This window comes from Pseudomonas azotoformans (genome assembly GCF_900103345.1).
GTDB lineage: Bacteria > Pseudomonadota > Gammaproteobacteria > Pseudomonadales > Pseudomonadaceae > Aquipseudomonas > Aquipseudomonas azotoformans.
Genome location: NZ_LT629702.1, coordinates 3,588,990 through 3,644,505, shown reverse-complemented (window position 1 = coordinate 3,644,505; position 55,516 = coordinate 3,588,990). Strand labels below are relative to the sequence as shown.

The 55,516-nt window shown below is 60.9% G+C and carries 56 protein-coding genes (2 of these 56 only partly in view); 32 read left to right on the top strand and 24 right to left on the bottom strand.

From position 1 onward, the window contains the following. Positions 1–828: the 5' portion of a polyprenyl synthetase family protein gene (locus tag BLR69_RS16445; RefSeq protein WP_058425717.1), read on the bottom strand. Its footprint begins 141 nt before the window's first position; only the first 828 of its 969 coding nucleotides appear in the window; it begins with the start codon at positions 826–828; its stop codon lies off the left edge, out of view. A 239-nt stretch (positions 829–1,067) separates the two neighbouring features. Here BLR69_RS16445 and rplU point away from each other — a divergent pair, with 239 nt between their 5' ends. The 7 genes from rplU to BLR69_RS16410 all read left to right on the top strand — a co-directional run bounded on the left by rplU (position 1,068) and on the right by BLR69_RS16410 (position 6,653). After that, positions 1,068–1,382, top strand: a complete 315-nt coding sequence (gene rplU, locus BLR69_RS16440) for a 50S ribosomal protein L21 (RefSeq protein ID WP_007950961.1) — start codon at positions 1,068–1,070, stop codon at positions 1,380–1,382. A gap of 34 nt (positions 1,383–1,416) precedes the next feature. Beyond that, on the top strand, positions 1,417–1,674 hold the full coding sequence (rpmA, locus tag BLR69_RS16435; RefSeq protein WP_003176049.1) for a 50S ribosomal protein L27: 258 nt from the start codon (positions 1,417–1,419) through the stop codon (positions 1,672–1,674). 193 nt (positions 1,675–1,867) lie between these two features. Further along, the gene (gene cgtA, locus BLR69_RS16430; RefSeq protein ID WP_010206489.1) at positions 1,868–3,091 is read left to right on the top strand and encodes an Obg family GTPase CgtA; all 1,224 of its coding nucleotides are present in this window, start codon (positions 1,868–1,870) and stop codon (positions 3,089–3,091) included. Between the two features lie 111 nt (positions 3,092–3,202). After that, positions 3,203–4,321 carry a glutamate 5-kinase gene (gene proB / locus BLR69_RS16425; RefSeq protein ID WP_017735025.1) on the top strand — a complete coding sequence of 373 codons (1,119 nt, stop codon included), beginning with the start codon at positions 3,203–3,205 and terminating at the stop codon, positions 4,319–4,321. Positions 4,322–4,336: 15 nt separating this feature from the next. Next, a complete protein-coding gene (locus BLR69_RS16420; RefSeq protein ID WP_015885841.1) occupies positions 4,337–4,801 on the top strand; it encodes a CreA family protein in 465 nt (154 codons plus the stop codon). A gap of 101 nt (positions 4,802–4,902) precedes the next feature. Then, positions 4,903–5,385 carry a glutathione peroxidase gene (locus BLR69_RS16415; protein WP_071489177.1) on the top strand — a complete coding sequence of 161 codons (483 nt, stop codon included), beginning with the start codon at positions 4,903–4,905 and terminating at the stop codon, positions 5,383–5,385. Positions 5,386–5,549: 164 nt separating this feature from the next. Beyond that, complete coding sequence (locus BLR69_RS16410; RefSeq protein WP_071496376.1) at positions 5,550–6,653, top strand: NADH:flavin oxidoreductase; 1,104 nt, start codon at positions 5,550–5,552, stop codon at positions 6,651–6,653. A 48-nt stretch (positions 6,654–6,701) separates the two neighbouring features. On the opposite strand, the gene BLR69_RS16405 is transcribed toward BLR69_RS16410, so the two are convergent. From BLR69_RS16405 to cysZ, 3 genes are all read right to left on the bottom strand, one after another. Further along, entirely contained in the window at positions 6,702–6,881 is a 180-nt protein-coding gene (locus tag BLR69_RS16405; protein ID WP_071489179.1) for a hypothetical protein, read from the bottom strand. 106 nt (positions 6,882–6,987) lie between these two features. Continuing rightward, entirely contained in the window at positions 6,988–8,166 is a 1,179-nt protein-coding gene (locus tag BLR69_RS16400) for a glycosyltransferase family 4 protein (RefSeq protein WP_071496377.1), read from the bottom strand. Between the two features lie 54 nt (positions 8,167–8,220). After that, on the bottom strand, positions 8,221–8,988 hold the full coding sequence (gene cysZ, locus BLR69_RS16395; protein ID WP_071496378.1) for a sulfate transporter CysZ: 768 nt from the start codon (positions 8,986–8,988) through the stop codon (positions 8,221–8,223). On the opposite strand from cysZ, the gene BLR69_RS30955 reads away from it, so the two are divergent. Together BLR69_RS30955 and trxB are read left to right on the top strand one after the other, a co-directional pair. Continuing rightward, positions 8,987–9,142 (top strand): hypothetical protein, encoded by a 156-nt coding sequence (locus tag BLR69_RS30955; RefSeq protein WP_166794327.1) that lies wholly within the window; start codon positions 8,987–8,989, stop codon positions 9,140–9,142. The two genes, cysZ and BLR69_RS30955, sit on opposite strands and share 2 nt — an antisense overlap. Positions 9,143–9,270: 128 nt before the next feature. Then, a complete protein-coding gene (gene trxB / locus BLR69_RS16385; RefSeq protein ID WP_017137935.1) occupies positions 9,271–10,233 on the top strand; it encodes a thioredoxin-disulfide reductase in 963 nt (320 codons plus the stop codon). A 125-nt stretch (positions 10,234–10,358) separates the two neighbouring features. Here the strand turns inward: trxB and BLR69_RS16380 are convergent, their stop codons facing one another. From BLR69_RS16380 to BLR69_RS16355, 6 genes are read right to left on the bottom strand one after another with little or no spacing between them, the layout of a single operon-like run. Further along, positions 10,359–10,700, bottom strand: a complete 342-nt coding sequence (locus BLR69_RS16380) for a HopJ type III effector protein (RefSeq protein ID WP_071496379.1) — start codon at positions 10,698–10,700, stop codon at positions 10,359–10,361. Continuing rightward, positions 10,693–10,989: a DUF1244 domain-containing protein gene (locus BLR69_RS16375; protein WP_071496380.1), complete on the bottom strand. Its 297-nt coding sequence runs from the start codon at positions 10,987–10,989 to the stop codon at positions 10,693–10,695. Before BLR69_RS16375 ends, BLR69_RS16380 begins: the two co-directional genes overlap by 8 nt. 23 nt (positions 10,990–11,012) lie before the next feature. Further along, complete coding sequence (folX, locus tag BLR69_RS16370) at positions 11,013–11,384, bottom strand: dihydroneopterin triphosphate 2'-epimerase (RefSeq protein WP_003194073.1); 372 nt, start codon at positions 11,382–11,384, stop codon at positions 11,013–11,015. 2 nt (positions 11,385–11,386) lie between these two features. After that, a complete protein-coding gene (gene folE / locus BLR69_RS16365; protein ID WP_071496381.1) occupies positions 11,387–11,947 on the bottom strand; it encodes a GTP cyclohydrolase I FolE in 561 nt (186 codons plus the stop codon). Between the two features lie 20 nt (positions 11,948–11,967). Further along, on the bottom strand, positions 11,968–12,678 hold the full coding sequence (folM, locus tag BLR69_RS16360) for a dihydromonapterin reductase (protein WP_071496382.1): 711 nt from the start codon (positions 12,676–12,678) through the stop codon (positions 11,968–11,970). A 57-nt stretch (positions 12,679–12,735) separates the two neighbouring features. Continuing rightward, a complete protein-coding gene (locus BLR69_RS16355) occupies positions 12,736–13,296 on the bottom strand; it encodes an antibiotic biosynthesis monooxygenase (RefSeq protein ID WP_071496383.1) in 561 nt (186 codons plus the stop codon). Positions 13,297–13,508: 212 nt separating this feature from the next. Here BLR69_RS16355 and BLR69_RS16350 point away from each other — a divergent pair, with 212 nt between their 5' ends. Then, complete coding sequence (locus BLR69_RS16350; RefSeq protein WP_071496384.1) at positions 13,509–14,468, top strand: MerR family transcriptional regulator; 960 nt, start codon at positions 13,509–13,511, stop codon at positions 14,466–14,468. Positions 14,469–14,470: 2 nt separating this feature from the next. Here BLR69_RS16350 and BLR69_RS16345 read toward each other — a convergent pair whose 3' ends face one another. Continuing rightward, positions 14,471–15,076: a hypothetical protein gene (locus BLR69_RS16345; RefSeq protein WP_071496385.1), complete on the bottom strand. Its 606-nt coding sequence runs from the start codon at positions 15,074–15,076 to the stop codon at positions 14,471–14,473. Between the two features lie 58 nt (positions 15,077–15,134). Then, positions 15,135–15,602 carry a PAS domain-containing protein gene (locus tag BLR69_RS16340; protein ID WP_071496386.1) on the bottom strand — a complete coding sequence of 156 codons (468 nt, stop codon included), beginning with the start codon at positions 15,600–15,602 and terminating at the stop codon, positions 15,135–15,137. 130 nt (positions 15,603–15,732) lie between these two features. Between BLR69_RS16340 and BLR69_RS16335 the strand changes: the two genes are divergently transcribed. Next, a complete protein-coding gene (locus BLR69_RS16335; protein WP_071496387.1) occupies positions 15,733–16,188 on the top strand; it encodes a flavodoxin in 456 nt (151 codons plus the stop codon). Here the strand turns inward: BLR69_RS16335 and BLR69_RS16330 are convergent. After that, a complete protein-coding gene (locus BLR69_RS16330; protein WP_071496388.1) occupies positions 16,169–17,065 on the bottom strand; it encodes a LysR family transcriptional regulator in 897 nt (298 codons plus the stop codon). The genes BLR69_RS16335 and BLR69_RS16330 overlap by 20 nt on opposite strands. Before the next feature lie 98 nt (positions 17,066–17,163). On the opposite strand from BLR69_RS16330, the gene BLR69_RS16325 reads away from it, so the two are divergent. The 8 genes from BLR69_RS16325 to BLR69_RS16280 all read left to right on the top strand — a co-directional run bounded on the left by BLR69_RS16325 (position 17,164) and on the right by BLR69_RS16280 (position 27,593). Next, complete coding sequence (locus tag BLR69_RS16325; RefSeq protein ID WP_071496389.1) at positions 17,164–17,535, top strand: CidA/LrgA family protein; 372 nt, start codon at positions 17,164–17,166, stop codon at positions 17,533–17,535. Continuing rightward, positions 17,525–18,211, top strand: a complete 687-nt coding sequence (locus BLR69_RS16320) for an LrgB family protein (RefSeq protein ID WP_071496390.1) — start codon at positions 17,525–17,527, stop codon at positions 18,209–18,211. Before BLR69_RS16325 ends, BLR69_RS16320 begins: the two co-directional genes overlap by 11 nt. 150 nt (positions 18,212–18,361) lie before the next feature. Further along, a complete protein-coding gene (locus tag BLR69_RS16315; protein WP_071496391.1) occupies positions 18,362–19,144 on the top strand; it encodes a class II aldolase/adducin family protein in 783 nt (260 codons plus the stop codon). Continuing rightward, on the top strand, positions 19,144–20,046 hold the full coding sequence (locus BLR69_RS16310) for an alpha/beta fold hydrolase (protein ID WP_071496392.1): 903 nt from the start codon (positions 19,144–19,146) through the stop codon (positions 20,044–20,046). The genes BLR69_RS16315 and BLR69_RS16310 overlap by 1 nt, the downstream gene beginning before the upstream one ends. Positions 20,047–20,284: 238 nt before the next feature. Further along, the gene (locus tag BLR69_RS16300) at positions 20,285–21,196 is read left to right on the top strand and encodes an SDR family oxidoreductase (RefSeq protein ID WP_058426770.1); all 912 of its coding nucleotides are present in this window, start codon (positions 20,285–20,287) and stop codon (positions 21,194–21,196) included. Positions 21,197–21,678: 482 nt separating this feature from the next. Continuing rightward, positions 21,679–23,469: a DUF1302 domain-containing protein gene (locus tag BLR69_RS16295; RefSeq protein WP_076955189.1), complete on the top strand. Its 1,791-nt coding sequence runs from the start codon at positions 21,679–21,681 to the stop codon at positions 23,467–23,469. Between the two features lie 26 nt (positions 23,470–23,495). Further along, positions 23,496–24,854 (top strand): DUF1329 domain-containing protein, encoded by a 1,359-nt coding sequence (locus BLR69_RS16290; RefSeq protein ID WP_071496395.1) that lies wholly within the window; start codon positions 23,496–23,498, stop codon positions 24,852–24,854. A 243-nt stretch (positions 24,855–25,097) separates the two neighbouring features. After that, positions 25,098–27,593 (top strand): LuxR C-terminal-related transcriptional regulator, encoded by a 2,496-nt coding sequence (locus BLR69_RS16280; protein ID WP_071496396.1) that lies wholly within the window; start codon positions 25,098–25,100, stop codon positions 27,591–27,593. Here the strand turns inward: BLR69_RS16280 and BLR69_RS16275 are convergent. Further along, complete coding sequence (locus tag BLR69_RS16275) at positions 27,590–28,465, bottom strand: helix-turn-helix domain-containing protein (protein ID WP_071496397.1); 876 nt, start codon at positions 28,463–28,465, stop codon at positions 27,590–27,592. The two genes, BLR69_RS16280 and BLR69_RS16275, sit on opposite strands and share 4 nt — an antisense overlap. Positions 28,466–28,602: 137 nt before the next feature. Between BLR69_RS16275 and BLR69_RS16270 the strand changes: the two genes are divergently transcribed. Then, positions 28,603–29,505, top strand: a complete 903-nt coding sequence (locus BLR69_RS16270; RefSeq protein ID WP_058426765.1) for a DMT family transporter — start codon at positions 28,603–28,605, stop codon at positions 29,503–29,505. Between the two features lie 103 nt (positions 29,506–29,608). Here the strand turns inward: BLR69_RS16270 and norR are convergent, their stop codons facing one another. Next, complete coding sequence (norR, locus tag BLR69_RS16265; RefSeq protein ID WP_071496398.1) at positions 29,609–31,132, bottom strand: nitric oxide reductase transcriptional regulator NorR; 1,524 nt, start codon at positions 31,130–31,132, stop codon at positions 29,609–29,611. A 147-nt stretch (positions 31,133–31,279) separates the two neighbouring features. Between norR and hmpA the strand changes: the two genes are divergently transcribed. The 8 genes from hmpA (at position 31,280) to ptaA (ending at position 40,035) form a co-directional block, all read left to right on the top strand. Beyond that, entirely contained in the window at positions 31,280–32,461 is a 1,182-nt protein-coding gene (hmpA, locus tag BLR69_RS16260; protein ID WP_071496399.1) for an NO-inducible flavohemoprotein, read from the top strand. 211 nt (positions 32,462–32,672) lie between these two features. Continuing rightward, positions 32,673–33,179, top strand: coding sequence for a disulfide bond formation protein B (locus BLR69_RS16255; protein WP_071496400.1), 507 nt, complete (start codon positions 32,673–32,675; stop codon positions 33,177–33,179). Between the two features lie 791 nt (positions 33,180–33,970). Beyond that, the gene (gene cyoA, locus BLR69_RS16245; RefSeq protein ID WP_071496401.1) at positions 33,971–34,912 is read left to right on the top strand and encodes a ubiquinol oxidase subunit II; all 942 of its coding nucleotides are present in this window, start codon (positions 33,971–33,973) and stop codon (positions 34,910–34,912) included. 3 nt (positions 34,913–34,915) lie between these two features. Further along, the gene (gene cyoB, locus BLR69_RS16240; protein WP_071496402.1) at positions 34,916–36,934 is read left to right on the top strand and encodes a cytochrome o ubiquinol oxidase subunit I; all 2,019 of its coding nucleotides are present in this window, start codon (positions 34,916–34,918) and stop codon (positions 36,932–36,934) included. 3 nt (positions 36,935–36,937) lie between these two features. Next, complete coding sequence (locus BLR69_RS16235) at positions 36,938–37,564, top strand: cytochrome o ubiquinol oxidase subunit III (RefSeq protein ID WP_058426759.1); 627 nt, start codon at positions 36,938–36,940, stop codon at positions 37,562–37,564. Continuing rightward, positions 37,564–37,905: a cytochrome o ubiquinol oxidase subunit IV gene (gene cyoD / locus BLR69_RS16230; protein ID WP_016979640.1), complete on the top strand. Its 342-nt coding sequence runs from the start codon at positions 37,564–37,566 to the stop codon at positions 37,903–37,905. The genes BLR69_RS16235 and cyoD overlap by 1 nt, the downstream gene beginning before the upstream one ends. 11 nt (positions 37,906–37,916) lie before the next feature. Further along, positions 37,917–38,804 carry a heme o synthase gene (gene cyoE, locus BLR69_RS16225; protein WP_003194050.1) on the top strand — a complete coding sequence of 296 codons (888 nt, stop codon included), beginning with the start codon at positions 37,917–37,919 and terminating at the stop codon, positions 38,802–38,804. A 145-nt stretch (positions 38,805–38,949) separates the two neighbouring features. Beyond that, complete coding sequence (gene ptaA / locus BLR69_RS16220; protein WP_071496403.1) at positions 38,950–40,035, top strand: pyoverdine biosynthesis transaminase PtaA; 1,086 nt, start codon at positions 38,950–38,952, stop codon at positions 40,033–40,035. Between the two features lie 300 nt (positions 40,036–40,335). On the opposite strand, the gene BLR69_RS16215 is transcribed toward ptaA, so the two are convergent. Continuing rightward, entirely contained in the window at positions 40,336–41,055 is a 720-nt protein-coding gene (locus BLR69_RS16215; RefSeq protein ID WP_071496404.1) for a hypothetical protein, read from the bottom strand. 144 nt (positions 41,056–41,199) lie between these two features. Further along, positions 41,200–41,442, bottom strand: coding sequence for a type II toxin-antitoxin system prevent-host-death family antitoxin (locus tag BLR69_RS16210; RefSeq protein WP_058423425.1), 243 nt, complete (start codon positions 41,440–41,442; stop codon positions 41,200–41,202). Between the two features lie 230 nt (positions 41,443–41,672). Between BLR69_RS16210 and BLR69_RS16205 the strand changes: the two genes are divergently transcribed. Continuing rightward, positions 41,673–43,697, top strand: a complete 2,025-nt coding sequence (locus BLR69_RS16205) for a c-type cytochrome (protein WP_071496405.1) — start codon at positions 41,673–41,675, stop codon at positions 43,695–43,697. Here the strand turns inward: BLR69_RS16205 and BLR69_RS16200 are convergent. Further along, positions 43,694–44,941, bottom strand: a complete 1,248-nt coding sequence (locus BLR69_RS16200; protein ID WP_071496406.1) for a 2-aminoadipate transaminase — start codon at positions 44,939–44,941, stop codon at positions 43,694–43,696. The two genes, BLR69_RS16205 and BLR69_RS16200, sit on opposite strands and share 4 nt — an antisense overlap. A gap of 83 nt (positions 44,942–45,024) precedes the next feature. Continuing rightward, positions 45,025–45,924: a LysR substrate-binding domain-containing protein gene (locus BLR69_RS16195; RefSeq protein ID WP_071489208.1), complete on the bottom strand. Its 900-nt coding sequence runs from the start codon at positions 45,922–45,924 to the stop codon at positions 45,025–45,027. Positions 45,925–46,068: 144 nt separating this feature from the next. Here BLR69_RS16195 and BLR69_RS16190 point away from each other — a divergent pair, with 144 nt between their 5' ends. Then, complete coding sequence (locus BLR69_RS16190) at positions 46,069–47,097, top strand: amino acid ABC transporter substrate-binding protein (protein WP_058423421.1); 1,029 nt, start codon at positions 46,069–46,071, stop codon at positions 47,095–47,097. Between the two features lie 11 nt (positions 47,098–47,108). On the opposite strand, the gene BLR69_RS16185 is transcribed toward BLR69_RS16190, so the two are convergent. The 4 genes from BLR69_RS16185 to BLR69_RS16170 all read right to left on the bottom strand — a co-directional run bounded on the left by BLR69_RS16185 (position 47,109) and on the right by BLR69_RS16170 (position 51,386). After that, complete coding sequence (locus BLR69_RS16185) at positions 47,109–48,122, bottom strand: diguanylate cyclase domain-containing protein (RefSeq protein WP_071496407.1); 1,014 nt, start codon at positions 48,120–48,122, stop codon at positions 47,109–47,111. 137 nt (positions 48,123–48,259) lie between these two features. Further along, entirely contained in the window at positions 48,260–50,152 is a 1,893-nt protein-coding gene (locus tag BLR69_RS16180) for an alkaline phosphatase D family protein (RefSeq protein WP_071496408.1), read from the bottom strand. Positions 50,153–50,264: 112 nt separating this feature from the next. Continuing rightward, complete coding sequence (locus BLR69_RS16175) at positions 50,265–50,468, bottom strand: hypothetical protein (protein ID WP_071496409.1); 204 nt, start codon at positions 50,466–50,468, stop codon at positions 50,265–50,267. 129 nt (positions 50,469–50,597) lie between these two features. Next, positions 50,598–51,386: an MlaA family lipoprotein gene (locus BLR69_RS16170; protein WP_071496410.1), complete on the bottom strand. Its 789-nt coding sequence runs from the start codon at positions 51,384–51,386 to the stop codon at positions 50,598–50,600. A gap of 166 nt (positions 51,387–51,552) precedes the next feature. Between BLR69_RS16170 and BLR69_RS16165 the strand changes: the two genes are divergently transcribed. Together BLR69_RS16165 and BLR69_RS16160 are read left to right on the top strand one after the other, a co-directional pair. Then, positions 51,553–52,263: a response regulator gene (locus BLR69_RS16165; RefSeq protein WP_071496411.1), complete on the top strand. Its 711-nt coding sequence runs from the start codon at positions 51,553–51,555 to the stop codon at positions 52,261–52,263. Continuing rightward, positions 52,260–53,579, top strand: a complete 1,320-nt coding sequence (locus BLR69_RS16160) for an ATP-binding protein (RefSeq protein WP_071496412.1) — start codon at positions 52,260–52,262, stop codon at positions 53,577–53,579. Before BLR69_RS16165 ends, BLR69_RS16160 begins: the two co-directional genes overlap by 4 nt. A gap of 175 nt (positions 53,580–53,754) precedes the next feature. Here the strand turns inward: BLR69_RS16160 and BLR69_RS16155 are convergent, their stop codons facing one another. Next, positions 53,755–55,516: the 3' portion of an ATP-binding protein gene (locus tag BLR69_RS16155; protein ID WP_071496413.1), read on the bottom strand. The gene runs 482 nt beyond the window's last position; only the last 1,762 of its 2,244 coding nucleotides appear in the window; its start codon lies beyond the right edge, outside the window — the gene reads right to left on this strand; its stop codon occupies positions 53,755–53,757.

Sequence of the window (55,516 nt, the reverse complement as noted above, 5' to 3'; positions counted from 1 at the left end):
CGCTTCGACAGCGGCGCGGATGGCTTCGAGGTCTTCGATCCCGCCCTTCTGGATCGCCTTGCGCACCAGGGCGGCCTGTTCCGGCGTACCTTCGCGCATGGTGTAGATCAGCGGCAAGGTCGGCTTGCCTTCGGCCAGGTCGTCACCGACGTTCTTGCCCAGGGTTTCGGCATCGCCACGGTAGTCGAGCAGGTCGTCCACCAGTTGGAACGCCACGCCCAGATGATCGCCAAAGGTGCGCAGCGCTTCGGCCTGTTCGGCGGTGGCGTTGCACAAGGCTGCGGCGCTGTGGGTGGAGGCTTCGAAGAGCATCGCGGTCTTGCCGCGGATCACTTCCATGTAGGTTTCTTCGGTGGTGCTGGCGTCGCGGACCTTCGACAGTTGCAACACTTCGCCTTCGGCGATGATGCGTGTGGCCTGTGAAAGAATCTTCATCACCGGCATCGAGCCGAGTTCAACCATCATTTCGAACGAGCGCGAATACAGGAAGTCGCCCACCAATACGCTGGGAGCGTTGCCCCACATGGCATTGGCGGTCTCGCGGCCACGGCGCATACCGGACATGTCGACCACGTCGTCATGCAGCAGGGTGGCGGTGTGCAGGAATTCGATGGTGGCTGCCAGCAGGCGCAGGTCATCGCCTTCACGGCCCAGGGCCTTGCCGCACAGCAACACTAATAAAGGACGCAGGCGCTTACCGCCCGCCGACGTAATATAGTCGCCAATTTTGGAGACCAGCGGCACTTTAGAAGTCAGCTGCTTCTTGATGATGCCGTCGACGGCGCTAAAATCGTCCGCGACCGCGCGGTAGAAAGCTTGGGGTTGCATCAGCGACAGTCGCTCCAGAAGGGTTGCGCGGCATGCTAGGACCCAGGCCCCGTAGTGTCAAGGCGCGATGGACGGCCTCTTGCAACGCATCAAAGCCTTGCGTACAATCGCGCACCCTGAACTTCCTGGGCAGCACCTGCCTTACGCAATTGCATTCGGGACGTCCATCCCATGCAGCCATGCCAGCCAATACCTCTTCTTATAAAGCGCTGGGTGAGCAGGATTATCGGAGAAATACCATGTCGTACGCAGTAATTGTTACTGGTGGCAAGCAATACAAAGTCGCCCCAGGTGAATACCTGAAGATCGAAAAACTGGAAGTCGCTACCGGCGAATCCGTTACTTTTGATCGCGTTCTGTTGGTCGCCAATGGCGATGACGTGAACATCGGCGCTCCAGTTGTTGCTGGCGCTACCGTTGTGGCTGAAGTGATCTCCCAAGGTCGTCACGATAAAGTCCGCATCATCAAGTTCCGTCGTCGTAAGCACCACATGAAGCGTATGGGCCACCGCCAGTGGTACACCGAGATCAAAATCACCGGTATTCAGGCTTAATTTCAGCCTAATTCCTCACTAGGAGAATTGACTCATGGCACACAAAAAAGCTGGTGGTAGTACCCGTAACGGTCGCGACTCAGAAGCCAAACGCCTTGGCGTTAAGATGTATGGCGGCCAGAAAATCATTCCGGGCAACATCATCGTGCGTCAGCGCGGCACCCAATTCCACGCCGGTTACGGTGTAGGCATGGGTAAAGATCACACCCTCTTCGCGAAAATCGAAGGCGTGATCAAGTTTGAAGTAAAAGGCGCGTTCAACCGCCGTTACGTGAGCGTTGTCGCAGCTTAATTGCGAGATCGCTGGAAAAGCCCTGTCTTGCGACGGGGCTTTTTCGTTTGTGGGGTGAGTCTCTTGCAAAGCTGTTTGTAATGGGCTCAGGCGCTGGTTTTGCGGTCGCTGATTGAGGTCGCTGCGCTCATTTTTGCAAGAGTCTTATGTCTTGGTTTCTTAAGCTCGTCCATGCGACGAGAGGCGTTTTGTTATGAAGTTCGTTGATGAAGTTTCCATCCGAGTAAAAGCAGGCGACGGCGGTAACGGTTGCATGAGTTTCCGTCGCGAAAAATTCATCGAAAACGGTGGCCCCAACGGCGGTGACGGCGGTGACGGCGGTTCCATCTACATGATGGCCGACGAAAACCTCAACACCCTGGTCGACTACCGTTACACCCGGCACTTCGATGCCGAGCGTGGCTCCAACGGCGGCAGCACCGACTGCACCGGTAAAAAAGGTGAAGACCTGGTGCTGCGCGTACCGGTCGGTACCACGATCATCGACTCCGCGACCCAGGAAGTAATCGGCGACCTGACCAAGGCCGGCCAGAAGCTGATGGTGGTGCAGGGCGGCTGGCACGGTCTGGGTAACACCCGATTCAAGTCCAGTACCAACCGTGCGCCACGCCAGACCACGCCAGGCAAGCCGGGCGAGCAGCGTGACCTCAAGCTGGAAATGAAAGTACTCGCCGACGTGGGCCTGCTGGGCCTGCCAAACGCCGGTAAAAGTACCTTCATTCGCTCGGTGTCGGCCGCCAAGCCGAAAGTCGCCGACTACCCGTTCACCACCCTGGTGCCGAACCTGGGTGTGGTCAGCGTCGATCGTTGGAAAAGCTTTGTGATCGCCGACATTCCCGGCCTGATCGAAGGTGCTTCCGATGGTGCAGGCCTGGGGATTCGCTTCCTCAAGCACTTGTCGCGTACCCGTTTGCTGCTGCACCTCGTGGACATGGCGCCGCTGGATGACACCAGTGCACCGGATGCCGCCGAAGTGATCGTCAGCGAACTGACCAAGTTCAGCCCGTCCCTGGCTGAGCGTGATCGTTGGCTGGTGCTGAACAAGTGCGACCAGATCCTCGAAGAAGAACACGAAGAGCGCGTCAAGGAAATCGTCGACCGCCTGGAATGGGAAGGCCCGGTCTACGTGATCTCGGCCATCGCCAAAGAAGGCACCGAGCGCCTGACCCGCGACATCATGCGCTACCTCGAAGACCGTGCCGACCGCCTGGCGGCCGACCCGGTGTTCAAGGCCGAACTGGCCGAACTCGACCAGCGCATCGAAGACGAAGCCCGTGCTCAACTGCAGGCTCTGGATGACCAGCGCGCCCTGCGCCGCAGCGGCGTGAAGTCGGTCCATGACATCGGCGACGACGATTGGGACGAAGAAGACGTGGATGATGAAGACGGTCCTGAAATCATTTACGTGCGCGACTGATTCGTTGCGATAAACTTGAACGCCGCTCCTTATAGAGCGGCGTTTTAGTATCCGGGTTTAACGTTATGGGCCGCGCTGGGTCGCGCTGCCCTCAATCTAAGGTTGAAGATGATGCGGAGCAAAGTGACAGGTGCGCAGCGCTGGGTTGTAAAGATCGGCAGTGCGTTGCTGACGGCGGATGGCAAGGGGCTGGATCGCGCGGCCATGAGCGTCTGGGTCGAGCAGATGGTGGCCTTGCATGAGGCCGGCGTAGAGTTGGTGCTGGTGTCGTCCGGGGCGGTTGCTGCCGGGATGAGCCGCCTCGGCTGGACCGCGCGACCCAGCGCGATGCACGAACTGCAAGCCGCCGCCGCCATTGGCCAGATGGGCCTGGTGCAAGCCTGGGAATCCAGCTTTGCCGAGCACGGCCGCCACACGGCGCAGATCCTGCTGACCCACGACGACCTGTCCGACCGCAAGCGCTACCTCAATGCCCGCAGCACCCTGCGCGCGCTGGTGGAGCTCAAGGTCATCCCGGTGATCAACGAGAACGACACCGTGGTCACCGACGAAATCCGCTTCGGCGACAACGACACCCTGGCCGCCCTGGTGGCGAACCTGGTGGAAGCCGACCTGTTGGTAATCCTCACCGACCGCGACGGGATGTTCGACGCCGACCCGCGCAACAACCCCGACGCCCAGCTTATTTATGAAGCGCGTGCCGATGACCCGGCGCTGGACGCCGTGGCCGGCAGCGTTGGCGGTGCCCTGGGGCGTGGCGGCATGCAGACCAAACTGCGTGCAGCACGCCTGGCGGCACGTTCCGGTGCCCACACCATCATCGTCGGTGGGCGCATCGAACGTGTGCTGGACCGTCTCAAGGCCGGTGAACGCATTGGTACGCTGCTGTCGCCGGAACGCGGCATGCTCGCGGCGCGCAAACAGTGGCTGGCCGGTCATCTGCAAACCCGTGGCACGCTGGTGCTGGACGAGGGTGCCGTGTCGGCGTTGTCCCAAGGCAACAAGAGCCTGCTGCCGGTGGGCGTCAAGTTGGTGCAGGGCAGCTTCCGCCGTGGCGAGATGGTGGTGTGCGTGGCGCCGGACGGTCGCGAGATCGCCCGTGGCCTGGCCAACTACAGCGCCCTGGAAGCCCAGAAAATTATTGGACAATCCTCCGATGCGATTGTCGGACTATTAGGCTACATGGCTGAACCGGAACTGGTTCACCGCGATAACCTGATCCTGGTCTAACCAAAGGAATACACCATGCGTGTCATGAAGGGATTGCTCGGCCTGCTGCTGGCCATGCCGTTGCTGGCCTCGGCCGAGGAAATCGGCCAGGTGTCCACTGTGTTCAAGTTTGTCGGGCCCAACGACCGGATCGTAGTCGAAGCCTTTGACGACCCCAAGGTCGATGGCGTGACCTGCTACCTGTCGCGCGCCAAGACCGGCGGTGTGAAAGGCGGCCTGGGCCTGGCCGAAGACCGCGCCGAAGCCTCGATCGCCTGCCGCCAGGTAGGCCCGATCCGCTTCAAGGGCGAGCTCAAGGACGGCGACGAAGTGTTCAAGGAACGCACCTCGCTGGTTTTCAAGACCATGCAGGTGGTGCGCTTCCTCGACAAGAAGCGCAACACCCTGGTGTACCTGGTCTACAGCGACCGCCTGATCGAAGGCAGCCCGCAGAACGCGGTGACGGCGATTCCGATTTTGCCCTGGCCTACCGCTCAGTAACCCGCAGGCGAGTTTTGCAATCGGCGTCTATGATTGCAGGCTTGCGAGTTGTAATCTCGAAGTGCCGCAATGCGAAGAACATGGGATATCTGGAGTTCGTCATGAGTGCTTTCCACGACCTGAAACTCAAAGCTTTGGACGGACAAGAGCTGCCGCTGGCGCCCTTCAAGGGGCAAGTGGTGCTGGTGGTCAACGTGGCCTCCAAATGTGGCTTGACCCCGCAATATGCCGCGCTGGAGAACCTCTACCAGCAATACAAGGACCAGGGGTTTACCGTGCTTGGCTTGCCGTGCAATCAGTTTGCTGGCCAGGAGCCAGGGACAGAAGAAGAGATCCAGGAGTTCTGCAGCCTCAACTACGGGGTGACATTCCCGTTGGGTAGCAAACTTGAGGTCAACGGTCCTGACCGTCACCAGTTGTACCGCCTGCTGGCGGGCGAGGGTGCTGAGTTTCCTGGGGACATCACCTGGAACTTCGAAAAATTCCTGCTGGGCAAGGATGGGCGAGTGCTCGCGCGCTTCTCCCCACGCACTGCACCGGATGACCCGACAATTGTCCAGGCCATCGAAAAAGCTCTCAGCTAAGCGCTGCAGTTGTAATCAGCGGGCTTGTCCCGCGCTGGGCTGCGAAGCAGCCCCGACCGGCCATCACTTTTACCCCTTAATCACCCAGATCAATAGTGCTACCCAGCACGTCGCACTCCCCATATTATCCACATCATAAATCCCGTCTTCCGTGGAGTGCCCCCATGCCTGTCCAAGCCTTGTTCAAACCGTTCCAGCTCGGCGCATTGCAACTGTCGACCCGCGTCGTCATGGCGCCGATGACCCGCTCGTTCTCGCCGGGAGGCGTGCCCAACTCCAAAGTGATTGAGTACTACCGCCGCCGCGCCGCTGCCGGTGTGGGGCTGATCATCACCGAAGGCACCGTGGTCGGCCATCAGGCCTCCAACGGTTACCCCAATGTCCCGCACTTCTACGGTGAAGCCGCCCTGGCCGGCTGGAAAAAAGTGGTCGACGCGGTACACGCCGAAGGCGGCAAGATCGTCCCGCAACTGTGGCATGTGGGCAGCGTGCGCCGTATCGGCACTGAACCTGACGCCAGCGTGCCGGCCTACGGCCCGATGGAGAAACTCAAGGATGGCAACGTGGTCGTGCATGGCATGACCCAGCAAGACATCAAGGACGTGATCAACGCCTTCGCCCAAGCCGCCAGGGATGCGCAGCGCATCGGCATGGATGGCGTGGAGATCCACGGCGCCCACGGCTATCTGGTCGATCAGTTCTTCTGGGAAGGCAGCAACCAGCGTACCGACGAATACGGTGGCAGCCTGGTCAACCGCTCGCGCTTTGCCATCGAGCTGATCCAGGCTACCCGTGCTGCCGTCGGCCCGGAATTTCCGATCATCTTCCGCTTCTCCCAATGGAAGCAGCAGGACTACACCGCGCGTCTGGTGCAAACTCCCGAGGCGCTGGGCGAGTTTCTCAAGCCGTTGTCTGAAGCGGGCGTGGATATTTTCCACTGCTCCACTCGGCGTTTCTGGGAGCCGGAATTCGAAGGGTCCGACCTGAACCTGGCTGGCTGGACCCGCCAGCTCACCGGCAAGCCGACCATCACCGTGGGTAGCGTCGGCCTGGATGGTGAGTTCCTGCAGTTCATGGTCAATACCGACAAGGTCGCGCAACCGGCCAGTCTGGAAAAACTGCTGGAGCGTTTGAATAACGACGAGTTTGACCTGGTCGCCGTGGGCCGTGCCCTGTTGGTGGACCCGGATTGGGCGTTGAAGGTGCGCGAAGGTCGCGAGGGCGACATCCTGCCGTTCAGTCGTGAGGCGTTGATGACGCTGGTGTGAGTGGCTGGGCTCCCTGTGATTACACAGGGAGCTTTATGCTGTCGGGCGTTAGTACTGCGGCCCCTTGTACAGTTCTTTTGTGTGATCGGTTTTGTTCAGGTCTTTATGCCCCGGTTGGCCGTAGACAGGAGGTTCTGCCCGAGATTTATCCATCCATTGTTGCTGGCGCGCCCATTCGGCGTTTGGCATGTTGACGCCATTACGTACACCCATTCCGTAAGCTGACATGTACCTTACCTCCATTATTGAAAGCCCTGCTCAGATAGCAGGTATCAATAATTGGTATGCAGCATTAAGCAGTTCCTGATTTAAATATCAGGAAAGACATATTGATTCATCGCACATAAGGCTGTGTAGGAAGCGCAAGACTTTCATCACATGCACCGCGTAACTGATGCTCAAACTGCTCGATAATCGCCGGCCAGCCCTGGCGGCTCGCATGCTGGCGTGCATTCAGACGCATGCGGCGCAGGCTTTCAGCGTCCTCCAGCAGCCAATTGGCGGCCTCGCAAAACGCGTTCTCGTCTCCGGGCATCGCCAGAACGCCGTTGTAGCCGTGGCGGATATGCTGGCTTGCAGCGGCCTGGTCATAAGCCACCACCCCCAATCCTGATGCCATGGCTTCCAACACCACGTTGCCGAAGGTTTCGGTAAGGCTGGGGAACAGGAACACATCGCCCGATGCGTAATGCCGCGCCAGTTCTTCACCGCGCAAGGTGCCGCAGAAGATTGCTTCCGGCAGCTCCTTTTCCAGCGTCGCGCGTTGGGGGCCGTCGCCGACGATGATCAGTTTCATCTGGCGCATTGGGTAGGTGTCCTGCAACGTTTCGAAGCAGCGCTTGAGCAACCCCAGGTTTTTCTCCTGCGCCAGTCTGCCCACATAGAGCACGGCGGTTTGCTCACTGTTCAATGCCCAGCTTTCCCGCAGCGCATTGTCACGTTTCGCGGGATGGAACAGTTGGCTGTCCACCCCGCGCGACAACATTCCCAGGCGCTCGAAGTGCCGACGTTCCAGTTCCAGGCGCTGGCTGGCGCTGGGCACCAGGGTCAGGGTCGAACGGTTATGAAACCAGCGCAGGTAGTGGGTGACCATCCGGCTCAGCATGCTCAAGCCGTATTGGTTCGAGTACTGCTGGAAGTTGGTGTGAAAGCCACTGACCACGCTGATCCCCAGGCGCCGCGCTGCACGCAGGGCAGACAAGCCCAGGGGCCCTTCCGTGGCGATGTACAGCACGTCCGGACGCTGACGGGTCCAGCGCCGCAGCAACTTGTGCATCGACGACTGCCCCCACTGCAGGCCCGGATATCCCGGCAGCGGCCAGCCACGGCATAGCAATAACGCGTCGTCGCTGGGGCGGCTCTGGTCGACGCCCTGGCGCGGTCGCACCAGTTCGACTTGATGGCCACGCGCCCGCAAACCCTCGCACAGGCGACCAAGGGTATTGGCCACCCCGTTGATCTCTGGCGGGAAGGTTTCGGTGATGAGGGTGATGTGAAGCGAAGCTGTCGTCATGACCCACAGTGTCTCCGTGGGGCATGTCGTCATTGTGTCATCGAGATGATGGATTTATGACTGGGTCACCTTTTGCTGCGCTGCCATCGCCTCGGCACCTTGCTCGCGCACCCAGAACAACGTCGCTCCAGCCACCGCCGCTGGCATCATCAACAGGTTGACCACCGGCACCAGCAACACCAGGTAAACAATCCCGCCGAAGCTCATGCTCTGCCAGCGTTTCTGCCGCAGCCAGGCGAGCATCTCGTTCCAGCCCAGTTTGTGGTTATCCGCCGGGTAGTCGATGTACTGGATCGCCATCATCCACACGCCAAACAGCAACCACAGCGGTGCGGCGACCAGGTTGACCACTGGAATGAACGACAGGATAAACAGGCCGATGGCCCGTGGCAGGAAGTAGCCCAGCTTGCGCATCTCCCGGGCGAGGGTGCGCGGTACCATCGCGATCAGCTCGCCCCAACTGAAGGCCGGGAAGTCATCGGTGCCGCGCACCACCACTTCCACCTTCTCCGAGAGAAAGCCGTTGAAGGGGGCGGCGATGATGTTGGCGAGCATGGTGAAGGTGAAAAACACCATCAACACCACCAGCACCACGAACAATGGCCAGAGCAGGTAGTTCAGGAAGCTCAGCCAACTCGGCAGCGTCGGCATCAGGTGGTCGACCCACAGGCTGAACTGATGACCGGCGAAATAGATCAAGCCGACGAACAGCACCAGGTTGATCGCCAGCGGCAGCAGCACAAACAGACGCAGGCCGGGGCTCAATACGAGTTTGAGGCCTTCGCGCAGGTATTGCGGGCCGGAAAGAGCAGGGGCAGGCATGAAAAACTCCGAGCAAAAGGGCGAACGCGCCGACCTTACCGGCTTTACATCGCAGGCGAAAGCCGCGACATCAGCCGTAACAAACCTGTCGATCAGTCGGGCCAACTACATAGTGACCGTCTATGAGCTGGATTGTTATTCCGTATTTCCTTAATCTTGCCCCCCTCGATACGCTGCACCCATTATTTTCAGGGCCTGCGAGTTCAAGCCTTCCCCAAGTGCTTCGTGGTCCCTTTTTTATTCCAGCCGCCTTGTAGTCCGGGCGGTCGATAGGAGTGAGTCATGTCTGATACCCGTCATTCGCGAGTGATTATTCTCGGTTCCGGCCCTGCCGGTTACAGCGCCGCCGTCTACGCTGCCCGGGCCAACCTCAAACCGCTGCTGATCACCGGCATGCAGGCGGGCGGTCAATTGACCACCACCACCGAAGTCGACAACTGGCCGGGCGACGTCCACGGCCTGACTGGCCCGGTGCTGATGGAGCGCATGAAAGAACACGCCGAACGCTTTGAAACCGAGATCGTGTTTGATCACATCAACCAGGTCGACTTCTCCAAGAAGCCTTACAGCCTGACCGGCGACAGCGGCGTATACACCTGTGACGCACTGATCATCGCTACTGGCGCCAGCGCTCGCTACCTGGGCCTGCCGTCGGAAGAAGCGTTCATGGGCAAGGGCGTTTCCGCCTGCGCGACCTGTGACGGTTTCTTCTACCGCAACAAACCGGTCGCCGTGGTCGGTGGCGGCAACACCGCCGTGGAAGAGGCGCTGTACCTGGCCAACATCGCCAGCACCGTGACCCTGGTCCACCGCCGCGAGACCTTCCGCGCCGAGAAGATCCTGATCGACAAGCTGCATGCCCGTGTCGCCGAAGGCAAGATCATCCTCAAGCTCAACGCTACCCTGGACGAAGTCTTGGGCGACAACATGGGCGTGACCGGTGCCCGCCTGAAGAACAACGACGGCAGCTTCGACGAGCTGAAAGTCGACGGCGTGTTCATCGCCATCGGCCACACCCCGAACACCTCGCTGTTCGAAGGCGTGCTGGAAGCCAAAGACGGTTACCTGGTGGTGCAGGGCGGCCGTGAAGGCAACGCCACCGCGACCAATATCGAAGGTATCTTCGCGGCCGGTGACGTGGCCGACCACGTCTACCGCCAGGCCATCACCTCGGCCGGCGCCGGTTGCATGGCAGCACTGGATGCCGAGCGTTACCTGGACGGTCTGAAAGACGCTGCGTTCTAAACAACGCTGCAAAACAAATGTGGGAGGGGGCTTGCCCCCGATAGCAGTGTGTCAGTCAAAATATTTGTGACTGATCCGCCGCTATCGGGAGCAAGCCCCCTCCCACATTTTGATTCAGGTCTGGCTCAGGATTTTCGAGTCAGGGGCTGGGCGGTGAACGTTACGCCGGCCAGGCCGTTTGCGATCAATGCGCGGATATTGCCGTGGTCACTGCCCTCAGGCGTCGCCACCACCGAGCGGTAATGCTCACCAAATGCCAGCAGCGCTTCCTGGTCGCTCAGCCCTTCCAGCACTGCCAGGCCCAACGTCTTGCACGACCCTTCGTTCTGCCCTGCGGCATTCTCTACCGCGACATTGGTGAACGCCTGTGGCTGGTACTCATAACCGGCAGCGACAAACGCCAGGGTATCGGCAAAAACGTGTTCGCCGCTGTTAAGGCTGGCGCGCAGGGTGTTCAAATCAGTCATGGGTTTTTCCTTTGGCGAACGCCGCCTGTTGATCGGCGCTGGCTTCTTTCTGGTATTGGGCTTTCCATTCGGCGTAGGGCATGCCGTACACCACTTCACGGGCGTCATCGAGGCTCAGCTCGATCTGGCGCTCGTCGGCCTCGGCCTTGTACCACTTGGACAAGCAGTTGCGGCAGAAACCGGCGAGGTTCATCAGGTCGATGTTCTGCACATCCTTGCGGCTGTCCAGATGCGCCACCAGCCGGCGAAAGGCGGCGGCTTCGAGTTCGAGGCGTTGTTGGTCGTTCATAAGGTTCACGCAAATCTCAGGGGTTAACGGCTGGCTGCCAGGGTAATCGAAACCGACTCCGCAAAACGCAGCGCATGGGGCTTGTCCACTTCCACTTCGGCGTACAGCACTGATTCATTGCTCATCACCAGGTCCAGCAGTTCCTGGGTCAGGCGCTCCAGCAGTGCAAAACGGTTGCCCTCCACATGCGCGATGATCGCCTTGGTGATGGTGCGGTAGTTCAGCGCGTGGTCGATGTCGTTGTCGCGCACGGCTTCCTGGGCGGCGTACAGGATGGTCAGGTTGATCAGCACATCCTGCTTGTTGAGGATTTCGTCCTCATTGATACCGATAAAGGTGCGCAGGCACAGGTCCTTGACCCGGATGCGCGCCATGCCTGGTTGAAGTTGTGGCATTGCTACTTGCTCCGTCCGATCAGTTGCAGGAACTCCATGCGCGTGGTGTTCGACTCGCGGAACGCGCCGAGCATCACCGAGGTGTTCATGGTTGAATTCTGTTTTTCCACGCCGCGCATCATCATGCACATGTGCTTGGCTTCGATCACCACGGCCACACCGGCGGCCTGGGTCACTTGCTGGATGGCATCGGCGATTTGCCGCGTGAGGTTTTCCTGGATCTGCAGGCGCCGGGCGAACATGTCGACGATGCGTGCCAGCTTTGACAGGCCGAGCACCTTGCCGGTTGGGATATAGGCCACGTGGGCCTTGCCGATAAAGGGCAACAGGTGATGCTCGCACAGCGAGTACAACTCGATGTCCTTGAGGATCACCATCTCGTCATTGTCGGAGGCAAACAGCGCGCCGTTGACGATTTCTTCCAGGTTCTGCTCGTAGCCATGACAAAGATACTGCATGGCCTTGGCGGCACGCTTGGGGGTATCGAGCAGGCCTTCGCGCTCGGGGTCTTCGCCCAAGCCCTTGAGGATCTCGCGGTAATGGTGGGGCAGGGATAAGGTCATACAACATCCTCACAAACGGCTTACTTGATATGCCGCCCGCCGTTGACGGTCAGGGTGGTACCGGTGACATAGGGGTTGTCCAGCAGGTAACGCACGCTCTGGTAGATCACCTCGGGCCCGGGCTCGATGCCCAGTGCCGACTTGGCCAGTACCTTGGCGCGGTAGGCGTCGTCGTCGCCATCGTTGAACATCACCATCGCCGGGGCGATACCGTTGACCTTGATCAACGGCGCCAACTGCGCGGCAAACGACAGCGTAAGGCTGTCGAGCCCGGCCTTGGTGGCGCAATAGGCGATGTGCTGGCGGCTGCCCTTGCGCACCACGTCATCGCTGATGTGCACGATGTCGGCCGGTGTCGAGCGTTGCAGCAAGGGTGAACAATGCAGGTTGATCAGGTACGGCGCAAGCATGTGTACGCTGAACATGTCGGTAAACGCGCGGCTTTCGTCGTCGGGCGATTCTGCTACCCAGGCCGAGGCGTTGTGGATGATTGCGCGCAGGCTCTGGGTATGGGTGTTCAGCTCAGCGATAAACGCCAGGATGCCGGCCTCGCTGGAGAAGTCGGCAAACACAGCGATCGCCCCACGCTCGCGCAGTGCCTGCACGCCGGGCCGTTCGCTGCGGTAGCTGAAAATCACCGAGTGACCGTCGTCCAGCAAGCGCTGGGCGCAATGCAGGCCGACACGCTGGCCGGCGCCGGTGATCAGGATCGGGGCGTTCGTTGCAGTCATGGGAGGCTCGAGTCGCTGGCAGGTTGAAACTATACCAGCGACCGGCCGCCCCTGTATTCACGCCGCGGCTTCAGCCGCCTTGCGCGGTGCCGGGGCAGGATGCAGCCAGCTTGCCAGCAGATGGGTCGACAGCGGGATGAACCAGTAAACCATCAGTGGCGTGAGCGCCAGGGTACTGACCAGCACGCGCGGCGCCAGGTCCAGCTCGCTCAGCAGCGGCCCCAGGACAAAATTGAACAAGAGTGACACCGGGAAGAACGCCAGCCAGATCGCCACGGCCTGTTTCCAGCGCGGCGGGCGTGCGCCGACTGCGCCGAACCAGCCGTCGATGCCGCGTACACGGTACTCGGACGGGTCGGCAAACAGCTCACTGCCACGGCTCAGCCACGCACTGCGGGATGCGGAAAACTCCCAGGCATGCAGGGTCTTTTCATCGGCGAAGCGGAAAATAATCTGGAATTCATCATCGTTGGGCGGCGGAGCAAGCACGCCTGAGCCCAGGTAGCCGGGAAAGTCCGTGGCCAACTGTTCGCCTTCACGCAGCCAGGCCATCAATTCTTCGTAGCGACCCTTGGCCACGCGGCGCGCAACCATCAGGGTGACGGGGGAGGTAGACATTGTGTATCTCCAAATAATCAGGTGCGCCGGGCCGGGTAGGGGGCGCACAAACAAAGCGGCGGGGTGGTGCCGCTCTGTAAAAACAGGCAAGGATTATTCCTGTTTTGCACAAATACGCCAGAGGCATTGGTCCGAATAAGCTGGGACCTTGAAAAAGACAGGTCTAAGGGCGTTAAATGAGGTTCTATTTACCGTTGGTTTTTTGGTCTCCAATGCCCGTGATCACTGCCTCCCATGATAGCAATTTGCATCTTGAATCGACCGATTCCGATAAGCTGTTTCCAATTCGTGAAGTCTCGAGAATGACAGGCGTCAACCCGGTCACCTTGCGTGCCTGGGAGCGACGTTACGGCCTGATCCAGCCCGTGCGCACCGAAAGCGGGCATCGGTTGTACTCCAAGGCTGATATTGCGACGGTCAATCGTATCCTCGATTGGATCGAGCGCGGTGTGGCGGTCAGCAAGGTGGGGAAAATTCTCGCCCGTGACGACCAGCAAGCCCTGGCTGTTCGCGCCGAGCAAGACTCGCTGGAGGGCGGGGACTGGGCTCAATGGCAGGCACAGATGATGCAGGCTGTCAGCACGTTCGACGACCGACGGTTGGAACACCAGTACGCCCAGATTCTTGCCACCTACCCCCTCAGCGTGGCTTTTGAAGACATCCTGATGCCGCTTTGGCACGAGCTGTTGCGTCACCAGGGCCGGTTCGGTCAGGCCAGCGAATGGTTGTTTTTCGATAACTTCCTGCGGGTCCGGGCCTTGCAGCGCCTGCAACTGGCCTGTGCGGAGCCGTTGCCGCGGGTGCTGCTTGCGGCCATCCCCGGCGAGTGCCGCAAACTGGAATTGTTGGTGGCTGCGCTACTGATGAGCCGAGAGAACTTGGCGGTGAAGGTCCTGGCGGTCGGCCAGCCGCTGGACGAATTGACGCTGATCTGTGAGAAGACCCATCCCCAGGCACTGATCGTGTTTTCCAATCATGCACACAATCACGAGCGGGTGGGACGCCTGAATCGCTTGGCGCAGACCCTGGATTGCCCATTGCTGATCGCCGGCGCCGCTTCGGACCTGGCGGAAAAAGACCTTGTGCGCTCGCCCGTCGGTTGCCTGGGCAGTGACGGGCGCTTGATGCAGCGCCGCCTGCAGCAGTTCCTCAGCGGCAGCCTGGATACCTGAAATCAGGCGTGCACGTGCGGGTGCACCAGGCGGTGCTGATGCAGGATGAATTGGCGCAGACGCTCGGTTTCATCCGCATCACCCTGGCTCAGGCGATAGGCGAACAAGCCTCGGGCGGTTTCCCGCTCCAATGTGCCGCGCAAGGCGATGCGCTCGTAGCCGGATGGGCTGAACCATAGGGCAAAGGTTTTCGGTGGTTTGACCCGCCCGCGAATCTCCACCAGCACCCCTTTGAACGACACTTCAAGCACCCACATCGCACTGAGGTTGCCCCTGACGTTCTCCAGTGCCACTGGGGTTTCCAGTGCCAGGCGCCAGGGACGAATCATCGGCCCGTCTTCGAAAATGCTTGGCACGCCCAACCGCAGGTGCACGGCATTGAACTCATCTTCCACCAGGTGCAAGGGAAAGGTCAGTTGCTGATTATCGAATTGCGCCTGGATGGTGACGTGGTCGTGAGCGGCCAGCCGGGTGAGCAAATCGCGAATTTGTGCGCCGCCGTTGACGGTCAGGCTCGACGAAGCATCCCGCAGGTTGAGTTGCGGGTTGTGCTGCATGTTCTGAATGAAATCCAACTCGTCCTGGGTCAGGAGCGCATCGCGTTGCATCACTCGTGCTCATTAGGGGGTGTTAAAAGGCCATTATCCCCCCTAATGACCGCACTTCCTAAATTTTGTTAGATCCGCTCGTCGCTTTGAGCGCGGCCAGTTCGGCCTTCACCTCGGCCAGTTCGCTTTCCAACTGGGTGACGCGCTGCTGCGCCTTGACCTGCAACGTGACGTCCTTTTGTACGCCGACAAAATAAGTCTGCTTGTCGGCCTCGTTGTACACCGTCGACAGCGACAGCTCATTCCAGAAGTGGCTGCCGTCCTTGCGGTAATTGCGCAGGATTTCCCGGCATGCACCGCCGCTTTCCAGTGCCTCTCGAATCGCCATCAGGGCTGGCTGATCACGATCGCCCGACTGCAGGAAGCGGCAATCCTGGTAGAGGATTTCATCCAGGGTGTAGCCGGTCAGGCGTTCGAAGGCCGGGTTGACGTAGATCAGCGGCTTGTCCTTGCCTTCGCGCTCGGCGACGACGATACCGTCGTTGGAGGCGTTGATGACCAGTTGCATCAGCTTGGCGTTAATCATTGAGCGGTCCATGGCTTGTTTTTGAAAGCCTGGAGTTTATGGCAAGTCCTGAATGTTGCACGGGGTGCGCCGAAAAAAAGGTGGCAGCTGTTAATATCCCAGGCTTTCGCTCAACTACAGGATCAGATTGATGAAAGTCGCCATCCTTTCCGGCTCGGTCTACGGCACCGCTGAAGAAGTCGCCCGTCACGCTGTCGGCATTCTCAATGCCGCCGGTTTCGAGGCCTGGCACAACCCTCGCGCCAGCCTCGCCGATGTGCAGGCGTTTTCGCCGGACGCGTTTCTGGCGGTGACGTCCACCACCGGCATGGGCGAATTGCCTGACAATCTCCAACCCCTGTATTCAATGATTCGTGATCAATTGCCCGCCGCTTGGCGCGGCCTGCCCGGTGCGGTGATCGGCCTGGGCGACGCCAGCTACGGCGACACCTTCTGCGGTGGTGGCGAGCAGATGCGCGAGCTGTTTGGCGAGCTGGGCGTGCGCGAAGTGCTGCCGATGTTGCGCCTGGACGCCAGCGAAAGTGTGACCCCGGAAGCCGACGCCGAGCCGTGGCTGGCGGAACTGGTCACTGCACTGCGCGCTTGACCGGAAACTCACGCAGCAATGCCAGCCAGGCCTGGGCGGCTTTCGACAGATAGGCGCCCTCACGCCAGATAAATGCAATGTCCCAGCGCAAGTAGTCGGGCGCCTTGAGCGTCAGGCGCACCACCCCCGGTCGCACCAGCCCACGGGCGACCACGCTGGGCAGCAGCACCACGCCCTGGCCGGCGGCGACCAGCGCGGCGAGGAAGTCCGCCTGGCCACTGCGACCGATTTCCTTCGGCGTAAAACCCAACTGCTCACACGCCTGCATCAGGCGGTCGTTGAGCACGAAACTGCGCTGGTACATCAGGAACGGCGTGTCGGCCAATTCCTCCAGGCGTACCTGGGCGTTTTCCGCCAACGGATGATCAATCGGCAACAGCGCGTCCAGGGGCTCATCGCAGAACGCTTGCCAGGCAAACGCCGGGTCGCTGGGTTTCAGGCTGCCCCCCACTTCCAGTTCGCCGCTCAGGATGGCCTGTTCGATATTGCGACTGCCGCCCTCCAGCAACTGGATGGTCACGTTCGGGTAACGCCTGCGGTATTCGGCAAACAGCCCGGCAAACAACGTATCACCGGCCAACAATGGCAGGCCGAGGCGCAACTCGCCTCGGGTCAACTGGTGCATATCGTCCAACTCGCTGAGTAGCTCGTTTTGCAGGCGCAGCATGGCTTCGGCGCGTTGCAGGACGACTTGGCCGGCGGCGGTCAGGCGGATCTGCGAGCCGATCCGGTCGAGCAGGGGCGTGCCCAGGCTCTGCTCCAATTGCGCGACCTGTTTGCTGACGGCGGACTGGCTGATATGCAGGGTTTTGCCGGCCTGGGTAAAGCCACCCCGGTGCACCACTTCGACGAAGCTGCGTAGCTGTTTGAATTCCATATACGAGATTCCAGTTTGGAATAGTTGGCAGTCTAACAATTCGCTGTGGGGATGAGGCACGCCTCTTTAAAATGAAGGCCTGCGAGGACCCAAAGCCCATGAAACGTTTCACCCGTCTGTTGATTGAACTGGTCGTGCTCTTGGCCATTTATCTGTTCGGCTGCCAACTGGCCGTGTGGTGGGCGTGGCCGATTCCCGGCGGCGTGGTAGGCCTGGGCTTGTTGTTGATGGCCTTCGCCAGTGGCCTGGTCAAACCGGCGGCCCTGCAATTGGGCGCAGGTGTGCTGATGGCGGAGATGCTGCTGTTCTTCATTCCGGCGCTGATGAGCCTGCTGGACTACGGCGGCCTGCTGCGCAATGACGGTTGGCGCATCCTGCTGGTCATCGGCCTCAGCACCCTGGCGGTGATGCTGGTGACCGCGTTCACCGTGGAGCTGGTGTGGCGCTGGAGGCTGCGCCATGAAGCTTGAGCTGATGCCGGTGTTCTGGCTTGCCTTGACCTTGGGCGCGTATGTCTTCAGCCGCTGGATCTACCGCCGCACCGGGCGTTACCTGTTGTCGCCGCTGATCCTCGTGCCCGTGCTGTTGCTGGCGGTGGCGGTGCCGATGAACACGGCCTACGCCGAATACTCTGCCGACACGCACTGGCTGATGCTGGTACTCGGCCCCGTCACCGTGGCATTTGCCGTGCCGATCTGGCAGCAGCGGCGGTTGCTGGCGCGTTATTGGTCGGCATTGTTGCTGGGGATGGTGGCGGGCAGCGTGGCGTCCATCGCCACCTCGTTTGGCCTGGCCAAAGCGCTGGCCCTGGACAGCTCGGTGACTATGTCCCTAGTGCCGCGCTCCATCACCACGCCGTTCGCCATGCCGGTGTCCTCCGACCTGGGTGGCGTGCCGGAACTGACGGCGGTGTTCGTGATGTTCACCGGTGTGTTTGGGGCGATGCTCGGCGGCGTGCTGCTCAAATGGCTACCCCTGCGTACGCCGCTGGCGCGCGGTGCGCTGTTTGGCGTGGGGGCCCACGGTGCGGGCGTGAGCCGGGCCCATGAAGTGGGTGGCGAAGAGGGCTCGGTCGCAGGCCTGGTGATGGTCCTCACCGGCCTGCTCAACCTGTTCGCCGCGCCTTTATTGGCGGCACTTCTCTGACGTCGCTTGCACGGATTTAAACTATTCTCAAAGCTGACCCGTACGGTCATCAAGCTGGCTGCCAAGGCAACTACGGCGGCCAGGGCGTCTGACTAGACTGGCCCATCACTCAAAAAAACAACAAGAAAGTGCGCCAAGGAGGTCGTTGCCGTGAGCCTAGCCCCCGTTCCATCGCCACAGAATGTCAAAGATCAGGTCAGCGCCGCAGAATGGCAGACCCGCGTCGACCTGGCAGCCTGCTATCGCCTGGTGGCGATGCACGGCTGGGATGACCTGATCTTCACCCATATCTCGGCCAAGGTGCCGGGCACCGACGATTTCCTGATCAACCCCTACGGGCTGATGTTCCACGAGATCACCGCATCGAGCCTGGTCAAGGTCGACCAGGCCGGCAACAAGCTGATGGACAGCCCCTACGAGATCAACCCTGCGGGCTACACCATCCACAGCGCCATCCATGAAGTGCGCCACGACGTGACGTGCGTGCTGCACACCCACACTGCCGCCGGTGTCGCGGTGGCGGCACAGAAGCAGGGCGTCTTGCCGATCAGCCAGCAGTCGATCTTTGTCCTGTCGAGCCTGGCTTATCACGCCTACGAAGGGGTGGCGCTGAACCACGAAGAGAAGGCCCGTTTGCAGGCCGATCTTGGTCAAAACAGTTTCCTGATGCTGCACAACCATGGTCTGCTGACCTGCGGCAGCACCATCGCCGACACCTTTCTGATGATGTTTACCTTCCAGCGCGCCTGCGATATCCAGGTGCTGGCGCAAAGCGGCGGGGCTGAATTGATCCCCATCGGGCCGCAGATACTTGCGGGTGCCAAGGCGATGGTGGCAGCTGTCACAAAGAGTGCTCAAGGTATGGGGGGCGCGCTGGCGTGGCCGGCGTTGCTGCGTAAATTGGATGGCCTTGATCCTGGGTATAAAACCTGATGCCTCTCGCCGAGATCCCGCTGAGTGTCTGGCGCAAACGCAGCCAGACGTTCGACTTCAAAGGTCGCACCATCCGCTACTGGGTAGCGGGGCAGGGTGAGCCGTTGTTGCTGATCCATGGTTTCCCTACCGCCAGTTGGGACTGGCATTACCTGTGGCAGCCTCTGGCCCAGAGCAACCTGGTGATCGCCTGCGACATGCTGGGTTTCGGCGATTCGGCCAAGCCCCTGGACCACGGTTATTGCCTGCTGGAACAAGCGGATCTGCAACAGGCGTTGCTCGAGCACCTGCGCGTGGACCAACCGGTGCATGTGCTGGCCCACGACTACGGCGACAGCGTTGCCCAGGAACTGCTGGCCCGGCACTACGAAGGCCGCTTTCACATGGCCAGCTGCGTGTTTCTCAACGGCGGGTTGTTCCCCGAAACCCACCGCCCGGCCCTGGTGCAGAAACTGCTGCTCAGCCCCCTGGGCTGGATGATCGGTCGTGCCTTCGGGCGTAATGCCTTGGCGAACAGTTTCAGTCAGATCTTCGGGCCCAACACCCGCCCCAGCGAGAGTGCCCTGGATGACTTCTGGAGCCTGATCGACTGCAACGACGGCACGCGCATCCTGCACAAACTCATCGCCTACATCCCCCAGCGTCGACGTCTGCGTGAGCGTTGGGTGGCGGCGATGCAACACACTGATGTGCCGCTGCGGGTGATCGACGGCGAGATCGACCCGATTTCCGGTGCTCACATGGTGGCGCGTTATCACGAACTGGTGCCTCACGCCGACACGGTGCTATTGGCCAATATCGGCCATTACCCGCAGATCGAGGCGCCGGTACAGGTGCTCAAGCATTACCTGGCGTTTCGTCAGCGGATCGGGCTGTCGACGCCTCGAATGGCCTATTCCTGAATGCCCCACCTTCCCCTGTAGGAGCGAGCTTGCTCGCGAAGGTCGTCGACGATGACGCGGTAAGCCTGATTCAGCGCGGCGTTCTCGGGTTTTTCGCGAGCAAGCTCGCTCCTACAGGACTGTGGGTGATCATCCCTCTGCCTTATCGAGCACCATTCAGGCTCAGTCGTGGTTATTGTGACCACGGCCCCCGTGCCTGACACTCGACCCATTCCCATTGTCGCCATTGGAGTTCGGTATGAGTGAATCAGTGCAGTTCCAGGATAAGGTCGTGATCGTCACCGGTGCCGGTGGCGGATTGGGCCGGGCCCATGCGCTGCTGTTCGCCAGGCATGGCGCCAAGGTTCTGGTCAACGATCTCGGCGGTTCCACGCAAGGTGAAGGCGCCAATGCGTCCGCCGCCGACCGGGTGGTGGCCGAGATTCGTGAAGCCGGGGGTATTGCCGAGGCCAACCACGACTCTGTCACCGACGGTGACAAGATCGTGCAGAACGCCCTCGACGCCTTCGGCCGTATCGATGTGGTGGTCAACAACGCCGGGATCCTGCGCGACAAGACCTTCCACAAAATGGACGACAGTGACTGGGACCTGGTTTACCGGGTGCATGTCGAAGGCGCCTACAAAGTCACCCGCGCCGCCTGGCCCCATCTGCGCGAGCAAGGGTATGGCCGGGTGATCTTCACCGCGTCCACCTCGGGCATCTACGGTAACTTCGGCCAGTCCAACTACGGCATGGCCAAGCTCGGCCTGTACGGCCTGACCCGAACGCTGGCGCTGGAAGGACGCAAGAACAACATCCTGGTCAACGCCATCGCCCCCACCGGCGGTACACGCATGACCGAAGGCTTGATCCCGCCGCAGGTGTTCGAACGCCTCAAACCGGAACTGGTCAGCCCGCTGGTGGTGTACCTGGGCAGTGAAGCCTGCCAGGAAACCTCCGGGCTCTTTGAAGTGGGCGGCGGTTGGATCGGCAAGACCCGCTGGGAACGCAGCCTGGGTGTGGGCTTTGACCCTGAGGCGGGGTTCTCGCCCGAGGACGTGGCGGCGCACTGGCAGCAGATCTGCGACTTCGAAGGCGCGGCACACCCCAAGGACAACATCGAAGCGTTGAAGGAAATGATGGCCAACTTGCAGAAGTACAGCCTGTGATCGTTGCTTGAAAAGGCTTTAATCCTGCGGGGCGCCGATGGCGCCCCGTTTTATTGGCGGCAAAAAAAAGCCGCTGCAAACGCAGCGGCTGAAGTCAGACGTTGGATCAAGGAGCGACAAATCAACGTCAGTGAACACCGGTAACAGATTGAAAAAACGCTTCAATCCATGTGAGTCAGGCTTTCCTTCCAGTGGAGGAAGCGGGCCGTTTGCCCTGAAAGCCCGCTAAGAATAGTCGTTTGTAACAGGATGAGTAATGCCGGTTCGTGACAAGGACTGTTACTAAAACGGCAATAGTGTCCGTGCGTGTTATCCATTCCCCTGATAACCCCCTATCCACCCGCCGCATGCCCCCGCCCAGACCCCGGCCAGAGCGCCTTGTCATCCTTTCGAGCGACAACGCGAATCCCTCCTTGGTGCGCTTATCGCTCCTGATACGCGGCAGTAGGGTGGGGCCTTCTGTCACTCACCGGGGAAGACGCATGACAAGAACAACAATGCGCGCCATCTTCAGGCCACAGGCGCTGGCCGCTGCGGTTGCGTTGGGGTGCTGTGCCCAGGCACAGGCTGTTTCGTTCAACATTGGCGAGATCGAAGGGCAATTCGACTCTTCGCTGTCGGTGGGCGCGAGTTGGGGCATGCGCGACGCTGACAAGAAGCTGGTGGGCACCGTCAATGGCGGTACTGGCCAGGCGTCTACCGGGGATGACGGGCGCCTGAACTTCAAGAAGGGCGAGACCTTCTCCAAGATCTTCAAGGGCATTCACGACCTGGAGCTCAAGTACGGTGACAGCGGCGTCTTCGTGCGCGGCAAGTACTGGTACGACTTCGAGTTGCAGGACGAAGACCGCGAGTTCAAGCAGATCAGCAATCACCATCGTGATGAGGGCGCGCGTTCATCCGGCTATGAATTGCTCGATGCCTTCGTGTATCACAACTATTCGATTGGCGACCAACCGGGCAACGTGCGCCTCGGTAAGCAAGTGGTCAGCTGGGGCGAGAGCACCTTTATCGGTAACTCGATCAACAGCATCAACCCCATCGACGTCTCGGCTTTCCGACGCCCAGGCGCAGAGATCAAGGAAGGGCTGATTCCGGTCAACATGCTGTTCGCCTCCCAGAGCCTGACCAACCAACTGACCGTGGAAGGCTTCTACCAGCTCAACTGGGAAAACACCGTGCTGGACAACTGCGGCACATTCTTTGGTGGGGATGTGGCGGCCCATGGCTGTAATGGCAACTACACGGTGGGTAACCCGGCGATTGCGCCGTTGCAGCCAGTGGCGGCAAGGTTTGGGCAAGGCTTCGAGGTGACGCCTGAAGGGGTGATCGTGCAGCGTGCACATGACCGTGATGCGCGCGATTCCGGGCAATTCGGCACAGCGCTGCGTTGGCTGGGGGATGACACTGAGTACGGTCTGTACTTCATGAACTACCACAGCCGTACGCCGACGGTGGGTACGATCACCAACAACTCCAACGCGACGACGATGACCGCCATCCGTAACCTGGCCAACCTCTTGCGGCCAGGCACTGGCGATGGCTTGGTCACCAGCACGATGCTCGGCCGTGGCCAGTACTACCTGGACTACCCGGAAGACATCCGCCTGTTTGGCGCCAGTTTCTCCACCACCTTGCCCACCGGCACGGCGTGGACCGGCGAGATCAGCTACCGCCCCAATGCCCCGGTGCAACTCAACACCACCGACCTGACCCTGGCCCTGGTCAACCCGACTTCCGGCCAGTTGGCCTCGCCGATCCGCAGTAACTTCGGCGACGACAACAAAGGCTACCGTCGCAAGGAAATCACTCAGATCCAAAGCACCATGACCCAATTCTTCGACCAGGTTCTGGGCGCCGAGCGCCTGACCCTGGTGGGCGAAGCGGCCTACGTGCACGTCGGCGGGCTGGAAGACAAATCCAAACTGCGTTACGGCCGCGACTCGGTATACGGCGCCTACGGTTTCCAAGGTGACACCGACGGTTTTGTCACGGCCAACTCCTGGGGTTACCGCGCACGGGCGATCCTCGACTACAACAACGCGATTGCCGGGGTGAACCTCAAGCCCAACCTGTCCTGGTCCCATGACGTGGCCGGCTACGGCCCCAACGGCCTGTTCAACAAAGGCGCCAAGGCCATCAGCGTCGGCGTGGATGCGGATTACCGCAGCACCTATACCGCCAGCCTCAGCTACACCGACTTCTTCGGCGGCGACTACAACACCCTCACCGACCGCGACTTCATCGCCCTCAGCTTCGGCGCGAACTTCTGACCTGGCTTAAAGAAGGACAAGACTCTATGCGTAAGATCATTGCGGTAATGGCGCTCAGCCTGTTGGCGTCCCATGTCATGGCGGCGGTTTCGCCGGAAGAGGCGGCCAAGCTCGGCACTACGTTGACCCCGGTAGGCGCCGAAAAAGCCGGCAACGCCGATGGCTCGATCCCGGCCTGGACCGGCGGCATCCCGAAAAACGCCGGTGCAGTCGACAGCAAGGGCTTCCTGGCCGACCCATTCGCCAGTGAAAAACCGCTATTCGTGATCACCGCGGCCACCGTCGACAAGTACAAGGACAAACTTTCCGATGGACAGGTGGCGATGTTCAAGCGCTACCCCGAGACCTATAAGATCCCCGTCTACCCGACCCACCGCACGGTCAACCTGCCGCCGGAGATCTACGAGTCGATCAAGCGCAGCGCGCTGAACGTCAAGCCGATCAACGACGGCAATGGCCTCGAAGGTTTCACCGGCAACCGCTACTACGCGTTCCCGATTCCGAAGAACGGCGTGGAGGTGTTGTGGAACCACATCACCCGTTACCACGGCGGCAACCTGCGCCGCATCATCACCCAGGCCACCCCGCAGACCAATGGGAGCTACACGCCGATCCGCTTCGAGGAAGAAGTGGCGGTGCCGCAGCTGATCCCGGACATGGACCCGGCCAAGGCGGCCAACGTGCTGACCTTCTTCAAGCAGTCGGTGACGGCGCCGGCGCGCCTGGCGGGCAACGTGCTGCTGGTGCATGAAACCCTCGACCAGGTGAAGGAACCGCGCCTGGCGTGGATCTACAACGCCGGCCAGCGTCGCGTGCGCCGGGCGCCGCAAGTGGCGTACGACGGACCGGGCACCGCCTCCGATGGCCTGCGTACTTCGGACAACTTCGACATGTTCTCCGGCGCGCCAGACCGCTACGACTGGAAGCTGGTGGGCAAGAAGGAGATGTACATCCCCTACAACAGCTACAAGCTGGACCAGCCAACGCTCAAGTACGACGACATCATCAAGGCCGGTCACATCAACCAGGACCTGACCCGCTATGAGTTGCACCGCGTATGGGAAGTGGTGGGCACGGTCAAGCCGAGTGAGCGGCACATCTACGCCAAGCGCCACATGTACATCGATGAAGACAGTTGGCAAGTGGCGCTGGTGGATCACTATGACGGCCGTGGCCAACTGTGGCGGGTCGCTGAAGGTCATGCGCAGTTCTACTACGACCACCAGACCCCGGCCTACACCGTGGAAACCCTGTACGACATCATCGCCGGGCGCTACATCGCGCTGGGGATGAAGAACGAGGAGAAGAGCAGCTTCGTGTTCGGCTTCAATGCCAAGGCAGCGGATTACACCCCGGCTGCGCTGAGGGCCGAAGGCGTGCGCTGATCCCGATGTGAAATGTAATCCAAAGGTGGGAGGGGGCTTGCCCCCGATGAGGGAGTGTCAGTCACTGGATGGGTTGACTGATACACCGCCATCGGGGGCAAGTCGAGTCGTCGCACCGCCCCTCCCACATTGGTTTCTGTGCATGTCTTTCAATCATTGTGCTGAATCTTTCTTCAACTACTGCCCGCCACAGGACTAGGGTAGACGCCACGTTGCATAACAATAAGAACGCAGGATGCAGCAATGACCGCCATGACACGCTGCCTGGACCGTCCTGGATTCATGCCTCGGCTGTCCGCCCACCATCTGTTGCGCCCACGCCTGGCCGGGCCGTTGCTGGCAGCGCCGGTCAGGGTCAAGTTGCTGTGCGCCCCCGGCGGCAGCGGCAAGAGTGCGTTGCTGGCCGAATGTGCGTTGCAGGCGCCAGCGGGATGCCAGGTGTACTGGTTGCCGCTCAACGGTGTCGCCCTGAGCCCCCTCGACCTTTGCCGGCGCCTGGCGCAAAACCTCGGCCTGGCCTTCACCGACGAAGCCACGCTGCTGGCGGATCTTGGCCGCTGGCCAACATCGGCATGGCTGTTCCTCGATGATTTCTGCCGCTTGCCCACCCCCGAAACCGATGCGTTGCTCGACCGCCTGCTCACGGCAAGTAGCCCCTCGCTGACCTGGTGGCTGGGGGCGCGGCGCCGTCCAGCTTGCAACTGGCCGCGCCTGCTGCTCGACGATGAGTTGCTTGAAGGGGGCGCCGAGTTGGCGTTCACCCTGGAAGAAATCCAGCAACTGCTCCCGCTCGGGCCGTCAGCGGACAACGTGTGGCAATTCAGCGCCGGCTGGTGCGCCGGCGTGCGCATTGCGTTGCTGGGGGATGGCCACCCGCAGAAAACCTTGCTCGATTACTTGCAGCACGAACTGTTCAGCACCTTGCCGCCCGAACTGACGGAAGCCTGGCGCGTGCTGGCCCACATGCCACGCTTTAATCCGGGATTGTGCGAGCACTTGTTCGGCTTTGGCGACGGTGACCACTACCTGCGCGAGTTGCAGGCTCTCGGCGCCTTTATCCAGCCTTGGGAAGACACCGATTGGTTGCAGGTTTTCCCGCCGCTTGCTCAGCTGATACGCGATGACCCCTGGCCGGCCAAGCGTTCCTGGCATCGGCGTGCCTGTCAGTGGTTCACCGCCGAACAGGACTGGCAGGCCGCGTTCGAGCACGCGCTGCTGGCCGAAGAGTACGAGGTGGCGGTCAGCCTGTTGCAGCATTTCAGTTTCGAAGACTTGTTCCGCCAGCAGAACGCGGTATTGCTGCTGCGCTTGCACGAACAGCACGGCGAAGAGTTGATGCTCGGCTCGGCGCAACTGGTGGGGCTGGTGACGGCGGCGTTGCTGTTCGCCGGGCGCTTCGACCAGGCCGCGCAATGCATCGACCAGTTGGCACGGTTCGCGCCGCAACCGACGGCGGCGCAACAACGCTACCTGCTGGCGCGCTGGCAGGCACAGTGGGGCTGGCTGCTGCACCTGGGCGGCGATGCCGAACGCTCCCGCGAGCATTTCCTCGAAGCGCTGCAAGCCTTGCCCGACAGTGCCTGGACGTCACGGCTGATGTGCCTGTCGGGCCTCACCCAGCAAGCGTTGCTGCGCGGCGAACTGGACGTGGCCCAGGCGCTCAGCCGCGAAGCGTTGTGCCTGGCCCGAGCCCATGGGTCGTTGCTGCTTGAGGCGTTGCTTGAACTGGATCACGCACAGCTGCTGGAGCAGCGCGGCGCCCCGTATCGGGCGCAGAGCCTGCTGGAGAATGTGCAGGCGATGTTGCTCAAGCAACGCCTGAAAGCCGGGCCGCTGGTGGGGCGTATCGCCCTGCGCCGTGGGCATCTGGCGTTGCGTCAGGGCCAGGACAGCCTGGCTGCCGAGTGCTTCGAGAGCGGCATGCAGATGTGCCTGCACAGCCAGGACAAGCGCGTACTCTACGGGTTTCTCGGCCTGGCCCTGCTGGCTGCCAACCGTGGCGACTACGCCGAGGCCTTTGTGCAACTGCGCGAGGCCGAACGCTTGATGCAGCAGCGCCAGGTGCCCGACACGGTGTACCGCGCAGTGCTGCTGTTGGTCAGTGGGCATTTCTGGTTGCAGCAGGGGCGCGCCGAGTTGACGGTGGAAGCGGTGCGTCGTGTGCTTCGCCACTTTCGCGGGCCCCAGGCCAAACAGGCGCCGCCGGCCACCCTGGAACTGATCCCGCGCCTGGAATACCTGCTGGTGCTGGCGGAAGTGAAGCTGGGCTGCGCCGAGCATCCGGTGGCACGTATGACGGCTTTGCTGGAGGCGACCCATCAACGCGGCATGCTCTGCCTGGAAACCGAACTGCACCTGGTGCTGGGGGAGGTGGCCTGGCAAATGGGCGACCCGGCCCTGGCGCGTCGCTCACTGCAAACCGGGCTGGAGCTGGCGGCGCGTTGCCAGGTACAGCAAGCGATTCGCGAGCTGCGGTTGCGCTCGCCGGGGTTGCTCAGTGAGTTGGGCATGGAGCCCCAGGCGGCCGTGTCGGGCGCGGCGGAGAATCCCCTGAGCCAGCGCGAGCTGGAAGTGCTGCAATTGATCGCCCTGGGCAACTCCAACATGGAAATCGCCGATCGCCTGTTTATCTCCCTGCACACCGTCAAGACCCATGCGCGGCGCATCCACAGCAAGTTGGGGGTGGAACGGCGTACGCAAGCAGTGGCCAAGGCCAAGACACTGGGGTTGATGACCTAGGCGCAGAAGGCCTGGCGGTATTCGCCGGGCGTGGCGCCCATGGCCTGGCGGAAGCGATGGGTGAAGTGGCTGGCGCTGGAAAAGCCACATATCCACGCGATTTCACCCAAGGGCAGCGCGCCGCTGCGCAGCAGCGCCTGGGCGCGAGTCAGGCGGCGCGCCAGCAGGTACTGATGGGGCGGCAGGCCGAAGCTTTGGCGGAACATCCGCGCGAAATGGTATTCCGAGAGTGCGCACAGGCCGGCCAGTTGACCCAGGCTGATCGGGTCTTCCAGGTGCTGGTCGATGTACTCCACCAACAGCCGCCGCTGGTACGCCGCCAGCCCGCCTTTAAGGCGCAGCCCGTCGCGTGCGCCCACTTGGCTGAGCAGCGTGTGGCTGAGCATTTCATGGGCCAGGCTGCTGGTCAGCAAGCGCTCGGCGGGTTCCTGCCAGTTCAGCGCGATCAACTGGTGAAAGCGTCGTGCCTGGCTGGCGTCTTCCAGAAAGGTGCTTTCGCGCAGTTGCAGGGTGCGCGGTTCGCGGTCGAGCAGGGTGACGCAACCGAGGGCGAATTGCTCCGGGCTGAAATACACGTGGGCCAGGCGGATTTCGCCGTTGATCACCCAGGCTGACTGATGTTCGGCGGGCAGGATGCACAGTTTGTCGGGACCGCCCTTGGTGCCGGGCTGGTCGCGCCGAAACGTGCCGGTGCCGCCGCCGATGTAGCACGACAACGTGTGATGGCTGGGGGCCTGGTAGTCCTGCGCGTCGTGATGGTTGCTCCACAGCGCCGCAGACAAGCCGTCACCGAGCTCGGCGCAGGCTTCGAGGCGTGCGTTGGGCGAGCGGTTAAGCGCTTGGAAGACTTGCAGGGATTCCAGATCTGGCATGGTTCGTACTCTCTGACGCCTTGCATCCTACTCCGCGCGCTGGTTGCTGTGATCCCATCGGCCGACAAAAGCGCAAGATTGTGCAAGAGCACGCCTCGGGTCGGGGCCACACTGTGGCTCAATCGATGGAGCCTGCTATGAACCTTTCCCTGTATTTACTCACCGTGCTGATCTGGGGCACCACCTGGATCGCCCTCAAATGGCAGTTGGGCGTGGTGGCGATTCCTGTGTCCATCGTCTATCGCTTCGGCCTGGCAGCACTGGTGTTGTTTGCACTGTTGTTGGTGAGCCGCAGGTTGCAGGTGATGAACCGGCGCGGGCACCTGATCTGCCTGGCCCAGGGGTTGTGCCTGTTTTGCGTGAACTTCATGTGCTTCCTCACGGCCAGCCAATGGATCCCCAGCGGCTTGGTGGCGGTGGTGTTTTCCACGGCCACGCTGTGGAACGCACTGAATGCCCGGGTGTTTTTCGGCCAGCGGGTGGCGCGCAATGTATTGATGGGCGGCGGCCTGGGGCTGGCAGGGTTGGGCCTGTTGTTCTGGCCTGAGCTGGTGGGCCACACCGCCAGCCCGCAGACCTTGCTTGGCCTGGGGTTGGCGTTGCTGGGGACGATGTGTTTCTCGGCCGGCAATATGCTCTCGAGCCTGCAACAGAAGGCCGGGCTCAAGCCGCTGACCACCAATGCGTGGGGCATGGCTTATGGATCGGCAATGCTGGCGACTTACTGCGCGGTGCGCGGGATTCCCTTCGAGATGGACTGGAGCGCGCGGTACATCGGTGCGCTGTGGTACCTGGTGATTCCAGGCTCGGTGATCGGCTTTACCGCGTACCTGACCCTGGTCGGGCGCATGGGGCCTGAGCGTGCGGCGTATTGCACCGTGCTGTTCCCGGTGGTGGCGCTGAACGTATCGGCGTTTGCCGAGGGGTATCAGTGGACCGCGCCGGCGTTGGCGGGGTTGGTGCTGGTGATGCTGGGCAATGTGTTGGTGTTTCGTAAGCCCAAGCCAGCGAGCCCGGCCTTCAAGGCAAAGGCAATCTAAAAATGTGGGAGGGGGCTTGCCCCCGATGGCGGTGGGCCAGTCAGCACATGTATTGCAGTCATCGGGGGCAAGCCCCCTCCCACATTTGAAGCCGTTGTCTGGGTTATTTGAGTCCCAGGCGCTTGGCCATCCGCCCGAGGTTGGCGCGGTCCAGGCCCAGTTCGCGGGCGGCGCTGGCCCAGTTGTGCTGGTGGCGTTCCAGGCAGGCGCTGATGACCTGGCGCTGATACTGCTCGGTGGCCTGGCGCAGGTCGCCGGTCACCGGGGCGACCGCCTCGGCGGGTTCTTCGACCAGCGCTGCGCTGACATCGGGCAGGTCCAGGTCCTGTGCATTCAGGCTGAGAATCTTCGGACGCTCGCGACAGTTACCCAGTGCTTTCAGCGCGCTGCGTCCGATCAAATGTTCCAGCTCCCGCACATTGCCCGGCCAGTTATAGGCCAGCAGCGCCGCCTGGGCATCGCTGGTCAGGCGCAGGCTGCCCAGGCCCATGCGCGAGCGGTTCTGTTCAAGGAAGAAGCCAGCCAGCAGCAACACATCGCGCCCACGTTCGCGCAGCGCCGGGACTTGCAGCGGGTAAACGCTGAGGCGGTGGTAGAAGTCGGCGCGGTAGCGACCGTTGCGCACCTCGTCGGCGAGGTCGCGGTTGGTGGCGGCGATCAGGCGCACGTCCACCTGGTGTTCCTTGTCCGAACCCAGGCGTTGCAGCTGGCCGCTTTGCAATACGCGCAGCAGCTTGGCCTGTACGGTCAGTGACAGTTCGCCCACTTCATCCAAGAAGAGGGTGCCGCCATTGGCCAGCTCGAATTTGCCGCGGCGTTCATTCAGTGCGCCAGTAAAGGCGCCGCGTACGTGGCCGAACAGCTCGCTTTCCACCAGGGTTTCCGGCAGGGCGGCGCAGTTGAGGCTGATCAGCGGTTTGTCGGCGCGGGGCGAGGCGGCGTGGATGGCCTGGGCCACCAGTTCCTTGCCCACCCCGGTTTCACCGGTGATCAGCACGGTGAGGTCACTGCCGCCCACCAGCTTGATCTCTTCCACCAGGCGTTTGTGTGGCTTGCTCTGGCCGATCATTTCCTTGTGCTGTTGGCCGCTGGCCTCGCGGTAGATTTCGGCGCGCAGGGTCAGGCGTTCGATGCGTTCGGCGACGTTGACGGTGGCGGCGGCGAGACTGGCGAACGCCTGCAGGGCGTCCAGCTCCACGCGCTCGAAACGCTCGGTGTCGAGGGCATCCAGGGTCAGCAGGCCCCAGGGCTGGTCGTCGACGAACAGCGGGCAACCCATGCAATCGTGCACTTCCAGGTGCCCGTGCAGACCCTCGACCAGACCGTCGTAGGGGTCGGGTAATTCGCTGTCGCTGTCAAAGCGCGTGGGGCCGGGGCTGCTGAGCAGCACGGCAAAGCGCGGGTGCTCGCTGACCTTGAAGCGTCGACCCAGGGTGTCGGCGCTCAACCCGTCCACCGCCAACGGCACCAGCCACTCGCCGTCCAGGCGCAACAGCGCGGCGGCATCGCAGGGCAGCAGGGCACGCATGGCTTGCAGCAGGCGGCGGTAACGCTCGCCTTCGGGCAGTTCGCGGGACAGGTCGGCGACCAGGGGCAGCAGGGTGGTGAGCAGCGATTGCGCAGTCATAATGACTCCTTGTAGTCATAATGACTATAAGGTATAAGAAGTCATACTGACTACAACTTAATTAAGTTATTGAAAATAAACGATTTATTAGTTGGCACGAATACTGAGTAGGTAAAGGCAATCAGTAAAGAAGCCCAGGAGGCTCCCATGCTTAGTGCCCAAGACCGTGCCATCGTCAAATCCACCGTGCCCCTGCTGGAAAGCGGCGGTGAAGCGCTGATCACCCATTTCTACCGCATGATGCTGTCCGAGTACCCGGAGGTCCGCCCGCTGTTCAACCAGGCCCACCAGGCCAGTGGCGACCAGCCCCGTGCCTTGGCCAATGGCGTGTTGATGTATGCGCGACACATCGATCAGCTCGACCAGTTGGGCGACCTGGTAGCCAAGATCATCAACAAGCACGTGGCCCTGCAGATCCTGCCGGAGCATTACCCGATCGTCGGTGCCTGCCTGCTGCGGGCGATTTCCGAAGTGCTGGGCCGTGAGATTGCGACCCCTGAGGTCATGAGTGCCTGGGGCGCAGCCTACGGCCAACTGGCGGATATCCTGATCGGCGCTGAAGCGGTGATCTACGACGAGAAAGCCCAGGCGCCCGGTGGCTGGCGTGGGGCGCGGCCGTTTATCGTGGTCAAGCGCGTGGTGGAGAGTGACGAGATCATCTCCTTCTACTTCGCCCCGGTGGATAACGGCCCGATCCTGGCGGCCGCGCCGGGCCAGTACATCGGTATGAAGCTGGTGCTCGACGGTGAGGAAGTGCGCCGCAACTACTCCCTGTCGGCGTTGACCGATAGCGGAATGTACCGCATCAGCGTCAAGCGCGAAGCGGGTGGCCGGGTGTCCAACTATCTGCACGACCAGCTGCATGTCGGTGCGACCATCGACCTGTTCACCCCGTCGGGCGAGTTCACCCTGGCGGCCAGCGATAAACCGCTGGTGCTGATCAGCGGTGGGGTAGGGATCACGCCGACCCTGCCGATGCTCGAAGCCGCCCTGGCCACCGAGCGCCCGGTGCACTTCATCCACTGTGCACGTAACGGTGGCGTCCATGCGTTTCGTGACTGGGTGGACGCCCTGGCGGCGCAGCATCCGCAACTCAAGCGCTTCTACTGCTACACCGAAGACGATGGCGTAAGCCCGGCGGCGGACAAGGTGGGCTTGCTCAGCCAGGAACAACTGGCCGCCTGGCTGCCCGAGCAGCGTGACCTGGACGCTTACTTCCTCGGGCCTAAAGGCTTCATGGCCGCGATCAAGCGCCACCTCAAGGCCCTGGGCGTACCCGAGCAGCAAAGCCGCTATGAATTCTTTGGCCCGGCTGCGGCTCTGGAATAAGGCGGTCAAAGGTGTGGGAGGGGGCTTGCCCCCGATAGCGGTAGGTCGGTTGCACGTAAGCTGGCTGATGCACTGCTATCGGGGGCAAGCCCCCTCCCACATACAGCGGTCTATTTCTCTGGATTAATCCGCTGTTAACCCCCCTCTGTTTAAACGGTGGCCTGTGTGTAAACTTGCGGCCATTGGCACAACCAAACAAAGGGATACGGGGATGAGTGACGAATTGCGTTTAGGCAGGGAGCGGCGCTTTCTGGTGTTGCTGGGCATCATCTGCCTGGCGCTGATCGGCGGTGCGTTGTACATGCAGGTGGTACTCGGCGAGGCGCCATGCCCGCTGTGCATCCTGCAACGCTATGCCTTGCTGTTGATTGCGATCTTCGCGTTCATCGGCGCGGCCATGCGCAAAAAAGGTGCGATCACGCTATTCGAGGGCCTGGTGGTGCTCAGCGCCCTTGGCGGTGTCGCTGCCGCCGGTCATCACGTGTACACCCAGTTCTTCCCCCAGGTCAGCTGCGGCATCGATGTGCTGCAACCGATCGTCGATGACCTGCCGCTCGCCAAGGTATTCCCCCTGGGCTTCCAGGTCGATGGCTTCTGCAGCACACCGTACCCACCCGTCCTGGGGCTTTCCCTGGCGCAATGGGCATTGGTTGCCTTCGTGCTGACCGTGATTCTGGTGCCGCTGGGCATCTATCGCAATCGCCAGCGCAGAGCCTGAATCATTCACTCAAACGCCCCGGCGCTTCCTCAAGAAGGCCGGGGCGTTTTTGCGTGTGGGGATTTGTGAATGGAACGTGACGCCGGACAATTTTGGGTGCGCGCAGTGTGCGACATGTTGTCACACGGAAGCCGCCGCAGGACGTTTCTGACCCGCCGAACACCCGCTTAAATTTGCATAAAACCGCCAAGATGTGCTGTCAGTTCGGGGCGCAGGGAAGGCCGCGCACCTCGCGCCGCGCCAGGGATTCAGTGATGTCCGAATGCCTTGTTTTATGGGGGGTTGCATCGGTTTGGCAGCCCCTTACACGCGGTAAGGGGTGCGGCAGGCTGCCCTATAACACGGCAATTTTTGTGGTTTTTGTTGAGAATCGAACACGATAAGATCGCGAACCGTTGCAATAATGGTGAAGGATTATTGCTGTAATCGATAAAAATTATTTCTTTATAAGACATGGTTTATACATCGCTAGCTAACTACAATCGCCCGCACTGAATGTCCGGTGCTGTTCAATATTTGAGCACCGGAGCGGTCGAAGGGCAGATGGACGGCTCTGTGCGACCCCAAGGTTCCGACAGCCTTTCAACTATCCGCACCAAATGGAATTGGTCTGTAACAAGGCCTTTAACCACGAAATCGAATAAGAACTCACCGCAGGTCCGTGAAACGTCCCCTTATGACGTGATGGGCAGGCTCTTATTCAATCGAAGAGAAATGCCAACCCTTGGCAGGGTGAAGTGTTGGCGATCAAAACCCAACTGCATTGCGCAAGCTGCTTTAGAGGTCGTGAGATGAGTAAAAACAGGTACCCCCGATTACTAGGCTTTTTGCCGCTGCTTGGCATGATGTTAATGCTGGGAGGCTGCAAGTGGACCTTGATGGACCCGAAAGGACAGATCGGTCTGGATCAACGAAACCTGATCATCACCGCCACCCTGCTGATGCTGCTGGTCGTGGTCCCTGTGATCATCATGACCTTCGCCTTCGCCTGGAAATACCGCGCGTCGAACACCAGCGCGACCTACGCGCCGAAGTGGTCGCACTCCACCAAGATCGAAATCGCGGTGTGGTTGGTCCCGATCCTCATCATCATCGCCCTGGGTTACATCACCTATAAGTCGACCCACGAGCTGGACCCGTACCGTCCGCTGGAGTCCGACGTCAAGCCGATCAACATCGAAGTGGTCGCGCTGGACTGGAAGTGGCTGTTCATCTACCCGGACCTGGGTATCGCCACGGTCAACGAGATCAAGTTCCCCGAGAACACCCCGCTTAATTTCCGGATCACCTCCGACGCCGTGATGAACTCGTTCTTCATCCCAGCCCTGGGTGGCCAGATCTACGCGATGGCAGGCATGCAGACCCGCCTGCACCTGATCGCCAACGAAAAAGCTGAAATGGAAGGCATCTCCGCGAACTACAGCGGCGCTGGCTTCACCGGCATGAAATTCAAAGCGATCTCGACGAGCCAGGAAGATTTCAACGCCTGGGTAGCCGAAGTCAAGGCCGCACCTAAACAGCTTGATCAAGCTGAATACGATGCCCTGACCAAACCAAGCCAGAACAACCCAGTCGCCCTGTACTCCACGTATGAGCCGAACCTGTTTCAGAAAATCGTCGACAAGTACGAAGGTATGAAGCCAGGCAAGCCGGTCAAGCACGAGAAGAAAGAAGTGGCCGCGGTTGAAGGTTCTGACACGGGCTCGCATTCAACTGCTGGGGCAGAGGAGTAAACGATGTTTGGTAAATTAAGTTGGGATGCGGTCCCGTTCCACGAGCCGATCGTGATGGTGACCATCGCCATGATCGCGCTGGGTGGTCTGGCACTGTTTGCAGCAATCACTTATTTCAAGAAGTGGACCTACCTGTGGACCGAGTGGCTGACGTCGGTCGACCACAAGAAAATCGGCGTCATGTACGTCATCGTTGCCATGGTCATGCTGCTGCGTGGTTTTGCCGACGCCATCATGATGCGTACCCAGTTGGCCATGGCCACCGAGGGTTCGCCTGGCTACCTGCCACCTGAACACTATGACCAGATCTTCACCGCCCACGGTGTGATCATGATCATCTTCATGGCGATGCCATTCTTCACCGGCCTGATGAACCTTGCGTTGCCGCTGCAGATCGGTGCGCGTGACGTTGCCTACCCGTTCCTGAACTCCCTGAGCTTCTGGCTGCTGGTTTCTGGCGTGGTGCTGATCAACGTATCCCTGGGCGTCGGCGAATTCGCCAAGACCGGTTGGGTTGCGTATCCGCCATTGTCGGGTATCCAGTACAGCCCTGGCGTGGGTGTCGACTACTACATCTGGGCGCTACAGTTATCAGGGCTCGGGACGACATTGACGGGGGTCAACTTCCTGGCCACCGTCCTGAAAATGCGCGCCCCTGGCATGAAACTGATGGACATGCCGATCTTCACCTGGACCTGCACCTGGGCCAACGTCCTGATCGTGGCTTCGTTCCCGATCCTGGCCGCTACCATGGCGCTGCTGTCGCTTGACCGTTACCTGGATTTCCACATTTTCACCAACGAACTTGGTGGCAATCCAATGATGTACGTGAACCTGTTCTGGGCATGGGGTCACCCTGAGGTGTACATCCTGATCCTGCCAGCGTTCGGTATCTTCTCCGAAGTGATCTCGACCTTTACCGGCAAGCGCCTGTTCGGTCACCACTCGATGGTCTACGCATCGGGCGCGATCTCTGTACTGGGCTTCATGGTTTGGCTGCACCACTTCTTCACCATGGGTTCGGGTGCCAGCGTCAACGCCTTCTTCGGTCTGGCGACGATGCTGATTTCCATCCCGACGGGGGTGAAGCTATTCAACTGGCTGTTCACCATCTACCACGGCCGTCTGCGTATCACCAGCCAGGTTCTGTGGACCCTGGGCTTCATGGTGACCTTCGCCATCGGCGGCATGACCGGCGTACTGCTGGCCATCCCGGGTGCTGACTTCGTCCTGCACAACAGCCTGTTCGTGATCGCTCACTTCCACAACGTGATCATCGGTGGTGCTGTATTCGGTTACATCGCTGGTTTCAGCTTCTACTTCCCGAAAGCGTTCGGCTTCAAGCTGCACGAAGGTTGGGGCAAGGCTGCATTCTGGTTCTGGATCTCGGGCTTCTTCGTCGCGTTCATGCCGCTCTACGCGTTGGGCTTCATGGGCATGACCCGTCGTCTGAACGCCACTACCAACCCTGAGTGGGTGCCGTACCTGTACGTCGCCATGTTCGGTGCGGTGATGATCGCTGTGGGTATCGCCTGCCAGCTGATCCAGCTGTACGTGAGTATCCGTGACCGTAAGCAGAACGCTTGCGACTCCGGTGACCCATGGAATGGCCATACCCTGGAATGGTCGACTTCGTCGCCACCGCCGTTCTACAACTTCGCCGTGATCCCGACTGCGAACACCATTGATGCGTTCACCGAAGCCAAGGAAGACGGTACTGCGTACCAGCGTCCGAAGCACTATGAGCCGATCCACATGCCAAACAACACCGCCACTGGCGTGGTGATGGGCGCGCTGTTGACCGTGTTCGGTTTCGCGATGATCTGGCACATCTGGTGGCTGGCAATCGCGAGTCTGGTGGGCACCATCGGTTACTTCATCATTCACGCTGCCCGTGATGATCAAGGCTACATGGTGCCGGTCGAAACGATCGAGCGCATCGAAGCCGAGCAGCACGCTCGCCTGGTAGCCGAGAAGAAAATCCCGGCCAACCGTGTAGAAACCTCGTTGGAACAGGCTTAAACCATGTCGAACTTAGTGACCAATGCTGGACACGCCCATGTCGATGACCATGGGCACGATGACCATCACCACGACTCGGGGCCGATGACCGTTTTCGGTTTCTGGCTCTACCTGATGACCGACTGCATCTTGTTTGCGTCGATCTTCGCGGTGTACGCGGTACTGGTAAACAACGTAGCGGGTGGCCCGTCGGGCCACGACATCTTCGAACTGCCTTACGTGCTCGGCGAAACCGCCTTGCTGTTGTTCAGTTCGATCACCTACGGCTTCGCCATGTTGGCCTTCTACAAGGGCAACAAGAAAGGCGTACTGAGCTGGTTGGCCCTGACCTTCCTGTTCGGCCTGGGCTTCATCGGCATGGAGATCAACGAGTTCCACCTGCTGATCTCCGAAGGCTACGGCCCGCACCGTTCCGGCTTCCTGTCCGCGTTCTTCACGCTGGTAGGCACCCACGGTCTGCACGTCTCTGCCGGCCTGCTGTGGATGGCGGTGATGATGTATCAGGTCAATAAACACGGCCTGACCAACACCAACAAGACTCGCCTGACCTGCCTGAGCCTGTTCTGGCACTTCCTGGACGTGGTCTGGATCTGCGTCTTCACCGTTGTTTACCTGATGGGGACTCTGTAATGGCTAATGCACACTCCCATGACCATGACAGCCATGATGCAAGCCACGGCAGCGTCAAGTCGTACGCCATCGGCTTCATCCTGTCGGTAATCCTGACGCTCATCCCGTTCGGTCTGGTGATGTACCCGACCCTGCCGAAGTCGATCACCTTGATGATCGTGCTGGCATTCGCGGTGATTCAGGTTCTGGTTCACCTGGTGTACTTCCTGCACCTGGACCGTTCCAAGGAACAGCGCGATAACGTGGTTGCATTCGTGTTCGCAGGGATCGTAATCGTGCTGCTGGTTGGCCTGTCGATATGGATCATGTTCAGCATCCATACGTTCATGATGGCGAAGTGAGGTAAGACCCGATGTCGCTTAAGCACTTTATCCAAATCACCAAACCGGGGATCATTTTCGGTAACGTGCTTTCTGTGGCGGGCGGTTTCTTCCTGGCCTCCAAGGGACATGTCGATCTGGCCATCTTCCTGGCTGCAATGATCGGTACGTCCCTGGTGGTAGCTTCCGGATGTGTGTTCAACAACTGCATCGACCGTGACATCGATATCAAGATGGAGCGCACCAAGAATCGTGTGCTGGTCCAGGGCCTCATCTCCCTGAAACTGGCACTGATCTACGCGACCGTCCTGGGTGTTGCCGGTGTGGCGTTGTTGTACAAGGTGGCCAACCCGCTGGCGGCGCTGTTTGCCGTGATCGGTTTTGTCATCTACGTCGGCCTCTACAGCCTGTACCTCAAGCGCAAGTCGGTTCACGGCACGCTGGTGGGCAGTCTGTCGGGGGCGATGCCGCCGGTGATTGGTTATGTGGCTGTAACCAATAGCTTCGACATGGCCGCGCTGACGCTACTGGTGATGTTCAGCCTGTGGCAGATGCCGCATTCCTACGCCATCGCGATTTTCCGCTTCAATGACTACCTGGCTGCTTCGATTCCGGTCCTGCCGGTAAAACGTGGTATCCAGGTCGCCAAGAAACACATCCTGCTGTACATCCTGGCCTTCCTCGTGGCGACCTTGATGTTGACCTTCAGTGGCTACGCCGGCATGAGCTACCTCGCCGTCGCTGCCGCCATGGGCATGTACTGGTTATACATGGCCTGGACCGGCTACAAGGCGGTGGATGACACCGTCTGGGCGCGCAAGCTGTTCGTGTTCTCGATCTTCACCATCACCGCGCTGAGCGTGATGATGTCCCTGGATTTCCAAGTGCCGAAAGAGCTGTTGTTGACCTACGCTCACTGAGTGGTCCCGCAGTGAAAAAGCCCCGCCTTCGAGAGAAGCGCGGGGCTTTTTCTTGGGCGCGGGTTTAAATCCCCTGGAGTTTTTCTCGTCATACCCCTCAGTACGTGCTGTGCGAATCCATCACCCGCCTACAAGGAGTAGCCCTATGGTCAGCGTAAGTCGTCGGTCCCTTCTCGCCCTGGGCGCCGCCCTGCCTCTGCTGGGACGCCTCGATTGGGCGGTTGCCAGCCCGCCGCCGACCAAGCCTGACAAGGTGCTGCTCAACTACAACGAAAGCCCCTACGGGCCATCACGGGCTGCCCGCGACGCCATGCACAAGGGAATCGCAACGTCCGGGCGTTACCCCTACAAACACATGTACGCCCTGGCCGGGCTGTTTGCCCAGCAACAGGGCATTGCCGAAGAACAGGTGGCGGTATTTGCCGGCTCCATGGCTGCCCTGCGTTATGCCGTGCTGGCATTCACCAGCGAAACCCGTGGGCTGGTGATGCCCACACCATCCTACGAAGTGCCACGCCAGGCCGCTGAGTCGAACAGGGCCTCGGTGAAGGAAGTCAGCCTCAACGCCGACCACGCCCACGACATCCCGGCCATGCTCGCCGCCGATCCCCAGGCCGGCATGCTCTATCTGTGCAACCCCAACAACCCTACCGGTACTGTCACGCCCACTGATGCCATCCGCCAGGCCTTGGCAAACAAACCCAAAGGCAGCGTGCTGGTGGTGGACGAGGCCTATATCGACTTTGCCGATGTTCCCAGCGTGGTCAGTTGGGTCAAGGACCACGACGACCTGCTGGTGCTGCGCACCTTCTCGAAAATCTACGGCATGGCCGGCGCCCGCCTGGGCCTGGCGATCGGTCATCCGGCGCTGCTGGAGCGGCTGGCCGTGTTTGGCGGTGATAACGTGCCGGCAGGCAGCACGTTGCTGGGTGGCCTTGCCAGCCTGCAAGACGTGAAACTGCTGCCGCAACGCAAGGCACTGAATAGCCAACTGCGTGATGAAACTGTGGCTTGGTTGAAGGGGCGTGGTTTCATCTGCACCGCGTCACAGGCCAACTGCTTCATGATCGACGTGAAACAGCCGGCGGAGCAGGTGATCGAGAAGCTGGCGGCACACGGTGTGCTGATTGGCCGGGTGTTTAAAAGCTGGCCGCAGTGGGTACGGGTGACGGTGGGGGACAAGCAGGATATGGCGCGGTTTCGCGAGGTGTTTGCGCAGCAGGTCAGTTGACGCGACGCCGATCAAACGTGGGAGCGGTACCCAGTAGTGTTGCGGATTAAGGGGCATCCCTTTCAAGGTCTTTGAAAAACCGACCCTATCTGGCTGAGGACGAACACTGCAACTGTGGCGAGCGGGCTTGCCCCGCGTTGGGTTGCGAAGCGACCCTAGAAAGAGGAATGCGCTGAGTCAGGCATTCTTCGGCCGCGGGTTTCAGGGCTGCTTCGCAGCCCAACGCGGGACAAGCCTGCTCGCCACAGGGTACTTATCGCCTGTTCTACCTAAAGACCTTGAAAGGGCTGGGATCAAGGGTTACTGCTGCGCGATGCTGTACCCATCAAACGCCGTCTGCTGCTGCAACGCAGTAATCACACTCTTGCGGCTCAAAGGCTGCTCGGCACCGGCGTTATCCACAAAGCTCTCGACTTCCAGCTCCGCTTCATCACCTTCACCCACAAAGCTGAAGCCCAGGAACTCGAACGCCTCACGGTCGACGTTCAACTTCGAGCGCGGCGTGCGCAGCGGCAGGGTGACGCTGATGCCATCCTTGCTGATCACGAACACTTCGGCTTCTTTCTTCGGGCGGGATGCCTTGCTCTTGCCGGCGCTCGGGTTGCTGATGGCCTGGTGGCTCTGGTTCAGCACTTTCAGCGCCAGGCCGTAGACCAGTTCCTGGAACTCGGGATCGTCCTTGAAGCTGGACAGGATGCGGCTGATAGAGAATTGGCTGCTGAGGTTTTCCAGGGCAGCGTTGTCAGCGGCCTCGGCGTCCTTGAGCTGCTTGAGTTGGCCCATCAGGTCGTAGGCCTTGTCGTCGTCGAAGGCATCGTGGGCCTGACGGATGGCCACGCGCAGTTCGCGGATCTGGTCGCTTTCCTTGGAGGTGTGGAAAGCGTCCAGCACCATCTCGCTGATGATCTTGGCGGCGGGCAGATGCTGTGAAAGATTGATGGCGTTTTCGTATTCGGCTTTGGCGTGCAAGGCGACGACGGATTCTTCGGCGGCGGAGTGTTCGGTGTAAGAATCGGACATTGAAATTTCACTACTTCAGTAAACGAGGACAAAAAAGCGTCGGGCATTTTCAGGGGGGAGGGAGGTCAGGTCAAGGTGGGTTCCTGCGGGTAAACTCATTCAGTAGTCGCCTCTGCCCTCAGGGGAAGCGAGTATTTTCATTCTTCAATCAACTACTTTGGCTTTGCGGGCCCGCAGGCTGTTGGCTGAGCTGATGAGGCGTTTGGCATTTTCTGGCGAGCGCAGCAGATAGCCTGTCTCTTCAAGCGCGTTGAACTCTGACAACGAAATCATCACCACAGGCTCGCCTTTTTTCCGGGTTACCAGCAGTGGGATGCGATCTTCGTTGACCCGATCCATCGTTTCGGAAAGATGGGCGCGGGCGTTGGCGTAGGTGACGGTCTCCATGGTGGTCTCCTCGTTCGATGGCTGAAACCTACAGAATTGTGCACGGGGCTTCAAAGGGCAACTTATCAACGGTCAAGTACCTGTCGTTGCCATCGATTTCGCCCTGACCCATATCAACATCCTTCGCCCGCATATCCGTTACAACACAGAGGCCTGATGAACCCATAAAAACGACTACACACCTGCGCCCAGGGGACCGCCCCACGCCAGGTTGTTAAAGGACTAATACGATGGCGCTTTCCCTCTCCCGCCTGGCCTTGCTGGGGGCGACGCTCTGCTTGTCTCTTCCCCTGCACGCCAACACCCCGGACACGCCTCTGATCGAACACGGCAAATACGTCGCGCAATTGGGTGACTGCATTGCCTGCCACACCGCCAAGCAAGGCAAGGTCATGGCCGGCGGCCTGGAGTTGAGCACGCCGATGGGCACGATCTTTTCGAGCAACATCACGCCGGACCGCGAGACGGGCATTGGCGGCTACACCTTCGAGCAGTTCGACCGCGTCATGCGCGAAGGCGTAACGCCGACGGGCATGAACCTGTACCCGGCGATGCCGTATCCGTCCTACGCCAAGATGAGCGAAACCGACATGCGCGCCCTGTACGCCTACCTGATGCAAGGCGTCGAGCCGGTGCAGCAGGCCAATCTTGAGGCGGACATGGGCTTTCCGTTCAACCAGCGCTGGGGCCTGGCGCTGTGGAATTTCGCCTTTCTCGATAAACAGCCCTTCCAGGCCGATCCGGCGCGAGATGAGCCGCTCAACCGTGGCGCCTACCTGGTCCAGGGCCTGGGCCATTGTGGCTCCTGCCATACCCCACGGGGCATCGCCTTTCAGGAAAAAGCCATGAGCGACGCGGGGCGCAGCGGCCAGCACTACCTGGCCGGTGAAACAGTCGAGCATTGGCGCGCCTTGAGCCTGCGCAACCTGTGGACGGTGCAAGACACTGTGCAACTGCTCAAGACCGGGCAGAACCGCTTTGCTACGGTCTCCGGCAACATGGCTGATGTGATTCACCACAGCACCCAGCACTTCAGTGACGACGACCTGACGGCCATCGCCCGTTACCTGAAGTCCCTGCCGCCCGGCAAGGACGACCTGCCCATGCCGGCTGTGGCCGTGGCGCCCGCCGCGCCCCCGGCGGACTTGTTCACCAGCCGCGGTGGCCTGGGTTACATGCAGTTCTGCAGCGACTGCCACCGCAGCGACGGCGCGGGCGTGAAAGGCCTGTTCCCGCCCCTGGCCGGCAACCCGAGCATCGCGTCCAGCAACCCGACTTCACTGCTGCACATCACGCTCACCGGCTGGGAAACTGCACAAACGGCGACCCATCCACGGGTCTACACCATGCCGGGTTTCGCCCGTTTGAAAGATCAGGAAATCGCCGAAATCCTGACGTTCGTGCGCACCCGTTGGGGCAACGAAGGCACGCCGATAAGCGCTGCCCAAGTGAAAAAACTGCGTGACCAACTCAACCCGGCCACCACCGATTCTTCGGCGTTTGAAACTCCGCGCCTGGCCGATCTGCTCACTGCTCCGAATGCCGACCAGGTCGTTCGCGGCATGCGCCTGCACCTGCAAACCAAAGCGCTGCTGCCCGATAACGTCGGTAATTCGCTCAACTGCACCAGTTGCCACCTCAACGCCGGCACGGTGGCGGATGGTTCGCCGTTCGTGGGCGTCTCGGCGTTTTTCCCCAGCTACGCGCCGCGTGCGGGCAAGGTGGTGACCCTGGAAGAACGCATCAACGGCTGCTTCCGCCGCTCGATGAACGGCAAACCACTGCCGCCGCAATCGGCGGATATGCAGGCGATGGTCGCGTACTTCGACTGGATGAAAAACAACACCCGCCCTGAAGACAAAGTCGCCGGGCGCGGTGTGGGCAAGGTCGATCCGGCGATCAAGCCGGACCTGGCCAATGGCGAGCAGGTCTACGCCAAACAGTGCGCGGTGTGCCATGGCGACAATGGTCAGGGCCTGGCACGCGCTGATGGCGAGCTGATCTACCCGCCATTATGGGGTGATCAATCGTTCAATATCGGCGCCGGCATGGCGCGCACCTACACGGCGGCAGCGTTCGTCAAACGCAACATGCCGATCGGCTTCCACGAGAAATTCCCGCTGGGGCAGGGCGGTTTGTCAGACCAGGAAGCGGTGGATGTTGCGGCGTATTTCTCGGGGCAACCGCGCCCGGACTTCCCCGACAAGGTCAAGGACTGGCCGAACGGCGGCAGACCCGTGGATGCGCGTTACTAGTCCAACTGCTTGAGGCAGGCCTCGAGGATATCCAGGCCTTCCTCCAGCACCGCAGGCTCGATGGTCAGCGGCGCGAGCAAACGGATGATGTGCCGCGACTTGCCGCTGGGCATCAGCAACAACCCGGCGTCCCGCGCCAGGCTCAATAGCTGGGCGAGCTGTTGTGGTGCAGGTGTGCCGTCTGCGTTGGTCAACTCGATGCCGCGCATGGCACCGACACCGGTCAGGCGGCCCAGGTATGGCAAGCCTTGCGCGCGCCAGCTTTCATAGCGGCTGACGATGGCGTGTTGCTGCTGTGCGCCCCAGGTCTCCAGGTGTTCGTCGGTCATCGCGTCCAGCGTGGCCAATGCCGCCGCACACGCGATGGGGTTGCCGGAATAGGTCCCGCCCAAACCGCCTTTGGGCAGGTTGTCCATCAGCGTTTTGCGCCCGACAACGGCGCCCAGCGGCACTCCACCGGCGATGCTTTTGCCGAGCAGGATCAAGTCCGGTTCGATGCCCAGGCGCGAGAACGCGAAGCGCTGCCCGGTACGGCCAAAGCCCGACTGGATTTCATCGGCAATCAGCAGGATGTTGTGTTCATCGCAAAAGCGTCGCAGCGCCTGGGCAAATTCGCGATCCAGTGCGAGAAACCCGCCTTCGCCCTGCACCGGCTCGATGATGAAACAGGCCACATCGTTGACGTCGATTTCCACGCTGAACAGGCGCTCCATGGCCTTCAGCGCTTCGGCGCAGGTCACGCCATTGTCGGCACTCGGGTAGGGCAGGTGATACACCGGTCCCGGCAGCACTCCGACCTTGTGTTTGTAGGGCGCTACCTTGCCGTTGAGGTTGAGCGTGGCCAGGGTGCGGCCGTGGAAGGCGCCGTCGAAGGCGATCACTGCCGTGCGGCCAGTGGCGCCGCGTACGATCTTCAGGGCGTTTTCCGCGGCTTCCGCACCGCTGTTGGTGAGCATGCCGCTGACCGGGTAGGTCACCGGGATGAATGCGGTCAGCCGCGCCATCAGTTCGATGTAGGGTGTGTGCGGGGCGGCGTTGAACGCGTAGTGCGTCAACCGGGTGGCTTGGTCACGAATCGCCTCGACCACGCCCGGGTGGCAATGACCGAGGTTGAGCACACCGATGCCGCCGACAAAATCGATGTAGCGTTTGCCCGTGGTGTCCCAGACTTCGGCGTTCTTACCGTGGCTGAGGCTGATGGGGTGAACGATGGAAATCGACTGGCTGATGGTTTCGTGGCTCATGAATCGCAGACTCGGCAGTGACGGGCGTCTTTTTATCTAAGCCGGGCGCCCACCCTTGTCGCAAACGAAATAAAGTCGCCGGGTCATGACTGAAAATCGCGATGTGCGCCTACATAGTCGACCATCCAGCTCAGGAAAGCCTTCACCTTGGGAATCTCGCCGGCATGTTCGGCATGGGCGATAAAGTGCGCGCCGCTGCTGGGCATCGCATAGTCCCAGGGGATCATCAGGCTGCCCTGGGCCAGCTCCTCGGCCACCAGATACTGCGGCACCAACGCGACGCCATAACCCGACTGTGCCGCGCGAATGCACATGTAGAACGTGTCGAAGCGCGGCCCGTGATAGCTGTTCTGCGAGTGCAGGCCCTGCTCCAGGAACCACTCATGCCAGGCCTCCGGGCGTGAGGTGCATTGCAGCAGGGTGTGGCGCGACGAAGCATCGCTGCCCTCGGCGACAAAACCCGGCGCACACACCGGCACCACCGCCTCACGGAAAAGCTCGATGCAGGTCGCTCCCGGCCATGAACCCTGGCCGAAGAAAAACGCGATATCCGCCTTGGCCTGCAACACATCGAACGGCTCCAGCTCGTTGCGTACATCCAGGTGAATGTTCGGATGTTTCGCTGCAAAATCCTTGAGCTTGGGCACCAGCCAACGGTCGCCGAAGGTCGGCTGGGTGGCGATGCGCAGCACTTCGGTCTCGCCGCCGTAGGTGAGGATGTAGCGGCTGGAGATGTCCACCTGTGTGAGGATCTTGTGCACTTCGGCCAGGTACAGCGACCCGGCCGGTGACAGGTACAAACGCTGGCGCACCCGGTCGAACAAGTTGTGGCAGAGCATCTCCTCCAACTGCGCCACTTGTTTGCTCACTGCACTCTGGGTCAGGTGCAGCTCCTCGGCGGCGCGGGTGAAGCTCAAGTGGCGGGCGGCCGCTTCGAAGCATTGCAGGGCGGTCATCGAAGGGGTCAAGCGTTTTGAAATCATGCACTTCATTCCAAATCGGAAGGAGCCTTTGCCTAAAGGTCGTTTGTGGCAGCGGTGCGAAGCCGTAGATACTGCCCGGCAGCACTATAAACCGGCGCGGGCTGTGGGGCGTCGAATAATAAGGAATGACAGGGAGCGCCTTGCATGAACCCATTCAAAACCACCTTGGCCGTGATCGGCACCACCGCTGCATTGGGCCTGGCGAGCAGCGCCTATGCGGGCGTAACCCTGGACGCTATCCAGAAAAAAGGCTTCATCCAGTGTGGCGTCAGCGACGGGCTGCCGGGTTTCGGCGTGCCGGACAGCACGGGCAAGATGACCGGCATCGATGTGGACGTGTGCCACGCAGTGGCGGCGGCGGTGTTCGGCGATGCATCGAAAGTGAAGTTCACCCAGTTGACCGCCAAGGAACGCTTCACCGCGCTGCAATCCGGTGAAATCGACCTGATCTCGCGCAACACCACCTGGACCAGCTCCCGCGATTCGGGCATGGGCCTGGTGTTCACCGGCGTGACCTACTACGACGGCATCGGCTTTCTGGTGAACAACAAACTGGGCGTTACCGGCGCCAAGCAACTGGACGGCGCGACCGTGTGTATCCAGGCCGGCACCACCACCGAGCTGAACGTCTCGGATTACTTCCGCACCCACGGCATGAAGTACACGCCGATCACCTTCGACACCGCCGACGAAAGCGCCAAGGGCCTGGAAGCCGGGCGTTGCGACGTGCTGACCACCGACCAGTCGGGCCTGTATGCCCAGCGTATCAAGATGGCCCACCCGGACGAGTTCGTGGTGCTGCCGGAAGTGATCTCCAAGGAACCGTTGGGGCCGTTGGTGCGTAAGGGCGACGACGAGTGGTTCAGCATCGTCAAGTGGACCTTGTTCGCCATGCTCAATGCCGAGGAAATGGGCATCACCTCGCAGAACGTCGAAGAGCAAGCCAAGACCACCAAAAACCCGGATGTCGCGCGGTTGCTGGGGGCGGATGGCGAATACGGCAAGGACCTCAAGCTGCGCAAGGATTGGGTGGTGCAGATCGTCAAGCAGGTCGGCAACTACGGTGAGGTGTTCGAGCGCAATATCGGCCAGGGCAGCGTGCTGAAGATCAAGCGCGGGCTCAACGCGCTGTGGAACAACGGCGGCATCCAGTACGCGCCGCCGGTTCGGTAACACGGGGGCTGTTATTCAGATACCCCATCCTTCCCCGCCGCCTTGGCGCGATACAACGCCTGGTCGGCACGCGCTATCAGGGCGGCGGGGGACTCATCCCGTTCGCGCTCGGCCACGCCCAGGCTCAAGGTGACGGTGAAGTCGTGGCTGTGCGAGCTGTCGCTCAATTGCTGGCGGATGCTCTTTGCCAGTGCCTTCGCGCTGTCCAGCGAGGTCTTGGGCAGGACCAGCACAAACTCGTCGCCGCCCCATCGGGCCAACAGATCACCTGGGCGAATACAGCGTTGCAGGCATTCCACCACCTGCACCAGCGTCTGATCGCCCACGCCATGACCAAAACGGTCATTGATCGGCTTGAAGTCATCGATATCCATTGCGATCAACACCAGCGGCAGGCGAAAGCGCTGGGCGCGGTCGCATTCTTCCAGCAACACTTTCTCCAGGCGGTAGCGGTTGGCGACCAGGGTCAGGGCATCCCGTTCGGCCAACGAGCGGTTTTCATCCAGCTGTAGCTGCAACTGCTGGTTGACCCGCGACAATTCGCGTGTGCGCTCGGCCACCAGTACCTCAAGGGATTGGTTGCGTTGCTCCAACTGCTCGACGGAGCATTTTCGCAGATGAATGTCGCGGTGGGCGCCCACCATCCGTGCGACCGAGCCGTCGGCGTTACGCGCAATCACGTAGCCACGGTCTTCGATCCAGAGGTAGCTGCCATCTTTTTTGCGACAGCGGTATTCGGCTTGGTAGTGAGGGGCGCGACGGTGGATGTAGTCGTCAAACAGCGTCATCACCCGGGGGTAGTCGTCCGGGTGAATCACGTTTTCCCAGGTGAATACACTGTTCTCCAGCGCATGGCGGGGATAACCGAGCATTTCGTACCAGCCTGGGTTGCGGTAGACGAACCCGGTGTTGGCGTTCCAGTCCCAGATCCCGTCGCTGACCAATTCGAGAACGGTGTGCAGCATGTCGGCGTTGAAGTGAGAAAAGTCCTGTTTCAACGGATTGTTGTCGGAGGTATCGCCCATCTGCGCGTTCCTTGCGTGGGCAGGCCTGCAAAGCCTGCCGTTGTTGACGCCGATACTCCGTGGCTGGCGCTACTGTACAACGGGGCCGGGGCGCTTTGAATAGGGCAGATGTACGGCGAAAGGTTGATGGCTAATGGCTATTGGTCAGGTGCAGTCATTTCCGTCCGCACCCGCCCATCCGCGTTGTGCTGGTAGATCGCTTCAGGCTGGCCCTGCTCGTTGAAAAACACCTGGCCAATCCCCGCTGAATTCCATAACCGCTCGCCCGCTTCGGCGTGCTCGGGAATATGCGGTACCACCTGCATGCTGCGACGGCGCGTGAACCCGTTGAGGGGCGAGCGGGGGGAGTAAAGCCAACGGTTGAGGCGGTCGAACCATTCCAGCAGGCGTGGGGGGAACTCGTTCTTGATGCCGCTGCTGGTGATCTGCCAGATCCTTGGGCCGGCGTTGCGATGGCGGATCAGCACTTCGTAGACGAACGAATAGTGAACGTCACCCGAGAGGATCACGTAGTTACCCGGCGTGCGCGAGTGGCGGAAGATGTTGAGGATCACCTGGGCAGCGCCACGATGGGCCATCCAGTTTTCCGCATCCACCAGCAACGGGTGGCCGCACCAGCTGAAAATCTTCTGGACCGTTTCGATCAACTTCACGCCAAAGATGGGGGCGGGGGACACGATGATGGCCGAGGGATGGTCCAGCAGTTCCTGTTGCAGTTCACTCAAGGCCTCCCAGTCCAGCAGGCCAGACGGTTGCTTGAGGGTGAACTCGCTGCGCCAACGGCGGGTGCGGGTATCGAGTACCACCAGGGCCGGGGTGGTGGGTAGCACGTAGTGCCATTGCTGGAACTTGAGCAGCGCGTCGATCAATTCATCCTGGGCGGCGGCATCCAGGTGATTGGCCTGTGGCTGGCAGGTAAGCGCCTGGGTTTGGCTGACCAGCTTGCTGAACGCATCCGGCTGATTGCCCCAGCCCTGGCACAGCAGGTAGGCCAGCAAAGCGTTGCCGATGATGCGTTTAGAGAACGGGTGGCCGTAGGCGGTGGCTTCCCATTGGGCGCTGAGGTTCCAATCGTCGGTGATGTCGTGGTCGTCAAAGATCATCAAGGTGGACAGGTGGGCAAACACCCGGGCGACACCTGGCAGGCCCTCGCGGAATCGGTCGAGCTGCACCTGTTCGCGGGCGTAGCGCTGCAGTTCTTCTGTGCTCAGTTGCGGCGCTTCAGGCGCGATCAGTTTCCAGGGCGTCGGCGACCATACCAGCAAGTACATCGCAATGACTTCAGCGAAGGTGACCAGGTGATTGTCGGCAGTGCTGCTGGTAAAAATCGGCTTTTTCACACCGCCAAAGAAGCGTTCACGCAGGGTTTCGTTGCTGTCCAGTGCGGGCAGCAGGTCGGCACGATGGTAGTAACTGGCGCGATGTCCGTAGAGGCTTGCGCTGTCGTCGACCACGGCGCCCTCCAGGTATTCATCGAACAGGCCCAGGCGTGTGATCAATGCATGTATTGCGCGTAACATCGGCCCGGCCACATCGTCGGCGTACACCTGGTCACCGCTCATCATCAGCAGGGCCGGGCGGTCGGCGGGAGTGGTGGCGTTGGCCAGCAGGCGATCGACACACAGCAGGCCTTCATCGGCGCTGTGGTGGGGTTTGCGGCATGAGCCATGCACCAACTGATGGATACGGCTGTGCAAAACGAAGCTCGGGTATTGGGTGTTGGCGTACAGCAGGTGTGGCGCCCACTCGGCGATGCCGGTGTTGTCGAACAACACGTCGTAACTGATTGTTGTGTCCTGGGGCAGGGCCTCGTCCAGCGGCACATCGATCAAGTGGATAAAAGCATGATGCCCCACCGGCACGACCTGGCAATGATCAAGGTTGATCTCCAGGGTTTGGGCGGGTAGATGCAACTGCAGGGTCAGTTCCAGGGCTCGACTTCCCACCAGCCACAACACCAGGCGCCGGGGTTCGAGGCGGCGCAGCAGTGGGCCGGCCAATACGGCGGGCAGTGTGTCGAGGTGCGGCATGCAGGTAATGGTTCCATGCTGGGTTTAACCGGCAAGGTTAGCCCAGTGAATGTCATGGTTTTGTTAAACAAGAGTACGAAGGGCCGTGCACTGCCCTTCGTATTAAAGCGGGTTAGAGCAACCTGCCTTGACCCAGAGTGTCTATCCCACCTCCGCTTTTGCGACGGTCGCTGGCTGCCGTGCTCTCAGGATCGGCGGCGCTCAGTGGCGAGTGTGTGACGTCAATGCTGCGCTTCTTGCGCTGGGGCTCTGCATCATCCTGCTGCAGTGGTAGGTATTGAAAACTGCCCAGTGTTTGATCGATCACGCTTGGCATGGATGTTTCCTTCTATTGAGTAGAGGATTACTTCGCCTGTTGCAGCGAAGTGAGGCCAAACTTATAGAGGGCGAACCGAGTCAGCTATAAACGCGCTGCCGCAAGATATGACACGAGCGGCGAATGCTTTCAGAGGTCATCCGAGGCGCTGTTGGCGCAACCGTCCAGCCCGGGAGATGTCGCGCCTTCCCGGCCCTCGCGCACAAAGGCTGCCCGATTTTCCGCCACCACATTGCGCAACGCGCTGTAGTAATCCGGCAGTTTCTGCAGGCTGTCGGTGAGCGGCAACAATGACGCACGGGTATCGACGGTGCCGCCCACCAGGCTGATAGTGCCCAGGGTTTGCACGGTATCACTGTCGCCCAGTGGCGAAACCAGGAAGCCCAAGACCTTGCCCGCCGCATCCCGGCTATTGCTGGTGCCCAGCAACGGCAGTTCGACAATCGGCCCATTGCCGATCCCCCACACACCGAATGTCTGGCCGAAGTCGGCTGTATGACGCGGGATGCCCAGGCGGTCCGACACATCGAACAGCCCCACCACGCCCACCGTCGTGTTCACGGCGAAACGCCCCAGGGTATTGACCGACCGTCTCGGGTTGCCTTGCAGCAGGTCGTTGATGAATACCTGCGGCTCGCTGAAGTTGCTCGCGAAGTTATGCACACCCTGCTGGAAAAAATCCGGCAGGTAACGGTAACCACGTGCAACGGGTGCCAGGGCGTAGTTATCCACAACACGGTTGAACGCAAACACGCCACGGTTGACGGACTCGGCCGGGTCATACACCGGGTAATCCACCTGCGCGCAGCGGGCAGTCGGCGCCACCGGGGCTGGGCTTGCGCAGCCCGTCAGGTAAGACACGGTCAGCAACAGCACTGCCTGGCGGGCCAGATGCTGGGGGTAGGTCAGCGAGCGCATGGGCACAGTCTCCGCAAAAAAGGGAGGCCGATCCTGGCAGTGCGACCTTGCGCAAAGATGTCTGGTTTATTGCGCCGTTGACGCTTTATTGCACGATTGAAATATATGACGTACCGCACCGAATGGTTTTAGATAGCGCCTCGACCCCACCCAGTGAAGACCATCGGTGAGCAACTTGTTGATTGTGGACGATGACCTTGAAGTCCTCGCCCTGCTGAAGAAATTTTTCCTGCAACACGGCTACGGGGTCGAGACGGCTGCCAGTGGCGCCGAGTTGTGGGCGGCCATGGAGCACCGGCCGGCTGACCTGATCATCCTCGACCTGATGCTGCCCGGTGACAACGGCCTGCTGCTGTGCCAGTGCCTGCGCCAGCAATACGCGACGCCGGTGATCATGCTCACTGCCATGGGCGAACTCAGCGACCGCGTGGTAGGCCTGGAAATGGGCGCCGACGATTACTTGAGCAAACCTTTCGATGCCCGTGAATTGCTGGCCAGGGTGCGTGCGGTCTTGCGTCGGGCGGGTGAAACGCGACCGCCGATGGGGGAGGTCGCACGCCCATTGATCCGCTTTGCCGGCTGGCAACTGGATCTCACGCGCCGCGAATTACGGTCGCCCGACCAGGTGATGATCCCGTTGTCGTCCGGCGAGTTCGACCTGCTGCTGGTGTTCGCCGAACACCCCCAGCGCGTGCTCACCCGCGAACAGTTGTTGAACCTGGCGCGGGGCCACAGCCATGACGCTTTTGACCGCAGCATCGACGTGCAAGTGAGCCGCCTGCGCCGCAAGCTGGAATTCGATACCAAACGCCCGGCGATGATCCGCACGGTACGCAACGGCGGTTACCAATTCACCGCCAGCGTGACCCGCTCATGAGTCGCCGCCCACGCGACACCGTGGCCCGCTGGATCGCCCTGACGGTGCTGATCGCGATGTTCACTGCGCTGGCATTCAACGCGTTGTTCGTGCAGTTGGCCGGCGTATGGGCACGGCCGCCCATAACCGAGACCGGTCTGCTGGAAAAGATCGCCGTGGTCGTGCGTGTGGTCGAAGCGTCGGAGCCGGCGCAACGACCGCGCCTGGCAGAGATCATGGGCGATGACTCGTTCAGTGTGAGGTGGTCGGCACAGCGAACAGCCTTTGATTTGCCCGTGCTGGAGGACCCGGATTTCCATTCGGGAGAACAGGCCTTCGAGCACTTGCTCGACGGTCCGATCCGGCCCATGGAAGCCTATGAACCGTCCGACTGGCCCGGTGGCAACGGCCACTACATGCTGCTGATGCAACTGGCCGATCGGTCCTGGTTGATGTTCACCGCGCGGGCCCGCAGCTGGGGCCTGGACGAGGGCGCACGCAGTGTGATCGTGGTGTTGCTGGTGCTGATATCCACCGTACTGGTCACCCTGGTGGCCACTCGGCGCCTGGCGCGGCCGCTGCAGGACTTTGCCCAGGGCGTGCGGCGCTTTGGTGCGGACTTTCGTGCACCGCCCATCGAGCCGGTGGGGCCCCATGAAATCCGCCAGGCGATCCTTGCGTTCAACAGCATGCAGGCGCAGTTACGCCACTTCATCCAGGACCGCACGCAAATGCTCGCGGCCATCTCCCACGACCTGCGTGCGCCGCTGACGCGCCTGCGCCTGCGCGGGGAATTCATCGAAGACGCCGACCAGCAGCAACGGCTGTTTCGCGATGTCGATGAAATGCAGGCCATGATCAACACCGCTTTGGAGTTCTTTCGTGACGACGCCCGCCTCGAACAGGCCACCCAATTGGACCTGGCGGAGTTGCTGCAAACCCTGATCGACGACTACCGCGACCAGGCGATCGACATCGCCTTTCACGGCCCACCACGCCTGGTGTATTTCGGCAGGCCCCTGGGGCTCAAGCGGGTGATGACCAACCTCGTGGACAACGCGATCCACTATGGCGTCGCGCCGGAGATCGAGTTGCAGCACACACAGGACGAGGTGGTGATTCGCGTGCTGGATCGCGGCCCGGGCATTGCGGCTGAACATCGGGAGGAGGTGTTCCTGCCGTTCTATCGCCTGGAGGGCTCACGCAATAAAAGCACGGGCGGTGTCGGCTTGGGGCTCTCCACCGCCCGGGCGATTGTGCTGGAACACGGCGGCACCCTGACCCTGACCGAACGCCACGGCGGAGGGCTGGAAGCGGTAGCGGTTCTGCCGGTTTAAAGCGGACCTTGTAGTGAGCGGGCTTGCCCCGCGCTGGGCTGCGAAGCAGCCCTCAAACCAACCAACTCGGTGTATCTGGAAGTTCACGGTGGATCTATTGGGGCTGCTGCGCAGCCCAGCGCGGGGCAAGCCCGCTCACCACAAAACGCTCGACCTTCACAGTAGGGACGTTCAGTCAGGTATGCGAGTCGTCGATCACCTTCGGCACCGTAAACCGGAACTCACTCCCCCGACCCACTTCGCTTTCGGCAACGATCTTGCCGCCGTGGGCCTGGACGATACCTTGCGTGATATATAGCCCCAGCCCGCTGCCGGTCGGATTGTTTTCCGTCTGGGTCCAGTAACGGTCAAACACGTGCGGCAGTTGTTCCGGTGCAATGCCTTCGCCGGAGTCGCGCACGGAGAACACAATTTCTTCGCCATTGCTCATGGCGCTGATGCCGATGTTGCCCTGGCGCGGAGTGAACTTGATCGCGTTGCCGATCAGGTTCGACAGCACCTGGAACAGACGTTCCGGGTCGGCATTGATCTGCAGGCCCGGCTCGGCGTTGAAAGACAGGTCGATGCCCTTATCCATCGCCAGCGGTGCCAGCAGGGAATAGGCTTCCTCGAAGATCTGGGTCACGTCGAGTGCCACCGGCTTGACCACATACCGCCCGGCCTCGATTTTCGAGGTGTCGAGCAAGTCTTCCAGCAGTACGTTCATGCGCCCGGCGGCCTGTTGCATGGTGTCGATAGCCGAGGAAATCCGTCGCGAGGTATGTGGGCCATCGGAGCTGAAGGCCTTTTGCATCATGCCGCACAGCATCGAGATCACCGTCATCGGGTTACGCAGGTCGTGGGACACCACCGCCACCAGTTCATCACGCGCACGCACGGCCTGTTGCTCGCGCAGCACCTGGCGCGCCAGATCGTTTTCCAGGGCCGAGCGGCGCAGGTCGTTGGCGGCAAAGTGGTCGCCGTGGCTCCACTTGGTGGAGATGCCGGCCATTTCCACTTTCCAGATTTCAAACGAGGTGCGTGGGCGAAGGCGCAGGCCGGCGTCAGAGTTTTCCAGGTCCAGCGGTTTTTTCGGGTCGCCGCTCCAGTTAATGTTCTCCTTCACTTCCGGGCGGAACCACAGCACACCGTTGTCCACAGGCTTAGGCAGGCTCATGGCCAATACGCCACTGGCCACTTGTTGGAACTCAGCGGCCGGTGGGTAAACCGACACCAGGTTATGGCTGGAAAACACCGGCTCACCGCGCCCTTGCAGCCACTTGTGCAAGGCACGGATCTGCGCCGGTTCCGGGCAGTTGCCGTAGCGGTGCAGTTGTTTGTCTTCGATGATCGCCACGCCGCCGGACAGGGTCAGGTCCATCAGCAACTGCGGTTGCTGGGCCAGGCCGTCGAATACGTTCTCTGCCGAGCGCTTCATCGCTTGGTCGAGCAACGCCAGGGCCTCGACTTTCTCTTCGCGCTGGCGGCTCAGGTCCAGAGCCTCCATGGCGCTGATCTGCAGCGACAGTACTTGGCCGATGGTCTGGCAGGCAGTGCGCAAGTCGTTCGGCACCAGCAGTGGCTCGCGGTTACCGCAACTTATCAGGCCCCAGAGTTTGTCGCCCTTCATCAGCGAGATGCTCATGGACGACAACACGCCCATGTTCTGCATGTACTGACAGTGGATCGGCGACACGCTGCGCAGGGTGGCAAAGCTCAGATCCAGCGGCTGGCCGTTGTCCGGGCGCAGCTTGGGCAACAGCGGAACCGGCTCGTAGGCTGCGTTCGGGATGATACGTAGCCAGTTGGTGCGGTACAGCTCGCGGGCCTGCTCCGGGATGTCGGACGCGGGGAAGAACAACCCGTTGAACAGCTCCATGGACGGCGCCGACGCTTCGGCGATCACCTGGCCGTGGCCTTCGTCTTCGAAGCGGTAGATCAGCACGCGGTCGTAGCCG

Coding starts and splice junctions, on each gene's coding strand:
- rplU (WP_007950961.1), top strand. CDS start 1,068: ATGTCGTACGCAGTAATTGTTACTGGTGGCAAGCAATACAAAGTCGCC.
- rpmA (WP_003176049.1), top strand. CDS start 1,417: ATGGCACACAAAAAAGCTGGTGGTAGTACCCGTAACGGTCGCGACTCA.
- cgtA (WP_010206489.1), top strand. CDS start 1,868: ATGAAGTTCGTTGATGAAGTTTCCATCCGAGTAAAAGCAGGCGACGGC.
- proB (WP_017735025.1), top strand. CDS start 3,203: ATGCGGAGCAAAGTGACAGGTGCGCAGCGCTGGGTTGTAAAGATCGGC.
- BLR69_RS16420 (WP_015885841.1), top strand. CDS start 4,337: ATGCGTGTCATGAAGGGATTGCTCGGCCTGCTGCTGGCCATGCCGTTG.
- BLR69_RS16415 (WP_071489177.1), top strand. CDS start 4,903: ATGAGTGCTTTCCACGACCTGAAACTCAAAGCTTTGGACGGACAAGAG.
- BLR69_RS16410 (WP_071496376.1), top strand. CDS start 5,550: ATGCCTGTCCAAGCCTTGTTCAAACCGTTCCAGCTCGGCGCATTGCAA.
- BLR69_RS16405 (WP_071489179.1), bottom strand. CDS start 6,881: ATGTCAGCTTACGGAATGGGTGTACGTAATGGCGTCAACATGCCAAAC.
- BLR69_RS16400 (WP_071496377.1), bottom strand. CDS start 8,166: ATGACGACAGCTTCGCTTCACATCACCCTCATCACCGAAACCTTCCCG.
- BLR69_RS30955 (WP_166794327.1), top strand. CDS start 8,987: ATGAAAAACTCCGAGCAAAAGGGCGAACGCGCCGACCTTACCGGCTTT.
- cysZ (WP_071496378.1), bottom strand. CDS start 8,988: ATGCCTGCCCCTGCTCTTTCCGGCCCGCAATACCTGCGCGAAGGCCTC.
- trxB (WP_017137935.1), top strand. CDS start 9,271: ATGTCTGATACCCGTCATTCGCGAGTGATTATTCTCGGTTCCGGCCCT.
- BLR69_RS16380 (WP_071496379.1), bottom strand. CDS start 10,700: ATGACTGATTTGAACACCCTGCGCGCCAGCCTTAACAGCGGCGAACAC.
- BLR69_RS16375 (WP_071496380.1), bottom strand. CDS start 10,989: ATGAACGACCAACAACGCCTCGAACTCGAAGCCGCCGCCTTTCGCCGG.
- folX (WP_003194073.1), bottom strand. CDS start 11,384: ATGCCACAACTTCAACCAGGCATGGCGCGCATCCGGGTCAAGGACCTG.
- folE (WP_071496381.1), bottom strand. CDS start 11,947: ATGACCTTATCCCTGCCCCACCATTACCGCGAGATCCTCAAGGGCTTG.
- folM (WP_071496382.1), bottom strand. CDS start 12,678: ATGACTGCAACGAACGCCCCGATCCTGATCACCGGCGCCGGCCAGCGT.
- BLR69_RS16355 (WP_071496383.1), bottom strand. CDS start 13,296: ATGTCTACCTCCCCCGTCACCCTGATGGTTGCGCGCCGCGTGGCCAAG.
- BLR69_RS16350 (WP_071496384.1), top strand. CDS start 13,509: ATGCCCGTGATCACTGCCTCCCATGATAGCAATTTGCATCTTGAATCG.
- BLR69_RS16345 (WP_071496385.1), bottom strand. CDS start 15,076: ATGCAACGCGATGCGCTCCTGACCCAGGACGAGTTGGATTTCATTCAG.
- BLR69_RS16340 (WP_071496386.1), bottom strand. CDS start 15,602: ATGATTAACGCCAAGCTGATGCAACTGGTCATCAACGCCTCCAACGAC.
- BLR69_RS16335 (WP_071496387.1), top strand. CDS start 15,733: ATGAAAGTCGCCATCCTTTCCGGCTCGGTCTACGGCACCGCTGAAGAA.
- BLR69_RS16330 (WP_071496388.1), bottom strand. CDS start 17,065: ATGGAATTCAAACAGCTACGCAGCTTCGTCGAAGTGGTGCACCGGGGT.
- BLR69_RS16325 (WP_071496389.1), top strand. CDS start 17,164: ATGAAACGTTTCACCCGTCTGTTGATTGAACTGGTCGTGCTCTTGGCC.
- BLR69_RS16320 (WP_071496390.1), top strand. CDS start 17,525: ATGAAGCTTGAGCTGATGCCGGTGTTCTGGCTTGCCTTGACCTTGGGC.
- BLR69_RS16310 (WP_071496392.1), top strand. CDS start 19,144: ATGCCTCTCGCCGAGATCCCGCTGAGTGTCTGGCGCAAACGCAGCCAG.
- BLR69_RS16300 (WP_058426770.1), top strand. CDS start 20,285: ATGAGTGAATCAGTGCAGTTCCAGGATAAGGTCGTGATCGTCACCGGT.
- BLR69_RS16295 (WP_076955189.1), top strand. CDS start 21,679: ATGACAAGAACAACAATGCGCGCCATCTTCAGGCCACAGGCGCTGGCC.
- BLR69_RS16290 (WP_071496395.1), top strand. CDS start 23,496: ATGCGTAAGATCATTGCGGTAATGGCGCTCAGCCTGTTGGCGTCCCAT.
- BLR69_RS16280 (WP_071496396.1), top strand. CDS start 25,098: ATGACCGCCATGACACGCTGCCTGGACCGTCCTGGATTCATGCCTCGG.
- BLR69_RS16275 (WP_071496397.1), bottom strand. CDS start 28,465: ATGCCAGATCTGGAATCCCTGCAAGTCTTCCAAGCGCTTAACCGCTCG.
- BLR69_RS16270 (WP_058426765.1), top strand. CDS start 28,603: ATGAACCTTTCCCTGTATTTACTCACCGTGCTGATCTGGGGCACCACC.
- norR (WP_071496398.1), bottom strand. CDS start 31,132: ATGACTGCGCAATCGCTGCTCACCACCCTGCTGCCCCTGGTCGCCGAC.
- hmpA (WP_071496399.1), top strand. CDS start 31,280: ATGCTTAGTGCCCAAGACCGTGCCATCGTCAAATCCACCGTGCCCCTG.
- BLR69_RS16255 (WP_071496400.1), top strand. CDS start 32,673: ATGAGTGACGAATTGCGTTTAGGCAGGGAGCGGCGCTTTCTGGTGTTG.
- cyoA (WP_071496401.1), top strand. CDS start 33,971: ATGAGTAAAAACAGGTACCCCCGATTACTAGGCTTTTTGCCGCTGCTT.
- cyoB (WP_071496402.1), top strand. CDS start 34,916: ATGTTTGGTAAATTAAGTTGGGATGCGGTCCCGTTCCACGAGCCGATC.
- BLR69_RS16235 (WP_058426759.1), top strand. CDS start 36,938: ATGTCGAACTTAGTGACCAATGCTGGACACGCCCATGTCGATGACCAT.
- cyoD (WP_016979640.1), top strand. CDS start 37,564: ATGGCTAATGCACACTCCCATGACCATGACAGCCATGATGCAAGCCAC.
- cyoE (WP_003194050.1), top strand. CDS start 37,917: ATGTCGCTTAAGCACTTTATCCAAATCACCAAACCGGGGATCATTTTC.
- ptaA (WP_071496403.1), top strand. CDS start 38,950: ATGGTCAGCGTAAGTCGTCGGTCCCTTCTCGCCCTGGGCGCCGCCCTG.
- BLR69_RS16215 (WP_071496404.1), bottom strand. CDS start 41,055: ATGTCCGATTCTTACACCGAACACTCCGCCGCCGAAGAATCCGTCGTC.
- BLR69_RS16210 (WP_058423425.1), bottom strand. CDS start 41,442: ATGGAGACCGTCACCTACGCCAACGCCCGCGCCCATCTTTCCGAAACG.
- BLR69_RS16205 (WP_071496405.1), top strand. CDS start 41,673: ATGGCGCTTTCCCTCTCCCGCCTGGCCTTGCTGGGGGCGACGCTCTGC.
- BLR69_RS16200 (WP_071496406.1), bottom strand. CDS start 44,941: ATGAGCCACGAAACCATCAGCCAGTCGATTTCCATCGTTCACCCCATC.
- BLR69_RS16195 (WP_071489208.1), bottom strand. CDS start 45,924: ATGATTTCAAAACGCTTGACCCCTTCGATGACCGCCCTGCAATGCTTC.
- BLR69_RS16190 (WP_058423421.1), top strand. CDS start 46,069: ATGAACCCATTCAAAACCACCTTGGCCGTGATCGGCACCACCGCTGCA.
- BLR69_RS16185 (WP_071496407.1), bottom strand. CDS start 48,122: ATGGGCGATACCTCCGACAACAATCCGTTGAAACAGGACTTTTCTCAC.
- BLR69_RS16180 (WP_071496408.1), bottom strand. CDS start 50,152: ATGCCGCACCTCGACACACTGCCCGCCGTATTGGCCGGCCCACTGCTG.
- BLR69_RS16175 (WP_071496409.1), bottom strand. CDS start 50,468: ATGCCAAGCGTGATCGATCAAACACTGGGCAGTTTTCAATACCTACCA.
- BLR69_RS16170 (WP_071496410.1), bottom strand. CDS start 51,386: ATGCGCTCGCTGACCTACCCCCAGCATCTGGCCCGCCAGGCAGTGCTG.
- BLR69_RS16160 (WP_071496412.1), top strand. CDS start 52,260: ATGAGTCGCCGCCCACGCGACACCGTGGCCCGCTGGATCGCCCTGACG.